The 57,671-nt window shown below is 58.5% G+C and carries 48 protein-coding genes; 17 read left to right on the forward strand and 31 right to left on the reverse strand.

Annotation, left to right across the window (positions count from 1 at the left end; translation table 11 throughout):
• Nucleotides 1-110: 110 nt before the first annotated feature.
• From EKD03_RS08095 to alaS, 8 genes are all read right to left on the reverse strand, one after another.
• The gene (locus tag EKD03_RS08095) at nt 111-1,184 is read right to left on the reverse strand and encodes a UvrD-helicase domain-containing protein (protein WP_129629406.1); all 1,074 of its coding nucleotides are present in this window, start codon (nt 1,182-1,184) and stop codon (nt 111-113) included.
• Nucleotides 1,177-2,982: an ATP-dependent nuclease gene (locus tag EKD03_RS08100; protein ID WP_129629408.1), complete on the reverse strand. Its 1,806-nt coding sequence runs from the start codon at nt 2,980-2,982 to the stop codon at nt 1,177-1,179. The genes EKD03_RS08095 and EKD03_RS08100 overlap by 8 nt, the downstream gene beginning before the upstream one ends.
• Nucleotides 2,983-3,034: 52 nt before the next feature.
• Nucleotides 3,035-4,330 carry a restriction endonuclease subunit S gene (locus EKD03_RS08105; RefSeq protein WP_129629410.1) on the reverse strand — a complete coding sequence of 432 codons (1,296 nt, stop codon included), beginning with the start codon at nt 4,328-4,330 and terminating at the stop codon, nt 3,035-3,037.
• A 321-nt stretch (nt 4,331-4,651) separates the two neighbouring features.
• The gene (locus EKD03_RS08110) at nt 4,652-6,244 is read right to left on the reverse strand and encodes a type I restriction-modification system subunit M (protein WP_129629413.1); all 1,593 of its coding nucleotides are present in this window, start codon (nt 6,242-6,244) and stop codon (nt 4,652-4,654) included.
• A 373-nt stretch (nt 6,245-6,617) separates the two neighbouring features.
• Nucleotides 6,618-7,562 carry a universal stress protein gene (locus tag EKD03_RS08115; RefSeq protein ID WP_129629415.1) on the reverse strand — a complete coding sequence of 315 codons (945 nt, stop codon included), beginning with the start codon at nt 7,560-7,562 and terminating at the stop codon, nt 6,618-6,620.
• A gap of 233 nt (nt 7,563-7,795) precedes the next feature.
• On the reverse strand, nt 7,796-8,251 hold the full coding sequence (ruvX, locus tag EKD03_RS08120; RefSeq protein ID WP_129629417.1) for a Holliday junction resolvase RuvX: 456 nt from the start codon (nt 8,249-8,251) through the stop codon (nt 7,796-7,798).
• A gap of 3 nt (nt 8,252-8,254) precedes the next feature.
• Nucleotides 8,255-10,264: a hypothetical protein gene (locus EKD03_RS08125; protein WP_129629419.1), complete on the reverse strand. Its 2,010-nt coding sequence runs from the start codon at nt 10,262-10,264 to the stop codon at nt 8,255-8,257.
• A gap of 45 nt (nt 10,265-10,309) precedes the next feature.
• Nucleotides 10,310-12,991 carry an alanine--tRNA ligase gene (gene alaS, locus EKD03_RS08130; protein ID WP_174842844.1) on the reverse strand — a complete coding sequence of 894 codons (2,682 nt, stop codon included), beginning with the start codon at nt 12,989-12,991 and terminating at the stop codon, nt 10,310-10,312.
• Nucleotides 12,992-13,315: 324 nt separating this feature from the next.
• On the opposite strand from alaS, the gene EKD03_RS08135 reads away from it, so the two are divergent.
• The 4 genes from EKD03_RS08135 (at nt 13,316) to EKD03_RS08150 (ending at nt 16,766) form a co-directional block, all read left to right on the forward strand.
• Nucleotides 13,316-13,639 (forward strand): type II toxin-antitoxin system RelE family toxin, encoded by a 324-nt coding sequence (locus EKD03_RS08135; protein ID WP_129629423.1) that lies wholly within the window; start codon nt 13,316-13,318, stop codon nt 13,637-13,639.
• Nucleotides 13,636-13,902 (forward strand): type II toxin-antitoxin system Phd/YefM family antitoxin, encoded by a 267-nt coding sequence (locus EKD03_RS08140; protein WP_129629425.1) that lies wholly within the window; start codon nt 13,636-13,638, stop codon nt 13,900-13,902. The genes EKD03_RS08135 and EKD03_RS08140 overlap by 4 nt, the downstream gene beginning before the upstream one ends.
• A gap of 208 nt (nt 13,903-14,110) precedes the next feature.
• On the forward strand, nt 14,111-15,655 hold the full coding sequence (locus EKD03_RS08145) for a nicotinate phosphoribosyltransferase (RefSeq protein ID WP_129629427.1): 1,545 nt from the start codon (nt 14,111-14,113) through the stop codon (nt 15,653-15,655).
• Between the two features lie 205 nt (nt 15,656-15,860).
• Nucleotides 15,861-16,766: an RluA family pseudouridine synthase gene (locus EKD03_RS08150; RefSeq protein WP_129629429.1), complete on the forward strand. Its 906-nt coding sequence runs from the start codon at nt 15,861-15,863 to the stop codon at nt 16,764-16,766.
• Here EKD03_RS08150 and EKD03_RS08155 read toward each other — a convergent pair.
• Both EKD03_RS08155 and EKD03_RS08160 read right to left on the reverse strand, forming a co-directional pair.
• A complete protein-coding gene (locus EKD03_RS08155; protein ID WP_129629431.1) occupies nt 16,756-17,010 on the reverse strand; it encodes a hypothetical protein in 255 nt (84 codons plus the stop codon). The genes EKD03_RS08150 and EKD03_RS08155 overlap by 11 nt on opposite strands.
• A gap of 251 nt (nt 17,011-17,261) precedes the next feature.
• Complete coding sequence (locus tag EKD03_RS08160; protein WP_129629433.1) at nt 17,262-18,260, reverse strand: DUF2330 domain-containing protein; 999 nt, start codon at nt 18,258-18,260, stop codon at nt 17,262-17,264.
• Nucleotides 18,261-18,512: 252 nt separating this feature from the next.
• On the opposite strand from EKD03_RS08160, the gene EKD03_RS08165 reads away from it, so the two are divergent.
• From EKD03_RS08165 to ruvB, 8 genes are all read left to right on the forward strand, one after another.
• Nucleotides 18,513-19,838 carry a hypothetical protein gene (locus EKD03_RS08165; RefSeq protein WP_129629435.1) on the forward strand — a complete coding sequence of 442 codons (1,326 nt, stop codon included), beginning with the start codon at nt 18,513-18,515 and terminating at the stop codon, nt 19,836-19,838.
• 225 nt (nt 19,839-20,063) lie between these two features.
• Nucleotides 20,064-20,705: a redox-sensing transcriptional repressor Rex gene (locus EKD03_RS08170; RefSeq protein ID WP_129629437.1), complete on the forward strand. Its 642-nt coding sequence runs from the start codon at nt 20,064-20,066 to the stop codon at nt 20,703-20,705.
• An 81-nt stretch (nt 20,706-20,786) separates the two neighbouring features.
• Nucleotides 20,787-23,429, forward strand: a complete 2,643-nt coding sequence (locus tag EKD03_RS08175) for a M4 family metallopeptidase (RefSeq protein WP_129629439.1) — start codon at nt 20,787-20,789, stop codon at nt 23,427-23,429.
• 83 nt (nt 23,430-23,512) lie between these two features.
• On the forward strand, nt 23,513-24,457 hold the full coding sequence (locus EKD03_RS08180; RefSeq protein ID WP_161569216.1) for a PrsW family intramembrane metalloprotease: 945 nt from the start codon (nt 23,513-23,515) through the stop codon (nt 24,455-24,457).
• Nucleotides 24,454-25,053: a hypothetical protein gene (locus EKD03_RS08185; RefSeq protein WP_129629443.1), complete on the forward strand. Its 600-nt coding sequence runs from the start codon at nt 24,454-24,456 to the stop codon at nt 25,051-25,053. Before EKD03_RS08180 ends, EKD03_RS08185 begins: the two co-directional genes overlap by 4 nt.
• The gene (locus tag EKD03_RS08190; RefSeq protein ID WP_129629445.1) at nt 25,050-25,472 is read left to right on the forward strand and encodes a protealysin inhibitor emfourin; all 423 of its coding nucleotides are present in this window, start codon (nt 25,050-25,052) and stop codon (nt 25,470-25,472) included. The genes EKD03_RS08185 and EKD03_RS08190 overlap by 4 nt, the downstream gene beginning before the upstream one ends.
• Nucleotides 25,473-25,534: 62 nt before the next feature.
• Nucleotides 25,535-26,011 carry an SsrA-binding protein SmpB gene (gene smpB, locus EKD03_RS08195; protein WP_129629448.1) on the forward strand — a complete coding sequence of 159 codons (477 nt, stop codon included), beginning with the start codon at nt 25,535-25,537 and terminating at the stop codon, nt 26,009-26,011.
• A gap of 27 nt (nt 26,012-26,038) precedes the next feature.
• The gene (ruvB, locus tag EKD03_RS08200) at nt 26,039-27,070 is read left to right on the forward strand and encodes a Holliday junction branch migration DNA helicase RuvB (RefSeq protein WP_129629450.1); all 1,032 of its coding nucleotides are present in this window, start codon (nt 26,039-26,041) and stop codon (nt 27,068-27,070) included.
• Nucleotides 27,071-27,294: 224 nt separating this feature from the next.
• Here the strand turns inward: ruvB and EKD03_RS08205 are convergent, their stop codons facing one another.
• From EKD03_RS08205 to EKD03_RS08245, 9 genes are all read right to left on the reverse strand, one after another.
• Nucleotides 27,295-27,750: a type II toxin-antitoxin system VapC family toxin gene (locus tag EKD03_RS08205; protein WP_129629452.1), complete on the reverse strand. Its 456-nt coding sequence runs from the start codon at nt 27,748-27,750 to the stop codon at nt 27,295-27,297.
• A complete protein-coding gene (locus EKD03_RS08210; RefSeq protein WP_129629454.1) occupies nt 27,747-28,130 on the reverse strand; it encodes a hypothetical protein in 384 nt (127 codons plus the stop codon). The genes EKD03_RS08205 and EKD03_RS08210 overlap by 4 nt, the downstream gene beginning before the upstream one ends.
• Before the next feature lie 647 nt (nt 28,131-28,777).
• Nucleotides 28,778-29,098, reverse strand: a complete 321-nt coding sequence (locus EKD03_RS08215; protein ID WP_129629456.1) for a hypothetical protein — start codon at nt 29,096-29,098, stop codon at nt 28,778-28,780.
• Complete coding sequence (locus EKD03_RS08220; RefSeq protein ID WP_129629528.1) at nt 29,095-29,325, reverse strand: DUF433 domain-containing protein; 231 nt, start codon at nt 29,323-29,325, stop codon at nt 29,095-29,097. The genes EKD03_RS08215 and EKD03_RS08220 overlap by 4 nt, the downstream gene beginning before the upstream one ends.
• A gap of 164 nt (nt 29,326-29,489) precedes the next feature.
• Entirely contained in the window at nt 29,490-30,017 is a 528-nt protein-coding gene (locus tag EKD03_RS08225; protein ID WP_129629458.1) for an N-acetyltransferase, read from the reverse strand.
• Between the two features lie 11 nt (nt 30,018-30,028).
• A complete protein-coding gene (argH, locus tag EKD03_RS08230; protein ID WP_129629461.1) occupies nt 30,029-31,411 on the reverse strand; it encodes an argininosuccinate lyase in 1,383 nt (460 codons plus the stop codon).
• 15 nt (nt 31,412-31,426) lie between these two features.
• The gene (argJ, locus tag EKD03_RS08235; protein WP_129629463.1) at nt 31,427-32,650 is read right to left on the reverse strand and encodes a bifunctional glutamate N-acetyltransferase/amino-acid acetyltransferase ArgJ; all 1,224 of its coding nucleotides are present in this window, start codon (nt 32,648-32,650) and stop codon (nt 31,427-31,429) included.
• Between the two features lie 3 nt (nt 32,651-32,653).
• Nucleotides 32,654-33,352 carry a histidine phosphatase family protein gene (locus EKD03_RS08240; RefSeq protein WP_129629465.1) on the reverse strand — a complete coding sequence of 233 codons (699 nt, stop codon included), beginning with the start codon at nt 33,350-33,352 and terminating at the stop codon, nt 32,654-32,656.
• Nucleotides 33,353-33,422: 70 nt separating this feature from the next.
• Nucleotides 33,423-34,625 carry an argininosuccinate synthase gene (locus EKD03_RS08245; protein WP_129629467.1) on the reverse strand — a complete coding sequence of 401 codons (1,203 nt, stop codon included), beginning with the start codon at nt 34,623-34,625 and terminating at the stop codon, nt 33,423-33,425.
• A 568-nt stretch (nt 34,626-35,193) separates the two neighbouring features.
• On the opposite strand from EKD03_RS08245, the gene EKD03_RS08250 reads away from it, so the two are divergent.
• The 3 genes from EKD03_RS08250 (at nt 35,194) to EKD03_RS08260 (ending at nt 38,999) form a co-directional block, all read left to right on the forward strand.
• Nucleotides 35,194-36,447: a glucose-1-phosphate adenylyltransferase gene (locus EKD03_RS08250; protein WP_129629469.1), complete on the forward strand. Its 1,254-nt coding sequence runs from the start codon at nt 35,194-35,196 to the stop codon at nt 36,445-36,447.
• Between the two features lie 10 nt (nt 36,448-36,457).
• Complete coding sequence (locus EKD03_RS08255; RefSeq protein WP_129629471.1) at nt 36,458-37,699, forward strand: glucose-1-phosphate adenylyltransferase family protein; 1,242 nt, start codon at nt 36,458-36,460, stop codon at nt 37,697-37,699.
• 97 nt (nt 37,700-37,796) lie between these two features.
• Complete coding sequence (locus tag EKD03_RS08260; RefSeq protein WP_129629473.1) at nt 37,797-38,999, forward strand: class I SAM-dependent rRNA methyltransferase; 1,203 nt, start codon at nt 37,797-37,799, stop codon at nt 38,997-38,999.
• A gap of 44 nt (nt 39,000-39,043) precedes the next feature.
• Here EKD03_RS08260 and EKD03_RS08265 read toward each other — a convergent pair whose 3' ends face one another.
• The 12 genes from EKD03_RS08265 to EKD03_RS08320 form a co-directional block, all read right to left on the reverse strand.
• Nucleotides 39,044-40,375: a golvesin C-terminal-like domain-containing protein gene (locus EKD03_RS08265; protein WP_129629474.1), complete on the reverse strand. Its 1,332-nt coding sequence runs from the start codon at nt 40,373-40,375 to the stop codon at nt 39,044-39,046.
• A complete protein-coding gene (locus EKD03_RS08270; RefSeq protein WP_129629476.1) occupies nt 40,372-41,535 on the reverse strand; it encodes a DUF3048 domain-containing protein in 1,164 nt (387 codons plus the stop codon). Before EKD03_RS08270 ends, EKD03_RS08265 begins: the two co-directional genes overlap by 4 nt.
• A 267-nt stretch (nt 41,536-41,802) precedes the next feature.
• A complete protein-coding gene (locus EKD03_RS08275; RefSeq protein WP_129629478.1) occupies nt 41,803-42,846 on the reverse strand; it encodes an ABC transporter ATP-binding protein in 1,044 nt (347 codons plus the stop codon).
• Between the two features lie 119 nt (nt 42,847-42,965).
• Nucleotides 42,966-43,487: an adenine phosphoribosyltransferase gene (locus EKD03_RS08280; RefSeq protein WP_129629480.1), complete on the reverse strand. Its 522-nt coding sequence runs from the start codon at nt 43,485-43,487 to the stop codon at nt 42,966-42,968.
• 54 nt (nt 43,488-43,541) lie between these two features.
• Complete coding sequence (locus EKD03_RS08285; RefSeq protein ID WP_129629482.1) at nt 43,542-45,041, reverse strand: ComEC/Rec2 family competence protein; 1,500 nt, start codon at nt 45,039-45,041, stop codon at nt 43,542-43,544.
• 208 nt (nt 45,042-45,249) lie between these two features.
• Nucleotides 45,250-45,735 (reverse strand): HyaD/HybD family hydrogenase maturation endopeptidase, encoded by a 486-nt coding sequence (locus EKD03_RS08290; RefSeq protein WP_238613443.1) that lies wholly within the window; start codon nt 45,733-45,735, stop codon nt 45,250-45,252.
• Between the two features lie 13 nt (nt 45,736-45,748).
• Nucleotides 45,749-46,480: a Ni/Fe-hydrogenase, b-type cytochrome subunit gene (gene cybH / locus EKD03_RS08295; RefSeq protein WP_129629484.1), complete on the reverse strand. Its 732-nt coding sequence runs from the start codon at nt 46,478-46,480 to the stop codon at nt 45,749-45,751.
• A gap of 54 nt (nt 46,481-46,534) precedes the next feature.
• A complete protein-coding gene (locus EKD03_RS08300) occupies nt 46,535-48,250 on the reverse strand; it encodes a nickel-dependent hydrogenase large subunit (protein WP_129629486.1) in 1,716 nt (571 codons plus the stop codon).
• A 52-nt stretch (nt 48,251-48,302) separates the two neighbouring features.
• Entirely contained in the window at nt 48,303-49,403 is a 1,101-nt protein-coding gene (locus EKD03_RS08305; RefSeq protein ID WP_129629488.1) for a hydrogenase small subunit, read from the reverse strand.
• A 150-nt stretch (nt 49,404-49,553) separates the two neighbouring features.
• Nucleotides 49,554-52,049 carry a mannose-1-phosphate guanyltransferase gene (locus tag EKD03_RS08310; protein ID WP_129629490.1) on the reverse strand — a complete coding sequence of 832 codons (2,496 nt, stop codon included), beginning with the start codon at nt 52,047-52,049 and terminating at the stop codon, nt 49,554-49,556.
• Between the two features lie 27 nt (nt 52,050-52,076).
• Nucleotides 52,077-53,660, reverse strand: coding sequence for an acyl-CoA mutase large subunit family protein (locus EKD03_RS08315; protein ID WP_129629492.1), 1,584 nt, complete (start codon nt 53,658-53,660; stop codon nt 52,077-52,079).
• Nucleotides 53,661-53,745: 85 nt separating this feature from the next.
• Nucleotides 53,746-54,726: a zinc-dependent alcohol dehydrogenase family protein gene (locus EKD03_RS08320; protein WP_129629494.1), complete on the reverse strand. Its 981-nt coding sequence runs from the start codon at nt 54,724-54,726 to the stop codon at nt 53,746-53,748.
• Between the two features lie 224 nt (nt 54,727-54,950).
• Here EKD03_RS08320 and EKD03_RS08325 point away from each other — a divergent pair, with 224 nt between their 5' ends.
• Together EKD03_RS08325 and EKD03_RS08330 are read left to right on the forward strand one after the other, a co-directional pair.
• The gene (locus tag EKD03_RS08325; protein ID WP_238613444.1) at nt 54,951-55,850 is read left to right on the forward strand and encodes an alpha/beta fold hydrolase; all 900 of its coding nucleotides are present in this window, start codon (nt 54,951-54,953) and stop codon (nt 55,848-55,850) included.
• Nucleotides 55,847-57,529 (forward strand): fatty acid CoA ligase family protein, encoded by a 1,683-nt coding sequence (locus EKD03_RS08330; protein WP_129629496.1) that lies wholly within the window; start codon nt 55,847-55,849, stop codon nt 57,527-57,529. Before EKD03_RS08325 ends, EKD03_RS08330 begins: the two co-directional genes overlap by 4 nt.
• Nucleotides 57,530-57,671: the final 142 nt, after the last annotated feature.

Here is a 57,671-nt window from a genome sequence, read left to right on the forward strand (position 1 = left end):
TGACTGATTTCCCCTTCCATCAATGCGGACAACCCGGTTGCCGTCGTTTGACCGAAGGAGCTAATGAGATAATCACTATAGAGGTCGAACAGTTCATCGTTTTTCATAGTTCAGATTGTAGCATATCCCTGATTTTCTGGGTGCGTAAGGTGAGTTTGTAATATCTTTGGTATTACGTGATTACAAATTTCAAAAGCTTGCTTCTCAGCTTCTGAGCCACACTCGGTGAAATAAATTACTCCATCTATGGTATTTGGGGGCGTGTAATAATCTCTTTCTTCAGCCAGTGCAATCTTTGAGGCTGTAACAATTCTATTACCGCAACGATAGTTGAGTTGTAGTTGAAAAGTTTTGACTTGATCATGCTGGGATAACTGCTGAAATAAATCAGGTTTTGCTCCCATAAAGCTATAAATAGACTGATCTCTATCCCCAACAGCGAACAGACGCACACCTACTTTAAAACATAAGTGTAATACCATTTGGTGCAATGCTTTCCCAAGATCTTGGTATTCATCTACTACCAAGATTGGGAATCGAGATAGGATCAAATCGCTAACCCATTCCTGCTCCTCAATGAGTCTAAGGCCAAGAACAACCATGTCATGAAAATCAATGAGACCTCGGCGACGAAGAGCGTGTTCATATGCTTGTATAAGTTCTACCTCCTTTGCAGTCAGTTCTGAGTGGTTGTGATTTGGTCCTAGGTAGGCATGACGTATTCTCTCAAAGTTTCCAAGATTATTTTCTGGGTTCTCAATTTGGCCCAAACTACTTTGAGCCTCTTCAAGCGCATTTTGTCTATCAACTAGTTTGGCAACTGTAATAGACGTGGATATTCCTATATCAGACAAATAACCATAAGGAATAATAATGTGTTGCAGACAGAATGTATGAATTGTACCTACGAAAAGACTTTCACGTCCCAACACTTCTAAGTCCGCAAGTCTACGTTCTAATTCGCGAGCACATTCATTACTGAAAGTCACGCAAGCAATTCCACGAGGCTCTGATACATCCTCGTGCAGCATTCGGGCAACTTTAACCGCAAGCGTTTTTGTCTTACCGCTTCCTGGTCCAGCAACAAGCACAACGTGGCCTTGGGATTCATATGCTTGCCATTGTCCAGAGTTCAGTCGGAGTTTTTCTGCTTCGAGAATGTATTTTGGAGTGTTTTTATTCACAGCGTCGAACTATTTCAGTTATTGCAGATCGAATGTAGTCCGGACATGTCTCAACCGTTAAACGTTGTGCCAAATTTTGAGCGAAACGTCCCTTGCTGATACCTTTAATATCTTCAAGAAGCCTTTCTATATCTACATTGCCAGGATCATTTCGCCATATCTCAGCACGCCTTCGGGCGGCTCCATTTTCGCTAAGAGCAATGACAGTATCACATATCGTCTCATGCCCTCCTGATCGAAATAAATCTACTTCTAGCGTATGTTTATTGATGAAAATGCCGTATTTCTGACCCTCATGAATACAGTTTTCATCTGTTAGATCATTTACACTACCATCGGGTATCAATATCGAGAGAAGCCTTCTCACTCGTGCAGGCCCCAGGGCAGTTCTTGGTTCTGTAGAATTGCTCCTTACTGGATCAAAGTCGGTCAAGACTACATGAGGAATATTAAGTGCGCTTGAACCAAGCAATTTAATGTAAGGTTCAAAATGTGTTCCAGCAATAGAGCATACAGATATTCCATGTTCGTCAAAATCATATCCAAGCAGTTTTGCAAGAACTGGGATGATGTATTCCTCTGCATCTCCCTCAACTAACACTACACCCCGTGCAAATAAGATTTCTCCTCTCGTTACTTCAAGGTAGCGTTCTAAATCTGCCACTTCATCTTCTGTCCACTGCGTATTCGCTGTTGAAACACCCTCAGTGGCACCTATACGTGGATTGCGCCGAAGAAGAACAAATGAACGAAGTGGGGCGATGCTCACAATATGCGGTGAGTGGGTTGTCATTAAGATATTTTGATGTAGAGGTTCATCGTGCTCTGTTGGTGTCATGCTACGCGAGCGTAAAAAGTGGCGATATGCTAGTCGCTGAACATGCGGATGAAGGTGAGCTTCAGGTTCCTCGATAGCAAGAAAAGAGTGATGCCTTTCCCCTTCGTCAAGTGCCTTCTGAATTTCTAGCGTTCTTAATGCGATATAAAGAAGATTTGCACTTCCTAAGCTTGCTTGAGCTATATCTCGGGTACCACCATCAATGTGAAGACGAATTGCGCGAAGAAGTGCTTCTGTACGCGTAGATGCAACCCGTAATGAGGTATCTATATTATGGATGGGGCCTACCATACTCGAAAGGCGTTTTGCAATTTGTTGATCTAATTTTTTAATATATTTGTTTTGAGATAACCTGTTCTGTGTATCATGAATAGATTGAGTTATCTCTCTTAATTCTTGTGCAGATATATTTGCAAATGCACGATTTAGCAAGGGTTGTAGTGGTGAGCGACGAAAAGTGGCTAGATCATTCTCAGCATCCCGTAGAGCCTGAAGAAGATCAAGCGGCATCCATCGCCGTTGACGATATCCTATCTGGCGAGATGGATCATCAGCACCATAAAGAAGGAATTCATATTTAGGCGAGGCTTCATTGCTTTCATTACCGCTTTGTACGCACCTAAAAAGATAGTTTAATCTTGCAATAAATGGTTGCTTCTCAATCAAGCAATCGCTGAGTGTAGCTTTGAGATCGTGGCTATATTCAAAATCTATTAAATCCACTATTATGTGAATAGAAGCATCTCTAGGAACTGGATCACCAAGACCATCCCAAAAGTCTGTTGTCTGTAACTGTCGTACACTATCAGGAAGCGAGGAATCGAGTACCAGTCGGAGTGCAAACAGAAAGTTAGTCTTCCCGACTTTATTTTCTCCTACAATAACCGCATGATTACCCATTTTTACATCGAGATGCTGAAAGTTGCGAAAGTTCTTAATCTGGACGCCATGGATACGCATTGAAAACTCCAGCAAATGAGATTACAATTAGAGGAGTGCAATCCTGTCAGGTTCAGGAATATACCCTCACCCTCCCCGTCATCAACTCCTCCAGCAGCGCCCGGAACAGTTCCTCGTGCAGCGCCGTCTCCCGTTCCAGTCCCGCAATCACCGCGTCGCAAGCCCGTAGGATTTCTGCGACCTCGCGCTGCTCGGCAAGGGGTGGGATGGGTATCGCCAGCGTGGACAGCTTGGATGCACTAATATTCGATTGGCTGACACCTCGTGAAGCCATTCCTTTGAGCCGACATTGCGTAGACGACCAGTTGAGGTAGTAATTGAGAAAAGCAGGTTCAGCCTTCTCGTAGTCAGGTATGACACGGACAAGATATGAAGCGAACACGTAGTCGCCATCAATATCGAACATACCTGTACGACCAACATGCTCAATGCTATTTGTCCGGTTGAATAGCAAGTCTCCTTTTGCGAGGCGATATTGGGCAAATGTTGCGGATTCGAGATTAATAAATTGAAGATCCTCAGGAACAACCTGTCCACCAGTTAGGTTGTTCATACGCAGTATGGGGTAGCTCCCGGCGACCTCGCCACGAATCGACAAGCCATATTGTGTCCCTTGAATTGCTTCACCGAGCTTCACCACCTCCCACCCCTCCGGCACCTCGCCAATCTCGGTCATCTTCGTTGGTGCGCCGCGTGTCCCTTTGGTAAAGAGCGCCTGCATCAGCGCGGCCTTACGCTCACGCTCTAGCTCTGCCGCACGCCGTCGGGTTTGTGCCGCCGCCTGCGCCGACCGCAGCGCCGCCGCGATGGTGCGCTGCTCGGCGAGGGGGGGGAGGGGAATATAGGTCGCTTTATATTCCTCGAAAGATAGATTGCGGATGCCCGTCGTTCGACGCTGGAGCATTTCGGTCTGACCTGAGATATGAAAGTAAAACAAGAACGCATGCAAATACTCTGGCTCTATCGCTATTCGGTCTATGACACGTAGGCGTGAAGTGAAATTACTGAAACAATACTCACCTTCTCGAAGATCAAAGAAGGCTACACGTCCAACTGGCTGTTTCGGGCCTCCACCTGATCGCTCAATAATGATGTCTCCCCATAGGAGACGCTTACGTAAAAGCTGACGTGATTCGATCTCTATGAGCGCAACGTCTGACATATCCAAATTGCCATTGTCTGAAAAATTGGTATTTCGGACAACAGCACACTGAACCAAAGGCTCTTTCTTTCCTGTCCAGATGCCGTTTTCAAAGGCAAAGAACTTTTCATCATTAAGTTGCACCGTTCGCCACCCATCGGGCAGATAGTCAATCTCGCTCTGATTAAGTACTAGGTCAGCAGTCATAGTGATAGTACTTTCGGGTGATTTTCAAACAGTACTGATTTTGAAAACATACAACGAACAAGTATGCTATAATCCCTGTATTGAGGCGAACATAATTTCTTTCCATACATACAGGAGGCTCCAATGTACGCTTTTCTGACTCTACTAGAGGAACTGCTGACAGACCTAACACTCAAGGCACTCATCGTTATCGGGTTTCTCTTGCTCGTCTTGATGTTTCCGTGGTGGGCTCCACTCCTCGCAGAAGTAATCAAGATGCACCCATGGGGTGCGGCTTTCCTATGGAATTGTGGCATCTAGTCGCCTGCTGTTCAGCCTCACTCAGCTATCGGAAGAGACTAGCAGCCCTAATCGCTCCACCACCCTGGCCAACTCCGCATCTGCATGCTCACGTTCGACACGGGCGGAGGCAATGTCGGCCAGGATCGCATCGAGCGGGCGATGTTGGGCGCGGTCGGCCACACGAACAAATTGCGAGGGGCTAAGGTTATAGTCAGCAGCACGGGCTTCTTCCAAGGTAATCACCTGGCTCAGCTTCTCACGGCTAATCCAAGCGCGGTAGGTATCGGCTATCGCCGCTATCCCCTCTTCGGTCAGTTCGTTCTTAGGCTTGCGCTTGACGAAGTAAGCCGAGGCATTCACCAGCAGGATCTGGCCCTTACGCGCTTCAGGCTTCCTCCGGCGCAGCAGTAGGATGATCCCCGGCGCAGTGGTATTGTAGAATAGGTTCTCCGGCAATAGCACCACACCCTCGATCATATCCTGTTCCACCAGAGCAGCGCGGATGGTCTTCTCTTTATTCGCGGACTTACTGCCCGACCCACGCGAAACCGCCCCAGTGTCAAGGACAATCGCCGCCCGTCCGCCATCCTTCAGGCATGCCAGGATATGCTGCACCCAGCCCCAATCGGCACTACTACCCGGTGGCTGCCCCGCCCCAAAACGCCCCCAGGTATCGGCGTCATAGAATGCTTCGTCGTAGTTATCCTGGTTCCACATCGGATTGGCGACCACATAATCGAAGCGTTGCAAGCCAGCCCCAGAACTCGCAAAACGTGGGTTGGTAAACGTATCCCCAATCGCAATTTGTGAGTCGGTATAGTCGTGCAGGAACATGTTCATCTTGGCCATTGCGTAAGTAATCGGATTCAGCTCTTGGCCAAAGAGACGCGGTGCTTGGCTGCGCTGCGTTGGGCACTGCTGCTCGAAACGTAGGCGTGGCTTGAGCAGCAATCCACCGGAACCACAGGTGGGATCGTGAATTTCTGTGTAGGGCTGTGGATCGAGCAGATCAGCCATCAGGAAGCCGACCTCTTTGGGCGTATAGAACTCGCCCGCGCTCTGGCCCTGCCCCTCAGCGAACTTGCGCAGCAGGTACTCATACGCTCTGCCCAGCACATCGGGCTCAGTATTCTGGAGGCCCAGCCGATGCCGACTGATTATCTCGATGAGTGCGGCCAGTCGGTCATCATCAAGCGTGCGCTGACCACTCTGGCGCTCATTAAAATCCTTGACATCCAGTACGCCCTGGAGATCTGTGTTCAGCCGTGCCGTCTCGCGCATCGCCGTGGTGACAAACTCACCTAACTTGCCATTGGCCCCATGATTGCGGATGCGATCCCACTGATAGGCTATTGGCACGAAAAAGCGCACAATCGGCTTGCGACCAGTGCGCAGAGCGTCGGCATGATCCTGCTCAATGACCGTGCGAGCCACATCCTCACTACCGAAAGATGCAACGTGTTTCGCCACCTCATCATCAAAGACATCAGAGAGACGCTTATAGAAGATTAGCGGAAGGATGAAATCCTTGAACTTAGGGGCATCGGTTGCACCACGAATGGTGCAAGCCGCATCCCAGAGCCATGTTTCAAGGGCAGGAATATCGAGTTGCTCGCTGCGTGCGGACACCATAGTGATCGTTGTCGGGTCGTTTTTATTTGCAGCGGTAGGTGTTTTGCGGGGGCGTCCACGAGGCACGGTAAGCATCCTTATTAAGCAACCAACCCTAGATTGCGAGGAGCGGCTTCATATTTGTTTGCGCCTAGTATAGCAATTCAAAAGGAGAGCCGCAACATAGTGCGGCTCTCTCCTAGGGCCACGTCATGCCACCTGACCACCCAGCGACTGAAGTCGACGACTAACCCCACAAAGTCCGCCTACGCAGGCTTGCTCCAGCCCGCGTAGGCGGGCTTTGCACCATCTAGCCGGGGGATTCATCTCCACGGCGACCCCAGTGTGAGAACAATGACGTGGCACTAGGCGCTTCCCCACCCCGATCCGAGGACTATCCAGTCACCAACAGCGGCACGTTACTCGCTTGGGTCACCTTCTCGGCGGTACCGCCAAGGAAGGTATGCACCGAATTGCTCACGCCTTGGCGTCCGATCACGATCATGTCAATGTGCTTGCGGGCGGCCTCTTCGACAATCTCCTCGGCGATATGTCCCACCGGAACGCTCGTGGTTACATGGCGCCCCACATCACGAGCGATCCCCTCGGCGATATGGTCGAGGTAGCCGAAAGCTAGTTCGCGCAGCCGTCCGGTGGCAGCATCAGCGGAGAGGGTCGCAATCGGTGCCTCGACCGGATCAATGACCTGCGAGAGCAATACCTCAGCGCGGGCGACATGCGCCAAGGCGGTGCCCAGTGGCAAGGCACGCTCAGCGGTGATTGAGCCATCCAGGCAGATCATCATGCGGCGGAGCGCCGGTGAGGCCGGACGTTCTTTGTCCTCGACTCCCCGCACCACGAGTGTGGGGTGGGTAGACTGTTGTAGCACACGGGCGGTGACACTGCCCAGCGCCCAGCGTAACAACCCGCTCTTGCCGTGGGTGGCCATGACAATCATGGTGTCGGTGTAACGTCCTGCTGCTACCACAATCTCTTCAGCCGGAACCCCAAAGGCGACCTCAACCTCAACCTTTGTTGCGTGTTCAGCCAGAGCATCGGCGTGGTGCTTCAGATAGGTCTCGGCCTCCGATTGAAGCGCCTCACGCATATTCTCCTGCTGCTCATCCCGATCCCCCAAGGTGTCCCCGGCGGCTCCCAACAAAACCGCCTCGTAGCGTACCAAATTGTTCACCACCCCCGGTGGTACAACCCGTAACAGTCGAATCGTAGTTGGTACCAACCCGGCCAACATCTGAGCGAAGGGAAGTGCCTGCTCGGCAAGTGATGATCCGTCAAGCGGCACAAGTAGATTGAGCGACGACACTGTCTGTCTCGACATACCGGTTTCTCCTTGTTGCTCACAGTACGCTATATGTGTTATCAACCCGGTGGAGAGACGCACGATAGAACGTCTCTCCACCGGAGGGTTTGGTGAGTGGAGGGTAGGGATGAAACATAATTCCACTCTATCTTGTATGATAGCAGAGCCAGATACGTTTTTGGGGGAAGTTCTCTGCACGCGGGGTTAGTAGGATGACTATAACTTAGCTTTCGCCGCAAGTCGCGTAAGCCTTACTCCTCCTGCTCCATGTACCCGCCCTCTCCACCATTGCGCATATGATCGAGGTAGTCTTGCAGGATGATCGAGGCCGCCACCTGATCGATCTGCTGTTTGCGCTTCTCTGGCTTTACGCCCATCTCGCGCAGGAGTTGTTCGGCCACTGTCGTGGTGTAGCGTTCGTCAAACAGCATGATCGGTAATCCTACATGCTGCTCAAGCTCTTGAGCAAAGGTGCGGGTCTGTTCGGCTTGTGGCCCGATCTCGCCACGGAGGGTGAGTGGTAGCCCGACCACGATCACCTGGACTTCATGCTCGCGCACGAGGCGGGCGATCATGGTGAGCGCTTGGGGGCGTGGGTTGGCATTGATGGTGGTGAGCGGGCTGGCGAGCATCCCTAGCGCATCGCTGAGGGCAACTCCGATCCGCCGCTCACCAACATCAAGCCCAAGGAGACGTTGTTCCGGCATGCGTTAGCGACTCTCAATGCGTAGCTGGAAGTCCCAGCCCGGCAGTTGGGGCACGTTGGGCAGAACGTAGGTACCGATCAAGCCCTGTTGTTGCATTTGGGTCAATGCGGCTTCGGCCTCAGCACGCGACTTGCCACGGATGGCGGCGCGCACCTGATCCAGCACCGCGCCACTGAGGCCGGGGCCACAGGCGGGATCATGGGTGTTGGGACTGATCAGGCCATCCACCGTCAAGCGCTCTCCGTCCCAGTTCCAGTTAGTAATCGCGGAAGCTTTGCAATCGCCCGGTTTCAGTGCTCCCGACTGCCGTAATAACTCGGTCAGTGCGTTGCTGAGTTGATCCTCGATCTGCACCCCCGGCGCACTGATCAGGGCGCTGTATCGCGCCTGAACAATCACCGTGAAGGTGGTGTTCTGCGGGTCTACCATCTCGCCAATTGCGGGTGAGGAGGTATAGGTGAAGCCTTGGAGTTGCTCAAGATCGACCCGCCGGGGGCTGATGGTCGTCGGTTCAAATTCCATGCCCCGCGCTAGGGCTAACCCCTGGAGTTGTTGCTGGGCCTGGGCATCCAATTGGGCGAGGGCTTGGCCAAGTAACGCCTGGACATCCTGCTCCTTGACGATCCAGACCGGCGCTTCGCTGCCGCCCGTGAGTGGCCCGTGTTGTACGATCAACGCTCCGCTATTGATGTTGAAGCTCTGTCCACCGGGGATGATGATGCGGCGGAGGCTGTTGGGTTCCACATTCGAGGCACTGCCCGCTGAGCGTGCGATCAGATCGATGGTCGCTGTTCCGCGTGTGGTGATGATCTGTGCCCCCTGGTCAATCGTCACTGAGGGTGGGATCGTCACCGCCACGTTGTTGATGAAGGGTACCTCTTGGCCATCCGGCTTGACGGCGATGAACTCGCTACCAGCAGGGAGGTTGATGCTTTGCGGGCTACTATTGTAGATCGTGATCGTGCCCTGGGCGGTGCCCGATGCGGCCATGACCGACTCGGTGATTTGGCCCGCGATGCTCACCGCTACGTCGCTGCTGATTGTCTCGACTTCGACGGCGGTGCCACCACCCATGCCGGGGGCCGCCATCGGCACCATCATGGCCGTGATCGGCTCGATCTGGTCGGAGCGAATCGGGGGTGTGACCTGCACCGTGACGCTCTTGCCCAAAAATAGGAACGCGGTCACGCCGAAGGCGATCAGCAGGATGAGCGCGATGAGCAGCGGGATGAGCAGATTCGGGCGGCGCGGCGGCAGCAGCACTGCCTCCTCATCATAATTGGGCCGCTGGCGTGGCGCTGGTTTCGGCTCCGGGCGACTGGGCCGGGGTGGCGGTGGCGGCGGTGTGCGGCGCCCGGTCTGGTGGGCACGCGCCTTCTCTGAGGAGGATAGCTCGATATCCTCCGGGCGGATGCGCTTGGGCGGCGGTGGGGCGATTGGCCCGCGTGGCGCCGCGTGGCGCAGATCGGCCTCGTCCATGTCAATGCTGTCGAGGGCATCGGCAAAGTCGTCGTCGGCGGAGGCGCGGCGTAACGGGGGCGAGAGATCTTCGAGTGCCGCGAAGAGATCTTCGTCGGCGGGCGAGAGTCCCGCACGGTTGGTTGGTGGTAGATCGTCGAGATCGTCGAGCGCATCGAGGAAGGCAGCATCACGCGCACTCAGATCTGCACTTTCGCGGCGTGCGGGTGGCGCTGGCATGGCAGGCGGTACCGCCCGCGCTGGCCCTGGGGTGGGCGCTACCACTCGCGTATCGTCTACCTCTAGCGTCTCAATGCGCGCAAAACGAGCAGCCTGGAGTGTCTGTTGGTCTGAGGTGATCAGCACCAACTCCACCTCGTTCCGTTGCACGAGCGTGCGCAGCCGTTCAAGCTGGTCTGGCTGTTGTAAACCGGGTACATCTTCCGGCACTAACAGTTGCACCCGGCGTGCCCCCGACTGCCCGATCTTCCGCTGAAGCGTGTCAGCGGTGTCGTTGGGCAGCACTAGGATCAGAGCGGTCTCATCGGCGACCATAGAACCTCCGGGCCGGGATGGGCAATACCACCCCGGATTCCTCGTCTACTTCTTCTGCTCCGCAACCAGTTCGGGCGCACGGGCGATTGCGTCGGCCAGTTTCTGCACATCGCGGCCACCAGCCTGGGCCATTTCGGGGCGTCCGCCGCCACCACCACCAACGATCTGGGCTAAGGCTTTGACCAAGTTTCCGGCATGGTAGCCCGCCTTGACCAGATCGGGGGTGACCATGGTAAGAATCTGGGGTTTCTCACCAATGACACACCCTAAGACTATCACACCACTACCTAGTTTGTCGCGTAGCCAGTCGCCCATTTCGCGCAGCCGGTTGGTATCTTCGGCCTCTACTTGAGCGGTTAGCACCGCTACTGCGCCATCACGGTTGACTGTATCGAGTAGCGATTCTATCGAGGCGCGCGCCATTTTGCCGCGCAGGGCGTCGAGTTCTTGCTGGCGCTGGCGGTTTTCTGCCACCAACTGCTCAACCCGCTCGCTGACTTGAGCCACCGAGACCCCTAGGCGTCCGGCGAGGTCACGCAGCACTTCGGCCTGCTGTTCGGCCCACACCTCAGCGCCGCGTCCGGTGAGCGCTTCGATCCGGCGGATGCCGCTGCCGATGCTGCTCTCGCCCACCAGTCGCACATAGCCAATCTCGCCGGTGCGCTTGACGTGGGTGCCACCACACAACTCCTGCGAATCGCGGGAGGCGAACTCCATGCTCGTGGCTCCGTTGCGCTCAATCGTTACAAGGCGCACCCGGTCGCCATACTTTTCGCCGAAGAGCGCAATCGCTCCGGCATCAAGCGCGGCTTGGTAATCCATCACCTGCCACGCGACGGCCCCATCGGCGCGTACCCAGGCATTCAGGCGGCTCTCAATCTCGCGCACCTGGGCGGGTTCGAGCGCCCGGTTATGAGTGAAGTCGAAGCGCAGCCGATCCGGGGCCACCAGCGACCCGGCCTGGGCCGCATGTTCACCGACCACATCGCGCAGGGCGCGTTGGAGCATGTGGGTGGCGGTGTGATTGCGCTCAATATCGGCACGCCGCGTCACCGCAACCTCGGACTGCACGGCCTCACCCACTGCGATCTGGCCCGCCTCGATCACCCCGTAGTGGACGATCAGGCCGGGGGCAGGGCGGAGCGTATCATCCACCCGTACAGTGCCGTGGGGGCCAACCAGGCGTCCGCTATCGCCCACCTGGCCGCCGCTCTCGGCATAGAAGGGCGTGCGATCCAGCACGATCTGGACGGGGCTACCCGTGCTGGCGCTACTCACATCATCGCCATTCGCCACCAGCGCCAGGATCTGGCCCGACGCGGCAATCTGGGTATAGCCGAGGAACTCGGTGGCGGGCAGCCCCTTATCGGCCCAGATCTCGGCATCGGTGCCACGCTTAAACTGCGCCGCCGCCCGCGAACGCTCGCGCTGCTCGTTCATCGCGGCGGTATAGCCCGCCTCATCTACCGTCAGCCCGGCCTCCCCGGCGATGCGCTGGGTCAGATCGAGCGGGAACCCATAGGTATCTTTGAGCACAAAGGCGTCGGTACCGGGAACCGCATCGTCGCCACTGGCCTGCACCTGCTCGATGATCGTACTCAGGCGCGAAATACCACCGGAGAGGGTGCGGAGGAACTGCTGCTCCTCGGCATCCGCCGACTCCAGAATGAAGCTACGCCGCTCGGCCAGTTGCGGGTAGGCGGGGGCCATCTCGTCAATCACGGTCGCGATCACCTCGGCCAGGAAGGGCCGGGTGAACCCGATACTGCGCCCCTGGTAAGCGGCGCGCCGCAGGATGCGCCGCAACACGTAGGAGCGTCCGTTATTGCCGGGGAGCACGCCATCCGCGATCAGGAACGCAATCGCCCGGCTATGATCGGCAATCGCCCGGTAGGGAGCCAGATGGGCACGGTAGTGGGCCTCGTCGCTGCCCAGCGCACTGATAATCCGATTGATGATCGGCACAAACAGGTCGGTATCATAGTTACTATGTACCCCCTGCATCACCATCGTCATGCGCTCCAGCCCCATGCCCGTATCCACCGACTGACGCGGCAGCGGGCGCATGGTCGAGCGCTCGTACTGCATAAAGACGTTGTTCCAGATCTCGACATAATCGGGGTCATCGCTATTGACGCCCGCCGCGTTCATTTTGGCGAGATCATCACCGATATACATGGTGATCTCGGAACACGGCCCACACGGCCCGGTGTCACCCATCACCCAGAAATTATCTTTACGCCCGAAGCGCAGCACCCGCGCAGGATCAGCACCCTGAGCGATCCAGAGTTGCGCCGCTTCCTCATCGGCGGGCACCTCATCATCACCGGCAAAGACGGTGAACCAGAGCCGCTCGACAGGCAGTTTAAACTCCTCGGTGAGCAACTTCCAAGCCATCGCAATCGCATCGGCCTTAAAGTAATCGCCAAACGAGAAGTTGCCCAACATCTCAAAGAAGGTCTGGTGGCGCGGTGACGGCCCCACCTCCTCAAGATCATTGTGCTTGCCCGACACGCGCAGACACTTCTGGGCAGTCGTAGCGCGGCTATAGGGGCGCTGCTCAAGGCCCAAAAAGACATCCTTAAAGGGCACCATGCCCGAATTGACAAAGAGCAAGGTCGGATCATCCGCCACGACAAGCGAGGTACTAGGCACAATCGTATGCCCGTGGCGCTCAAAGAACTTCAGATATGTCTCACGGATCTGAGCCGCACGCAACTTCTGGATGCTCATAGAGAAGGGCCTGTTCATTTCTTGACGGGGAACATGTGAATTGGGCGTGATCATAGCACAGCCCAATATGGGGTGTCAAACCTTATGCCAGCAGGTACCTGTTTACACTTGGGTGAAAGAAACGTTATTGTTCACGCGAAGGCGCGAAGGTTGTATTGAAGGCTTTGCGCCTTCGCGTCTTTGCGTCAAAACCTGGAGGCTAGGAGAAGTATGAACAGTTACTTGATAGGGTAACTGTTCATGGTAGGGCTTGACGTATATGCAGTATTTGACTATAATTATAGTCAAATACTGCATTATCAGTTTCAAGGATCGGATATGCCTCCACAATCGCCCTATGGCATCATCTATGCGCCTATTGTCAAAGAGCATCTCCGTTCGATTGACCGGAAATACTACACACTCATTCGGACGGTTATCCAAGAGCGATTAGCGTATGAACCAGCCGAAGAAAACCGCAATCGGAAACCGTTGAAACGACCAGCGTTTGAAACGGCGACATGGGAACTTCGGTTTGGGCCAGACAATATGTTTCGGGTGTTTTATGAGGTACAGATGGCGTCGCATGAGGTACATATTCTTGCTATTGGCGTGAAACTACGTGACACGGTCTTTATTGGGGGGGAGGCAATCGAGCTATGAAAATTGCATCAGTTGCGGATATCAAGGCAAAACTCAGTGCCTACCTCAAGGCAAGTGAGGATGAATTGGTTGTGATTACCCGCAATGGCAAAGCCATCGCCGTCCTACTTCCGGTAGAGGACGACGAGGAGTTGGAGCGCCTAGTCGTTGCCTATTCGCGCCACTTTCAAACGCTCCTTCAGACGGCGCGCCAGGAGATTGCATCAGGATCTGGCATCCATCACGATCAATTCTGGGAAGAGATGGGCGACGAATCAGCGTGACTTCCCGGAAGCTAGGGTTTGGGACTTGACACGCGCTCTTCTGGTTGTATAATTAGTGTAATTTTAACACTAAACCCTAGTTTTTGGTGGTGTTTGGCGGCGCAGCCGCCAAACACCACCAAAATAAAGATCTTCGGAGGCGGCGCAGCCGCCCCCGAACCCCCACCGTAGGTACCCCTTGCCGAATAGATAGAATCCGGAGATCCACATGAACCCAGCCAATCAGCGCACTGCCGAGGGCATCCTCTTTACCGACCAGTACCAACTGAGTATGGCCCAGCTCTATTTCCGCCAGGGTGTCCATGAGCAGATGGCCCAGTTCGACCACTTCTACCGGCGTAACCCCAACTATGGGATGCACGAGGCGGGTTACTGTGTGAGTGCGGGCTTGGAGTGGCTGGTCAATTGGATGCAAGAGGTCTACTTCCACGATGAGGATCTGGACTATTTGCGCAGCCAGCGCACTCGCACAGGTGCGCAGATGTTCGGTGAGGATTTCCTGGCCTACTTGCGCGAGTATGGTAACTTCAGCCAGATCAGTCTGCACGCCATCCCGGAGGGGCGGGTGGTGCATCCCAATGTGCCGCTGACGATTGTGCGTGGCCCGTTGGCCATGGCGCAGATCCTCGAAACCCCGCTGCTCAACCAACTCAACTACCAGACCCTGATCGCCACCAAGGCGGCGCGTATCCGCGAGGTGAGCCGGGCGGCGATGGTGTTGGAGTTTGGGCTGCGGCGCGGCCAGGAGCGCGGCGCGAATGCCGGGACGCGGGCGGCGCTGATCGGTGGGGCTGACTTCACCTCTAATGTCGGGCTTTCCCATGTCCTCGGTCTCCCTCCTAAGGGTACCCACGCCCACGCGATGGTGCAGGTCTTTTTGGCTATGGGCCACAGTGAACTCGATGCCTTCCGCGCCTATGCTGAATCGTACCCCGATGATTGTCTGCTGCTGGTAGATACGGTCAATACGCTCGAAAGTGGTGTCCCGAATGCGATCCGCGTCTTTGAGGAGCTACGCGCCAAGGGCCACAGCCCAATCGGGATTCGGCTCGATTCGGGTGACCTCGCCTACCTCGCGGTGCAGGCGGCGCATATGCTCAATGCGGCTGGCTTTGAGCAGACCTCGATTGTGCTCTCCAACGATCTAGATGAACTCTCGATCTGGCAGATCCAGTCCCAGATTGTGGATGAGGCGCACCGCCACGCCATGGACGCCGATGCGGTGATTAAGCGCCTGATCTATGGTGTGGGCACACGGCTGGTCACGTCGCATGGCGAAGGGGCGCTTGGTGGCGTGTATAAGCTCGTGGCGTTGCAGAAGGAACAGGCATGGCACCCGGCGATCAAGATTGCCGATACCCCTACCAAAATGACCAACCCCGGCCTCAAGCAGGCGTGGCGGCTGTATGACCAGCGCGGCCAGGCGACTGCCGACCTCATCACCTTAGAGGATGAAGCTCCGCGCCAGCAGCCCCAAATCGTCCTGCGCCACCATAGCGATCATAGCCGCCACCGCACCCTGCGCCAAGAAGATCTAACCTGGATCGAGCCACTATTGGTGGAGGTGCTGCACAATGGCCAACTGGTCGCCGATCTGCCCACGCTCGATGCCATCCGTAAACTCAGAATCGCCGATGTGGATCGTCTCGATACCGGCGTGCGGCGGATTATGAACCCGCACATCTACCACGTCTCGCTCAGCCAGTCGCTGTGGGATCTGAAACAGGAATTGCTGCGTGCGATGGGGATGTAGTAGGGGCGAAGCATCGCCCATCCCGACCATGCAGGAGCGCCCCAGTTCCGGGGCGATGCTTCGCCCCTAGCATCGCCCATCCCGACCATGCAGGAGCGCCCCAGTTCCGGGGCGATGCTTCGCCCCTAGCATCGCCCATCCCGACCATGCAGGAGCGACCCAACCCGTTCCGGGGCGATGCTTCGTCCCTTTTGAAAGGGATCGTATGCAAATCCAGCACACAATCGAAGTCGAAGCCCCATTACAGGATGTGGCCGAGGCATTACTCCCTGGTGAGGGTGCCCAGATCGTCGCCCGTGGCGGCGCGTGGCTCAACGGGCGGCGCGTGGCTGATCCAGCCACCTCATGCATGCCGGGGCAGACGTTGGTATTACGGCGGCCTCCCGCCGGAGGCTACCGCGAGGTTGATCTGGTGGTCAGCGACATCCTCTATGAAGATGCGTGGCTGATCGCCATCAACAAGCGCCTGGGGTGGTATGTGAATGCAATCCCCTGGGACGCCCAAGGTAACGTGCTGGCGGCGTTGCAGCGCTACCTCCGCGCCCGCGACGGCGTGGTTCCACCACTACACCTCGCCCACCAACTTGATCGTGACACCAGTGGGGTGCTCCTGCTCAGCCGTGCGCCCACGATCAACCCCACCCTCACGGCGGCCTTTGCGGGGGGCCACGTCGCAAAGACCTACACATGCCTGGTGGCCGGAGTGCCCGCAGCCAGTGGCGAGGTGCGCAGCGGGCATGGCCGTTCGGCCAACGGGCTGTGGCGCACCTACCCGCTTGAGGAGGTTGGCCGCGAGCTACCCTCTGGTGGGGGGCGGGTCAAATTTGCCCACACCAGCTACATGATCGAGCGTATCCTCAATGACGCGGCTCAGGTACAGTGTACCCCCCACACCGGGCGCACCCACCAGATCCGCCTGCACATGGCCATGCTGGGGCACCCCTTACTCGGCGACACTCGCTACGCGGGGCCGGGTGAATATGCAGGGATCACCCTCCCCGGCCACCTGTTGCACGCGGCGCGGCTGCGGCTGGTGCATCCACACACCCAAGAGTTGTTGGAGATCACCAGCCCGCTTCCTGACCTCTTGCAGCGCCTACTCACTCCATAACCCCCAAACTAATCAGAAAAATCATCAACGACAACTCTAGCGCCTTGATCGTATCCAGGCGTACTCCTTGCCAGAACGCATCCTGCCCCAGCCACCACCAGATTCGATTCCACCCTCTGCGTAAACGCGCCTCTTCCCACTGCCGCAGTTGCGCCACGCACGCCAAGCGAAACAGCCGACGAGTTTGGATCACGAGTGTTGTTGCCCACACCCCAGCGATCAAGAGTTGCAGAAATAGAGCCATCGTTGTGCTCCTTTCGTGCTGCCCTGAATACGAAGTGTGGCGTTGTTGATGGCTCAGCCACCAAAAACGCCACACCAGCGCGGGTTCAGAATAGGTTGGATGAATCATGTATCAGACATCACTCATAGCATAAAGTATGCACCCATGCCGCCCCTTTTTGCAAGCAGAATTTCACCCCAGACCCCTGAAAAAACTTCTCTGTGTGGTGATGTTTGGCGGCGCAGCCGCCAAACATCACCACACAAGATCTTCTAATCCTCTTCGGGTGGCGGCACGATAGCCCGAATACGCCGCCGAATACTCAGCGCCAGCACAAACGAGATGGGCGAGAAGGCCGCCAGACAGAGCAGCACCATGAGTACCCCGTAGCGATCCGCGAAGGAGATCATCTCGGCTTGGACAAATGTGGCCCGGTAGGGGCTATCATCGGCGGCGCGTTCAAGCTGAAGATCGCTACCGAGCAATGCCGAATCAACCGCACTGGTATGCAGGCGGGTCAGGTAGGGGGCCGCAGTGAGCAGATCGGCCACCCCAGCATCCGGGGGCGGGGTGAGGTTCTCCACTGGCCCGGCAAAGATCGGTGTGAGTCCCGTGGCTTCGTAGCGATGCTCGCTCAGTACATACAGATCGAGGCCCATGGGTGGTGCCGCGAGGCGCATCGGGTAGACCACCTCTTCCGCCTGATAGCTGATCCGAATCGGTGGGGTTGCTCCGCCACTGGCTGCATTGGCCAACCCCACCACTACAAAGTACCAGCCTTCAGCCACATACTCGGCCAGCAGCGGCTCTGCTGCTGCCGGGAGTTCGTACTGGTTCTCGCCTAACCATACCTGAAGCGCGGGCGCATCGCTACTGCTGAGGCTCGTAATTACCAGATCACCCAACTGCTGGCGGCCCAGCAGATCCACATTCGGCGGGGTCGGCGTAGGGGTGGTGCGCACCCGCCACACATAGCGATTCTGCTGATCCAGATCGGGCTGGGTCGCATCGCTTAGGTAGGGGAAGAGTTGCGCTAACTCGTGCGGCTGATCAACGCTGGGAACGCCAGGGACGGGGATGACCAGTGCCGCATTCGGGCTGGCGGCATGCACATCAATGGTGAGGATCAACTGTTGCTGATCCCCGCTGGCAATCAGCAGCGCCCGTTCATAGCTGATTTCGGCCCCCAGGGGCATGCTGGCGGCACGGGTAGACGTTGTAGTCAACAGGAGCGTGGTGAGCAGTATTAGCAAGGGTAGGGTGCGCAACATTCTATCCTATTCAGAAGATCTGGCTCTATCCTTTAGACCCAAACCAGCGTGTTGTCATGATTCCGTCATGTGCCGTAAGCCTACCGTAATATACGTAGCTTGTTCGTTCCATCCGGCGCTCAGTACTATAGCATTACACGGCAACAGTGGCTAGGGGCGAAGCATCGCCCACCATGTGGTTCGGGGAATACAAACTGGCTTGGAGGGCGATGCTTCGCCCCTACAAGGCGCACAGAAGAAGGAGGAACGGACATGAGACCGCAACGTGGAACGACTTTGGTTGCGGGAGGGCTGATTATCGCCCTCACCACGATCTTTGGCCTCTTCGCCTATCGCACCTCGGCGATCAATGTCGGGGCGGTGATGTATGTTCAAGGCTCCACAACTGGGGTCTGCCCACAAACGGGAGTGACGGTACCCGCCGGGTATCAGGGTTCCAATTTTAGCTTGGAGTTGCAGCAGTTCTGGCCCAACGAGCCAGTCAGTATCTCGTTCACCTTCCCCGATGGGCGTGTGCTCAGCCCGGTGGTGACGAGCATTAGTGACGATAACTCGATCCAGAATCCGGTCATGTCATTCATGTACAATGGGGTGGAAATCCCGATCAATGGGCTGGATGGTGTGATTGATATGCCCGCCAATTTCCCTTGGATCAGTGATACCACCGTGGGTGGTGACTACCACTACCCCTTCTCGGTTACCAACAAGTGGCCCTACGGGTGCTACGGTTTTATGGCCCATGGGCTATGGAGCAATCGGCAGACCGGAGCTCATTTTGTGATCCTGCCCAAGGTTGAGCCAACCCCCAATCCGGGTCAAGCCAGCCTGATCATTGAGGATAACACCACGGGTGATCCGAGCAGTTTGCAGGGTGCGTATGTGAATATCTTCGGGCGCGGCTTTGTGGCCAACGAGTTGATCTCGATCTGGATCACCGCACCCGATGGGGTGGTCTTCTCCTTCCCCTACCAGCCGGTGACGAGTAACATTGGCTCGTTTGCCGTGCCTTTCCAATTCAACGCCAACCATCCCACTGGCAGCTATGGCTTCACGGCCTTGGGGAATAGCAGCGGCTACCAGGTGATCGCCCGCTTCCATCTTGGCCCGCGCACTTCGCAGCAGACGGGTTGGAGCCAACTGCGTGTGGCCTACCCAGCCGCACGGAACGGTGCCCAGGGGACGCTCTTTGAGGTGCAGGGTAAGCGCTTCAATCCCTACGAGCGGGTGGATATCTGGATGACTCTGCCCGATAACTCGGTGCGCGGCCTGCCCTCGCAGTACGCCGACGCTAACGGTGAGTTCTTCGCCGACATCTACTTGGATGAGCGCTTGCCCATCGGTGAGTACGACTTCACCGCCAAGGGGGCGAGTAGTGGCAACCTCACCATCGCCACCTTCAACCTGACTACGGGTGGCCCGACGGTGCCCGTCCCTGGTCCCGGCGAGACCGTCAATGCGACTCCGGCTCCTGAGGTGATCTACTCGAATGATGCGCTTGAGACCGGGACGGACGAGACTCTCGGCCCACCACCCGATCAGACCGATCCACTGCCCGATCCGGCGGCCCCGATCTTCTAGTACTGTTTGGGGTTGATTTGATGGGTGGTCGTGGTGGCAAGCCACACGACCACCCATTAACGTATCTGCTTCAACACTGCTGGATTAGATCTAGACGACACAACGCATTTCTGCCTATCATCTCTGTTTAGTGGGGGAGATGAATCACCCTTTTTTCTCTTGACATAGATTAAAAATTAGTGCTACACTTCACGAGATCAGCTTTTTTTTTCCTGGAGGGGATCTGTGGAACGTCTCGATGATCCGCCGGATGTCGTTATCCGTCGGCTACCACTCTATGCACGCAGCCTACGTTACCTGCTCGATGAGGGGGTTCATTCGGTCTCATCGCAGGAACTTGGCGAGCGTATTAATGTCACCGCCGCACAGATCCGCAAAGATCTCTCTTACTTTGGCGAGTTTGGCAAGCAGGGTATCGGCTATGATGTCGAGAAGTTGCTCAACCATATTGAGCGCATCCTGGGCCTAACCCAGAGTTGGCCGGTGGTGTTGGTGGGCGTGGGCCATCTGGGCCAGGCAATTGCGCGCTATGATGGCTTCCATTCCCAGGGCTTGCGGATTGTGGGTCTCTTCGACACCGACCCGGCCAAGATTGGCCAGGAGGTCTCTGGGGTGCCGATCAGCGATTATGCCGAGATGCCGCGTATCATCCGCGAGACGGGGACGCGCCTCGCGATTATTTCGGTACCCGCCGCTGATGCCCAGCCGGTCGCCGATATGCTGATTGATGCGGGGGTGCGGGCGATTCTCTGTTATGCGCCGATTATTCTTCAGACGCCCGATCATGTCTGGGTGCGCTATATCGATCCGGTGGCTGTGCTGCATAGTATGACCTACTATTTGGCACGCGAGCATGTTATCACGTAGGGGCGAAGCATCGCTCTCCAGCTAAGTTTGTGTTATCCAGAATCGTATGCTGGGCGATGCTTCGCCCTAACAGTAGTATCTATGAACTACCGTGCATCGCTCCGCCTTCAGTCTATGCCGCTGCTGCTGCTGCTGGCTGTATTTGCGGCGATCATCCCTGTGCTCTGGATGCATCAAGCTCCCCCTCGTCTGCGCATTGCGCCCGATCTTCCCGTGCTGGCGCCCGCATTGCCCCCGGCAACCCGAATGCCTCTGGTTGGTGATCTCTCACCGGCGGAGGCGTTTGCTGCGCTTCAGGCGCGTACCACTACGCCCCTGGCAGTCCGCTGGAATATTCAGCACGGTATCCCCGATTTCCTCCACAGCCGCGATCTGACTGGCCACTTGCCCTATCAGCCGACGGCGCTGGAAGTAGGAAATCCGCTGGCGATTGCGCATGGCTTCCTCGATCAGAATCGGAGCCTCTTCGGGATTCGTGCTGTGGCCGAGGATCTGGCGCTGCTGCGCGTCGAACCCGATCTGCAACGTGGCTATGCCCATGTGCGCCTCGATCAGCGCTACGCTGGTCTTCCGGTGCTGGGGCACCAGTTGGTCGTCCACCTCGATCCTGAAGGGCAGGTGGTGGCGGTCAATGGCGAGTTCGCCCCCGCCTTGAATCTCTCCACCCAGCCCACGATCAGTGCCGCCCAGGCCGATGCGACCGCGCTGGAGTATCTGTGGGCCACGCAACTGCTACCCAGTGAGCTACCTACCGTGCAGGTGAATCCGCTCCCCGCAGAGACCCGTCTCGCGGTCTATGTGGATGCGACCGGGCAGCCTACGCTGGTCTGGGAGGTGACGATCCTCACCGAGCGCCCGCTCAGTCAGTGGCGCTTCTTTGTGAATGCAGGCCGCCCGCTGGTGGTTCACGCGATTGATGAGGTGATGCCGATTAAGCGCCGCAAGACCTATTCGGCACGCAATGGGACGAGTATTCCGGGGCGGTTGGTGATTGATGAGGGTGAACGCAGTAATGATCCGGTAGCCCAGGTTGCCCACGATGGGGCTGGGATTGTCTATGACTACTATATGCAGCATTTTAAGCGTGATGCCTATGATGGTCAGGGCAGCGCGATGGTTTCGACGGTTCACTACGGGAGTGATCCAGAGGATGCCGAAAATGCCGCCTGGGTCGGTGAATATGGCCAGATGATCTATGGCGATGGGGGCACGATCTTTAAGCCCTTGCCGTATGCCTTGGATGTGATCAGCCACGAGTTTACCCACGGGGTGATCGAGACGAGTGCCGGGTTGATCTATGAGAACCAGTCCGGCGCACTCAACGAGTCGTATGCGGATGTCTTTGGGGTGCTGATTGATGATGATGACTGGACGGTTGGCGAGGATGTGATCAAGTCGCCACCCTACCCTGTGCCCTACTTGCGCAGTATGGAAGATCCGAGCGCGGGTGGGAAGTATAACGCACGCAAACCACTGGCGAGTATCGGCCAGCCCACGACGATGCGCGAGTATGCCAACTTGCCCAACACGCGCCGCTCCGATAATGGCGGGGTACACGTGAATAGCGGTATCCCCAACCATGTCGCCTTCCTCGTGGCGCAAGCCCTGGGGCGCGAGGAGATGGGCCAGATCTATTACCGCACCCTGACCCAGTATCTCTCCCCCGGTGCCGATTTTCAGGATGCCGCCGATGCGACCGCCCAGGCGGCGGCGGATCTGTATGGCGAAGATGAGGCGGCGGCGGTACGGGCGGCCTTTGCGCAGGTGGGGATCACGACGGGGAGTACGACACCGACAACGCCGCCGGTGACACCCGAAACGAATCTGCCGGGTGGTGGGGGTGGAACGGTTCCACCGGTGGTGGAGGCGCTGCCCGCTGGGTGTAGTGATGTCATCCTGAATGGCGGGTTTGAACAGGAGGGCGGCTGGACGCAGGTCTCGCGGGGGGATGCCTCACTGATCGATCCTCAGTTGCCACTGAGCGGCAAGCGCAGTGCGTGGCTGGGTGGCACCGACCAAGAGCCGTTGCAGTACATCTACCAGGATGTGCGCCTACCCGCCAATGCAACCAGCATCCAACTTACCTACTCGCGGCTCGTCCACGAAGAGTTTAGTGGTCTCCTTGGTCTGTTGGCCGAAGATGCCACCTTTAGTGTCGTGCTGGCCAACGCCAAGGGCGATATTGTGGAGGCGATTGAGGAGATTCCCTCTTCCGCAGGCGATGATACCTGGGCCGAAATGAACGCCGATCTCTCGCACTATGCGGGTAAACCGGTACGCCTCGTCTTTGCGGCAGAGAATCCGCGTGGCAATGTGTCGAGCATGTTTGTGGATGAAGTGCATTTGGTGGTCTGTACGGGTGGCCAAGCACCCTCTGCCCCTCCCACCAGTAGCGGGAATCTGGTCTATATCAGTGGAACCATCACTAACGCCGACACCGGGCGTGGTGTGGGTGGGGTGCAGTTCTTTGTGGTTAAGCCGGGCGTCAGTGCCAGCCAGGCCGCCGCCGATGATACGCTCAGTGCGGATGAGGTGCTGACGATGGGCGTCACCGATGATAACGGCCTCTTCCGTACCAACGAGGCGGTTCCGCGTGACCAAACCTATGGGGTGATCGTCTTTGCGCGTGGCTACCGCCCGATTGTGGCCGATAATCAGGTCGTAATCCCCGCCAATGCGGGCAATCCCTTCCGGGTTGATGCGCAGATCCGGCGTAGTCGGTAGGGGCGAAGCATCGCCCGCCAACCTTGTTTGGGTTCCCCTGCTCTATGGCGGGCGATGCTTCGCCCCTACTTCCACCTATCACTATGACAGATAAACCTACAATCTCGTGCTGTATCTGCGATGCGCCATTAGCGCCACCGTATGCCATCTTAGGCCAGCGGGCCTATTGTGCCCACCACTTCGCCCTGGTCAATAAACCCCACGTTGGCTTCTGGCGCGCTGGGGTGGTGCAGATCATCGCCACGGGGCTACTCAGCGCTCTGGTCGCCTTCTTGGCCGGGTTGCTGGGGCCACTAGAGGGGACGCCGCTGCTTGTGGTTGGGTTGGTCTTGGCGGTGGTGCCCTCAATCATCTGGATGATCTTCTTCTACCAACAGGATCGTCTGGAGCCAGAACCGAAACACCGCATTGCCGCCGTCTTCCTGCTGGCGCTGTTGCTCGCCGATGTGATCGGGCGGCGGTTGGTGGATGAGTGGTTCCATGTGCGCGTGTGGGCCTCCGCCGATACCTTCACCTCGCTGGCCGCCGCGATCCTGATCGTTGGTGTTACGTGGCAAGCCATCGCCTATATAGCGGTGCGGCTGCTGGTCTATGCAACGCCGGAGTTTGATGAGCGGATGGACGGGATTGTCTATGGAACGGTGGCGGGCTTGGGGGTGGCGACGCTGATCAATCTGCGCTATGTGCTCGATAATGGCGGGGTGGCCTTGGCTCCCGGTGTGATCAATGTTGTGACCGCTTCACTCGCCCACGCCTCATTCGGGGGGCTGATGGGCTACTTTATGGCCGAGGCCAAATTTACCCATCGCCCCGCGTGGTGGGTGCCGCTCGGTTTTGCGCTCGCCGCCGGGCTGAATGGCCTCTTCACTTGGCTGATTGGCGAGGTGAGTGCGGCGGGTTTGAGTGTGGACTATTGGCGCTCGCTCCTGTTAGGGTTGGGGGTGGCGTTGGCGGCCTTCTTCACCCTGGTGGGGCTGATGCGGCGCAGTACCGAAGTGACCCTGCGCCAGAGTGGGAGGCCGCTGTGAGTTCTTCGCCGCTCGCGATCTACCGGCCACGTGTGTTACCCAAAGATATCGGGGTGGCGCTGGTGGTGCTCATGGCGCTAACGCTGGGCTGGTTGCTCATGTTTCAGACCCAGAACCGCACACGGGTGTTTCAAGAAGCCGACGATGGTATTCAGGTGCGCTATCCGGCCACGTGGCATAGCGTTGATTCGCTCCAAGATCTGCTGATCAAGCTCGAAGATTTGCAAACCGCCTCGGCCTTCAAGAGTACGCTGAGTATTGAACGCCGCGATCTCGATCCCAGCGCTCCGCCCACGCTTCAGGCATTGCTTGATCGACGGATGGAAGATCGTGCCCTGCTCACCGGCTACCATCTGCTCGCCGATAGCGAGACCAACCTCGATGGTGAACGTGCGCTTCTGCTTGAATATGCCTATGTGGTGCAGCCGATTGACACACCGCGCCGCGCATCGCTACCGGTGGTGGTGCATGCACGTGACTACCTCGTCATTGCGCGTGACCGCGCCTACATCATCAGCATGGCCGCACCCGCCGATATCTTCAGCCTGGCCAACCCGATCTTCACGCGGGTGGCCGCAACTATCCAACTGCCATGAATGATCAGCCCAAATATGTGCTGGACGGATTGAGTACGGGGGATTACGACACCAGCCTCACCCCAGAAACCGGGGATGACGAGCTAGAATTGCCGCCGGGGGCACTGCTCGCCTTCCGCAGCAGTGGCGGGATGCGCTTTACCAGCCGCGAGTGGGTACTCTACCGTGATGGCTGGATCGTGGTGAACGACGAAGCCCCCCGGATGCGCCACATCAGCCGCGCCAACGTGGCCCACTTGGCGCACCTCGCGCTCCGTGCCCGCCTCGCCCGCCCGCGTCCGCGCCCCACTCCCCCCGCCGATGGCTACATCTACGAGGTCGTTGCGCATTTGGGCGGGCGCACCTACCACGCCGAGTTTGCCCAGGCCAGCATCCCGCCTGAAGCCGCGCCGCTGTTGCGGGCATTGCGGGCGTTGTAGGGGAAGAGGATTACCTTCGCCCCTATGTGCTATAATGCTGCCATGAACGACAGAGGGTACCTATGAACAACAAAGATACTGGCCCTGGCGTTGTGGCCGATAACCGCAAAGCCCGCCATGATTATAGCATCGAAGAGACCTACGAGGCAGGTATCGTCCTGACCGGCAGCGAAATTAAGTCGGTACGCGCTGGGCGAATCAACCTGCGCGGCAGTTTTGCACGCATCTTTAACGATGAGATCTATCTCTACGATAGCCACATTTCGCCCTACGAACAGTCGGGCACCTACTTCAACCACGTTCCGACCCGCCCGCGCAAACTTCTCATGCACCGGCGCGAAATCAGCCGCCTCGATGGCCTGGTTCGCCAAAAGGGGCTGACGATTGTGCCCTTGAAGGTCTACTTCAAAGGGCGACGGGCCAAGGTGGAACTCGGTGTTGCACGGGGTAAAAAGAACTACGATAAGCGTGAGGATATTGCTAAGCGCGATGCCGAGCGCGACATTGAGCGGGTGATGAAGTCGCGTGATCGGGATTGATTCGCGATACCCCTACGAGGAGCGATCATGTCCGAGGAGCGACTAGTCAACCCCAGTGCCGATAGTGACGACCAGCAGGTCGAGAAGAGTCTGCGCCCGCGCAACCTCGCCGAGTTTATCGGCCAGGAGAAGACGGTCGATCAGCTCAAGATTGCGATCACCGCCGCCAAAGCGCGGACTGAGCCGCTCGATCATACGCTCTTCTACGGCCCACCGGGCTTGGGTAAAACCTCACTCGCCGGGGTGATTGCCCAGGAGATGGGGGTCAAGATCAAGATCACCAGCGGCCCGGCGATTGAACGCGCCGGGGATCTGGCGGCGGTGCTGACCAACCTGCAAAAAGACGATGTGCTCTTTATTGATGAGGTTCACCGGCTCAATCGGGCGGTTGAGGAGGTGCTCTACCCGGCGATGGAGGACTTCGCGCTCGATCTGATGGTGGGTAAGGGGCCGAGTGCGCGTAGCCTGCGGCTTAATCTGCCGCGTTTTACGGTGGTCGGCGCAACGACCCGTGTCGCCCTGCTCACCTCGCCCTTGCGTGACCGCTTCGTCTCGGTGCATCGCCTGGTCTTCTACAGCGACGAGGCCATGTGTGAGATCGTCACCCGCTCAGCGCGCATTCTGGGCATGCCGATCAGCAGTGAGGGGGCACGCGAAATTGGCCGCCGCGCCCGTGGCACCCCCCGTATCGCCAACCGGCTGTTGCGCCGCGTGCGCGACTACGCCCAGGTGATTGGTGACGGGGTGATTGATGTGCCGGTGGCGCGAGCGGCGCTGACCCAACTTGAGGTAGATGAACTGGGGCTGGATGAGAATGATCGTCGCCTGCTGCACGCGATCATCGAACTCTTCAACGGCGGGCCGGTGGGCTTGAGTACCCTCGCCGCTGCGCTGGCCGAAGAGGTAGACGCAGTTGAGGATGTCTACGAGCCATTCTTGCTGCAACTCGGCTTCTTGCAGCGCACGCCACGCGGGCGCATTGCGACCCGCCGCGCCTATGAGCACCTCGGCATCCCCGTTCCAAACGCCGACGAAAATCAGCAGGCGCGGCTCTGGTAGGGGCGCGTCGCGACGCGCCCACGGGATGTGGCGGTATGGTGGGAGACACGGGAATGGGCGCATCACGATGCGCCCCTACGGTTCTTCCTCTGCGCCCCCCGGCGTCCTCGGCGGTGAATAACCGGGGCGCACGGGAATGGGCGCGTCGCGACGCGCCCCTACGGTTCTTCCTCTGCGCCCTTTGGCGTCCTCGGCGGTGAATAATCGGGGGCGCACATTCTCTGTTATGCGATGATATTCTGCCATATATCAGCAGGAACCATTCGTGTGAGGTGCCCGACATTGGTGGTAGCAATAACAACGCTGTGTCCAGCCCCAATGAGCAATGCGGCTTGAGCAGCAAGAATAACATCACCATCAAGTGCATCACTAGCGGCAGTTGGTTTGCCTTGTTGTCGCAACTGTGCCCAAAATTCAGATGCGAGCAACAGGGTCTCAGTCGTAATTGTAAGGTAGCCGATACGTGCCCGGAGTGCATCAATCTGCTGCACTCCGTTCATACGTCGAGCACGTAATAATTCACGTCGTACTTCATAGTCAGTAATATCAGGGACGCGAACATGTATTCCTCCCGTAAGCAAATTTTCCAACCATGTTCGACATGCATTTGCTTCTACCGATTTGGATGGCCCAGTTACCAAACCCAATGGGCCAGAATCCAGTAAGACGAAACGTTTCATTCTGATTGCTCCAAATGCGGAAAGAGCTTACGATACGAGGTACGATGGGCATCAATGGAACGCATGACATCTTCCCAAGACTCGGTATCTTCATCATTATCTACTATCTCCGCAGCACTCCACGAGCGAAGTAGGGTAATTGCTCTGTCAGGCGAGACATCACCCGGAACCATAAAATCATCCATATTCATGGTTGCTGCCAGTGCTCGAATGTGTGGCATGATCTGAACATAGAGAGGGATTTCTTGCAACACTATGGTTTGGAGTTGGTCAGCAAGCATTTCCTGAGCCAGCAAGTTTTCGGCTTTGCCTTGACGCTGGGCCTCTGTATGCAGGCGTGCATAGAGTTCGGGAGATAAACTAATCGTTATTGTATTCATCTTGGCTCCTCCGCCCGCGCCAACAGATCTGCCAGCGCATAGTTCACACTTGTCACCCCAAAGTCCGGCTCACGCTGAAAGGGTTGACGTATATACTGTACCCGATGTGCGCCATCAGGCGCAAAAAGTACTAGCGCCAATATGTGAGGAAGGAGGGATATGATACACCGATTGGGGTATCGGGAAACCCAAAGGGGCGTAGGGGCGCGTCGCGACGCGCCCACGGGATGCCGCACCAGTACGGGGGGGCACGGGAATGGGCGCATCACGATGCGCCCCTACGGTTCTTCCTCTGCGCCCCTCGGCGTCCTCGGCGGTGAATAACCGGGGGGGCACGGGAATGGGCGCATCGCGATGCGCCCCTACGGTTCGTTCTCTGCGCCCCTCGGTATCCTCGGCGGTGAATAACCGGGGCGCACGGGAATGGGCGCATCACGATGCGCCCCTACGGATGGGGTGATGCGGATGTAGGGGCGCGTCGTGACGCGCCCACGGGATGTGGCGGTATGGTGGGGGGCACGGGCATGGGCGCATCGCGATGCGCCCCATACGGTTCTTCCTCTGCGCCCCTCGGCGTCCTCGGCGGTGAATATGTTCTACCGCAGAGGAGCGCAGAGGTACGCAGAGGATGGAGCGATGGCGCATCTTTAGCCAATAGCTACCTCTTCGTAGGTGCCTACACCAGCCCGCTGAACAGCCGCTTGAACAGCATCAAGATGTCCCTGTATCTTGGGCCAAGATGTGGAGCAAAGAACTACAATGGCGATGTGACGGGTATTCAGGTTTTGTTGGTAGCGGAGATTCTGATCAGTTGTAATCAGCAGGTCTATACCGGCTAATTCAGCTTGGGCGAGAAGTTGCCCATTGGTAAGTTCTGCCCATCCCCGTTCATAGGTTGTCGTGACAAGATGCGTGCCGAGGTAGCGTCGAAGTGGGACAGGCGTACCTTGATCAAACAGAATATTCATGCTGCTGCCCGTATGCTCAACACCGCAACTTCGTAGTTCAATACCGCTTCCACATCAACCCGTTGGACACCAGGAAACCATTCAAGAAATTGGTCTATGGTTGCGCCATCGCGCAGATTCTCAAACAATGCAGCAACCGGAACTCGTGTTCCTCGAAAGACCCATGCGCCACTTACCACATCAGGGCGCGACTCGACGGCTGCAAGATGTTTCCACGCTTCTTTCATCGCAGTCCTCCTTATGGTTGAGGAGTCAACCCGCACGTGGATTGTAGCATACGACCATGTGGCTTCGACAGGCTCGGCTTCGACAAGCTCAGCCAGCGACACCGCTCCGTTGGCTGAGCCTGTCGAAGCCAACGCGCCGCAGCCTTCGACAAGCTCAGCCACCGTCACCCCACCTCCCTGATCATCGCGATCTCATCACACAACTCCTGCTTGAAACAGGTCTTGCAATCCTGCCAGATCTTGTGTGGCAAGTGGATCTTGGGGATTTCGTGGAAGCCCATGTGGCTGAAGAAGCCGACCTGGAGCGTGAGGGCGAAGAGGGTTGGGATGCCCAACTCCTGCGCTTCATCAATCAGTGGCTCTACCAGATGCCGCCCCAGCCCCTTGCCCTGAAAGTCCGGGTGTACCGCCACACTCACTACTTCGGCCATGTCGGCCCAGGTGATATTCAACCCCGCACAACCCACCACCTCACCATCAGCAACCGCAACGTTCAGCGAACGCACGCGGTTGTAGAGTTGATCCATCGTTTTGGGCAGCATGTCACCACGCGCCGCATAGTAGTTGATGATCTCATAGAGACGAGGCACATCGCGGACATGGGCACGGCGCACGATCAACTCGGCGTCGGGCCGCGCATGCAGCTTGGGGAGCGAGATGGGTGGGTTGTAGATCGGGGTGAGTGGACTCATGGCGGTGGCTTTCATTCTTGGGTGAGCAGATCGCGCCAGCGTGCGCATTGCTCAGCGACCCGCTGCGGTGCGGTGCCGCCGAGGCTCTCTTTGCGACTGACGCTGCGGCTGAAGTCGAAGATTGCGTAGACGTGCTCATCGAAGTTGGGTTGGACTGCCTGGTATTCGCTCAGCGGCAGCTCGCGCAGCGGCTTGCCCAGTTCGATACTGCGCCGTACTAGCCGCCCGGACTTGGCGTGTGCTTCGCGGAAGGGTACCCCCAACCGCACCAACTCATCGGCGAGGTCGGTGGCCAGCATGGCGTCATCGAGGGCGGCCCGCATGCGCTCCGGGTTGGCCTCCATCGTCTGCACCACGGCGGCGGCCACGCGCAGGCCCAGATCGAGCGTGTCGAGGCTGTCAAAGAATGGCTCTTTGTCCTCTTGCAGATCCTTGTTGTAGGTGGTGGGTAGCCCCTTCAGCGTGGTGAGCAGGCCCACCAAGTTGCCGATCAGCCGCCCGCTCTTGCCGCGCAGCAACTCCATACTATCGGGGTTCTTCTTCTGCGGCATGAGGCTGGAGCCGGTACTGTAGGCATCGGCCAGTTCGACAAAGCCAAACTCGGCACTGCTATACAGCACCAGATCTTCGGCCAAGCGGCTCAGGTGAATGCCGGTCAGCGCAAAGCCGAAGAGCAACTCGGCCACAAAGTCGCGGTCGGAGACGGCATCGAGCGAGTTGCCCGCCACAGCATCGAACTCATCGAGCAGTTCGGTGAGGCGTTCGCGTTCCACCCCCAACGAATTGCCCGCCAGTGCGCCCGCACCGAGCGGCAGAGTACGGGCGCGGGCGGTAGCGTCGGCGATGCGCTGGCGGTCGCGCTCGATCATCTCCACAAATGCCAGACACCAGTGGCCAAAGGTGATCGGCTGGGCGCGTTGCAGATGGGTATAGCCCGGCATGACCGTGGCGGTGTGGCGTTCGGCCTGTTCGAGCAACGCCACCTGCAAGCCCATGAGGCGCTCGTCAATCATCCGGGCGGCCCCAATCGCAAAGAGGCGCATATCGGTCGCCACCTGATCGTTGCGCGAACGCCCGGTGTGCAGCTTGAGCGCCACTTCTCCCACCAGTTCACCCAGGCGGCGCTCGACAGCGGTATGGATGTCCTCGTCGCTTGGCTTGGCCTCGAAGCGCCCATCGGCAAACTCGCGCCGCACCAACTCCAGCCCCTGGACCAACTGCTCCTGCTCATCACTCGTGATCAAGCCCGCCTCGGCCAGCGCACTGGCCCAGGCGATGCTGCCACTAATATCACAGGCAGCCAGGCGCACATCAAAGCGGAATGAATCGTTATAGAGCGACATCTCTGCCGCAGTCGGGGCACTAAAGCGCCCGCCCCAAAGTTTATGCTCCATGGTGTAGCAACCCTATTAGGTGCGGTATTCCGCATTGATACGCACATAATCCAAGGAAAAATCGCACGTCCACACCGTCGCCGCGCCATCGCCCAGACCCAGATCGGCATCAATCGCAATCTCGGCCACATTCAGCAGATCGCTGGCTGCGCACTCATCGAAGGGCAGCGGCAACCCGGCTTCCAAGACGCGCATCCCACCGAACGAGAGCAGCACCCGGTCGGGGTCAACCGTCGCCCCGGAGTAGCCAATCGCACACAAGACCCGGCCCCAGTTGGGATCGGCGCCATAGAGCGCGGTCTTGACCAGCGGACTCTTGGCGATGGTCATGGCGGCCAGTTTAGCATCGGCATTGCTGGTGGCCCCGCGCACGGTGATGGTGACAAAGCGGGTGGCCCCTTCGCCATCGCGCACGACGGCCTGGGCCAGATGCTGACAGATCGCGGTCAATCCGGCAAAGAAGGCCGCTCCATCGGGGCTATCGAGGTCACTGATCTCCGGGTTACCCGCTGCTCCATTGGCCATAACCAGTAGCGTATCATTGGTACTCGTGTCGCCATCAATACTGATACTATTGAAACTGAGGTCGGCGGCGCGGCGCAGGGCGGTATCGAGGCATGCCGGCGTGATCGCGGCATCACTCGTGATCGTGGCCAGCAGCGTGGCCATATTGGGATGGATCATCCCCGCGCCCTTGCTCATCCCCCCCAGGGTGATGCTGCTACCAGAGGGCAACGCCACCTGCACCGCGCAGTACTTGGGCTTCGTGTCGGTGGTCATGATCGCCCGCGCCGCCGCCGGGCCATGCGCCGCATCCAGCCCCTGCGCCGCCACACCGATTCCGTTCAGGATCTTCGCCACTGGCACCGGTACGCCAATGGTTCCGGTTGACATCACAAAGACCGAATCCTCAGGCAGACCGAGGGCGGCTTCGGTGGCACGCACCATCGCCAACGCGGCCGCATCACCATCAGAGCCAGTGCAGGCATTGGCGTTGCCCGCATTGATCACCACCGCCCGCAGGCTACTGGCACTACGCTGCATCAGCGCCATATCGTAGCGTACCGGAGCCGCCTTGACCAGATTGGTGGTAAAGATCGCCGCCGCGCTACAGGCACGCTCACTCACCACCAGCGCCAGGTCATCACGATCCCGGTACTTAATGCCACACGCCGTCGTTGCCGCCGCCCACCCCGCCGGAGAAGCCGGGTGGCCATCTTCTACAAACGTGATCGTCATAGGTTAGGACTCACTTGATCGCAAATTTGCTGGAGGCGGATCTTCCCAACGCACCGCCTCTTTGACTTCGATACCGTGGAGGTGTTCAGTATCGTTATAGATATTGAGCCGCCAGAGACCACGACGGCGACGATTGACATATTCCCAGTGGGTAAGACTGGTGTTGCGGGTATGGAAATCGGTGGGAGGGAGCACCATACTGGGCATACGGAAGAAGTGGATGAAGGCGGCATCAATCACCCCGCCGTGGCAAACGATCACGATGGTTTTGCCCGCATGCTCTTCGGTAATACGGGCAAGCGCCCGCGCCACCCGCAGCGAGAACGTGCCCCAACTATCCCCATTGGGGGCAATCGGGCGCAGCGGGTAGGTATCGAAATCGGGGTGGCCGAACTTCTCCCACGCCTCGTTGGTGGTCATACCATCAGCATCACCCATGTTCATCTCTTGCACCTCATCATCAAAGATGATCGGCAAGCCAAACGCGGGTTGAATGATCTCAGCGGTTTCACGCGCACGCGGCATGGTACTAGCGATCAACACATCGGGAACGATCTCGCGGGTGCGTATGAGGCGATCCCGCAGCCGCTCAGCCTGCTTGCGGCCAAGCTCGGTCAGGCCGGTGTCACCGATCATCCCTGGGATGATCGGTTTGACATTCGTCACTGCCTCGCCGTGCCGGATGAGATAGAGATGGGTCATGGTGGTTGATGTTTCTTTATTTTGGTGGTGTTGGGCGGCAAAGCCGCCCAACACCACCAAAAAACAGGGCTTACTTCAAAAATGCCTGCACCTTCATACTCAAACCATAGAGCCGAATGAACGCCTCGGCATCCTTCTGATTGTAGACCATGTCGGGGCCGAAGGTGGCCAGATCCTCGCGGTAGAGCGAGAAGGGCGAGCGCCGCCCGACCACAATCGCATTGCCCTTGTAGAGCTTGAAGCGCACCTCGCCGGTCATATTCTCCTGAGTCGAGCGCACAAAGGCGTCATAGTGCTCACGGATGGGGGTGAACCAGCGCCCGTTATAGACCAGATCGGCATAGTCGAGCGCGATGCGATCCTTGGCCCGCATCGTCTCTTTGTCCAGCACGATGCTCTCTAGCTCGCGGTGCGCGGTGTAGAGCAGCGTCCCGCCGGGGGTCTCATAGACGCCGTGGCTCTTCATACCCACCAGGCGGTTCTCGACCAGATCAATCCGCCCGATGCCATGCTTGCCACCGATGCGGTTCAGTTCGTCCATGAGTGGCACGAGGCCCAGTTCCTGGCCGTTCACGGCGGTGGGCACACCCTTGACAAAGGTGATCGTCAACTCTTCGGGGGTATCCGGGGCATTCTCCGGGCTGACCGAGATCATGAACATGCCCTCTTCCGGCTCATTCCATGGATCTTCGAGGATACCACCCTCGTGGCTCAGATGCCACAGATTGCGGTCGCGGCTATAGATCTTCTCGGCAGTCGCCGTGACGGGCACGTTATACTCGGCGGCATAATCGAGGGCATCCTGGCGACTCTTGATTGACCATTCGCGCCACGGGGCGATGATCTTCAGGCGCGGGTTAAGGGCGAAGAAGGTGAGTTCAAAGCGCACCTGATCGTTACCCTTGCCGGTAGCACCGTGGCACACCGCATCAGCCCCTTCCTCCTCGGCGATGAGTACCTGGTGGCGGGCGATGATCGGGCGCGCAAACGAGGTGCCGAGGAGGTACTTGCGCTCATAGATCGCCCCGGCCTGCAACGTCGGCAGAATATAGTCGCGCATAAACTCTTCACGCAGATCGCGCACGATCAGCTTGCTGGCCCCAGAGGCGAGCGCCTTCTCCTCCAGCCCCTCCAGTTCCTCGGCCTGGCCCAAGTCGGCACAGAAACAGATCACCTCACAGCCATAATTCTCGCGCAGCCAAGGCACAATCACCGACGTATCCAGACCACCCGAATAGGCCAATACAGCCTTCTTGACATCGCCCTTTGCCATGATCCAACTCTCCTGTTGTTATCCGTAGCGTATCGAAAAAATCGCACAAAAGAAGCCAGCTTGCGCTCTGGCAATGCTGGCTTGGGAACCTCACGGTGGGCAAGCGCGACTAGCCAGGGCGGGTGGCTGGCTGGGGACGACGCTGACGACGGCGCTTCTGCTGCGACACGTTTTGGTCCTTGATCATCGCGTATTGCTTCCTGGCGAGAGTATACCACAAGTTGTAGATTTAGGATGGAATATCCGCCTGGAGGGTAGGGCATGTACAAAGTCACCTCCGGTGGGGGTTCGGGGGCGGTGAAGCCGCCAAAACACAACAAAAATTGAGGTTTGGGGCACAGCCCCAGTAACTGTTCACACTTCTCCTAGCTTCCGGTTTTTGACGCAAAGACGCAGAGGCGCAAAGCCTGCAATAAAACCTTTGCGTCCTTGCGCCTTTGCGTCAATACGAGATTTCTTTTACCCCAAGTGTGAATAGTTACCAGCCCCAAGGACTTTGCACATCCCCCCTTTTGCGGGTACAATCGGGGTACGCCTTTGGTCTTCTTGCTAGAGACAGAGGAGCGTTATGCGCATTGTCGCGATGATTATGGCCGGTGGTGAAGGAACCCGCCTGAGTGTGCTCTCAGAGAAACGGGCGAAGCCATCGGTGCCCTTTGCCGGAAAGTTCCGCATTATTGACTTCACCCTCTCCAACTGTGTCAACTCCGGCATCTTTGATGTTGCGGTCTTGACCCAGTATCGCCCCCACTCACTCAATGAGCACATCGGGATCGGAAAACCGTGGGATCTTGACCGCTCACGCGGTGGGTTGCGGCTGCTTCAGCCCTATCAGGGACGTAACGATGAGTCATGGTACCGTGGTACATCCGATGCGATCTACCAGAATTTGAACTTTATCCGCGAACGGCGTGCGGATCTGGTGCTGATTCTCTCAGGTGATCACATCTATAAGATGGATTACAACGATATTGTTGCGACTCATCTGCGCAACCGCTGCGATCTGACGGTGGGGGTGATGGAGGTTCCGCTGGATGAGACGGATCGCTTCGGGATTATGACCACCGATGCGACGGATCGAATTATCGAGTTTACTGAGAAGCCCAAAGCGCGCGATAAGGGTCAACTGGCCTCGATGGGAATCTATGTCTTTAATGCTGATGCGTTGATTCAGCGCCTCTCTGAGGGGTGTGATGATAAGCCCCGCATTGATTTCGGCAAGAATGTGATTCCGGCAATGGTGGCCGAAGATCGTGTCTATGCCCACCGCTTCAGTGGCTATTGGGTTGATGTCGGGACGATTCAGTCCTATTGGGAGACGAGTATGCAGTTGCTCGATCCGCAACTCAACTTCGATCTCTTTGATAATGAGTGGCGTATTCGTACCCGTAGCGAAGAGCGTCCGCCCGCGAAGATTGGCCCGCAGGCCAAGGTGAACCAGTCCATCATCTGTAACGGTTGTATTATTCGTGGCACCGTCGAACACTCCGTCCTCTCGCCGGGGGTCTATGTCTCGCCGGGCGCGGTAGTGCGCGATAGTGTGGTGATGAACGATACCTGGATTGGGCCGGGTGCGGTGCTCGATAGGGTGATCATTGATAAAGACGTGGTGATCGGAGCCGGGGCGCGGGTTGGCTGTGGCGATGATTTCAACGTCCCCAATCGGCTCGAACCGGATAAGATCATGACCGGGGTCAGTGTGGTGGGCAAGGCGGCCCACATCCCACCGGGGATCGGTGTCGGGCGCAACGTGGTCATCAATGCCGACCGCGATACCGAGGATTTTCCGGGCGGGAATGTCGCCTCCGGTGAGACGATCTAGAAGGTGTGCCATGTTGCGAACACTTGCATTGATTCTGGCCGGTGGTGATTCGCCCGCGCTCTCGATTCTTACTGCAGAGCGTACCGAGGCGGCGGTGCCATTTGGTGGGAAGTTCAAGATTGTTGACTTCACGCTCTCCAACTGTATCAACTCCGGCATCCATAATGTCGGTGTGTTGACCCAGTATCGCCCACGTTCGCTCCATGCCCACTTGGGTGTCGGGCGGCCCTGGGATCTCGACCGTGCCCAGGGGGGGCTGCGCCTCCTGCATCCCTCGCCTACCCCCGATGGGGGTGGCTGGCAGCGCGGGACTGCCGATGCGGTGCGCTACAACCGCGATTTCGTCGAGGAGCAGGTGGCTGATGCGGTGCTGCTGCTGGCCGGGGATCACATCTATAAGATGGACTATACCCCGCTCTTGCAGTTCCACGAGGAGCATGAGGCCGATGTGACGATGGCGGTACGCAGCGTCAGCCCCCACGATGTGCGCCGTTATGGGATTGTCTCGGTGGGCAGCGATGGATTGATTGACCGCTTTGTCGAGAAGCCGCGCCGCTCTACCTCTAGTCTGGCCTCGATGGGGATCTATGTTTTTCGTAAGCAGTATCTCCTTGATCTGCTCACCAATGGCGATGATGCCGACTTTGGGCGTCACATCCTGCCCCGGATTATCGGTCAGGCGCGTGCCTACGCCTACAACTTCCAGGGCTACTGGGCCGATGTGGGCACGCTTCAGGCGTTCTACGAGGCCAATATGGCGCTCTTGGCTGAAACTCCGGCGCTCGATCTGTATGATACGGAGTGGATCATCCATACCACCAGCGCCGACCGCCCCGGTGTCCAGATCGGCAGTAGTGCGCGCATCGAGAATAGCCTCCTCAGTGACGGCTGCCAGGTCTATGGCAACGTCGTGCGATCCATCCTCTCCCCCGGCGTCTATGTCTCGCCCGGTGCCACCGTGCGCGACTCGGTCATCTTTGGGGATGCCTGGATCGGCCCCGATGCGGTGGTAGATCGCTGCATCATTGACGAGGATGTACGGGTTGGTGTAGGGGCTTTGGTCGGCGATGGGGCTGACAACACTCCCAACCACGAAGCTCCCGAACGGCTCAATACGGGCCTGACTTTGGTCGGTTTGCACGCCCAGATTCCCAATGGTACCTGTATCGGGCGGAATGTGATCATTCGCCCGCGCACGCCGGAGCAGGCGTTTGGGGCAGCTAAAGTGATTGATAGCGGTTCGACGGTATAGCCGGGGTTTGGGGGCGGTGTAACCGTTCTCAAAGAACTTTTTTCGCTCATATTGGCGGCGCAGCCGCCAATATGAGCGAAAAAAATAGAATCCAACCATGCCACATCTTCCCGAAATTACCATTGATTCCAGCCTGCGCCCGCGCCTACAACAGGGCCACCCCTGGATCTACCGCAACCATGTTGTGAGTAGCGAACGGCTACGCTCCGGCCAGTGGGTGCGGGTGCGCTGTGGCAATTGGAGTGCCTATGGGCTGTGGGACGCCACCAGCCCGATTGCCGTGCGTATCTTCAGCCGTACTGCGGTTCCCGATGCGGACTGGTTTGCCGAGCGCGTGTGGGAAGCCTGGGATCTCCGCGCTACGGTGCGTGATGCCGTCCTACCCACCAACGCCTACCGCTGGATCTACGGCGAGGGTGATGCGCTGCCGGGGCTGGTCGCGGATCGTTACGGCGACTTTGCGGTCATCCACACCTATGCCGAGAGTATCGCGGCGATTGTGCCCCAGGTGGCGGCGGCGATGCGTGCGTGTGACCACGAGTTGCGCGGGGTGGCATGGCACTCACGCGCCCAGGACGAAGAGGAGAGTGATGCGCCACGATCTGCGAGCCTGCGCAGCGTGTGGGGCGAGTTGCCCCCGCGTGATCTGGTGGTGCAGGAGCACGGCCTCTTCTTCCACGCCGATCTCTGGCATGGTCAGAAGACCGGACTCTTCCTCGATCAGCGTGAGAACCGGCGTATGATCGAGTCACTGGCAGCGGGGCGGCGCGTCCTCAACTGCTTCGCCTACACCGGCGGCTTCTCGCTCTATGCGTTGCGCGGCGGGGCCGCCGAGGTGATCAGCGCCGATATTGGGCGCGGCTTGGCCGAGGCTGCGGATCAGAATGTGGCGCTCAACCATCTGCCCGCCCAGCGCCATCAGTTTGTGACCGAGGACTGCTTTGCGCTCCTTGATGGCTACGTGAAGACCGGGCGGCGCTTCGATCTGCTCATTCTTGACCCACCCAGTTTTGCACGCGCCAAGGGCAACGCCCACGCAGCGCAGCGCGCCTACACGCGGCTCAACGCCCTCGCCATCCGCTGCATCGAACCAGGTGGGTTGCTGGTCACAGCGAGTTGCACTAGCCAAATCAGCCCCGAAGCCTTCCGCACCATGCTCGCCGAGGTCGCCGCCACCACCCAACGCCGCATCCAGATCATCCATGATGCAGGGCAGCCATACGATCACCCGGTGCCTGCGGCCTTCCCGGAGGGGCGTTACCTCAAATTTCTGGTAGCGCGCATTTTGCCCATGGCGTAGAGACGCAAGTAGAGACGCAACATCTTGCGTCTCTACTTGCGTCTCTACGACCCCGTCACCATATCGGCCTCTTCGGGCCATGGTTCCACATTCCCTGCCCAGTCACGCGCACGCACGCGGAAACCGAAGTGCTTGCCCTCATCGGGGCCGAACCATGCACTCGTTTCGGTGACGTTCACCTTCCAGTCCGTCCAGCCACCCTTAGGCAGTTGGCGTACCTGGATATCGTAACTCGCAATCCCGCTCATGTCGTCCGCCCCACCCCAGGTGATCTGGTAGCCTGAATCCTGACGCACGATCTCGGTGATCGTCCCATTGGGCGGGGTAGTATCGCTACGCGGGTACCAAGCGAGGGCATCAAAGCGCACCGCCCGATCATTGTCATTGGTGATGTCATTCAGAGCAACCCGGGGTTGATCGTTGGTTGCACCATCAAAATGGTAGGTACCGAGTGAGACCCAAGTGCCATTATTCGCTTGTTGATCCACGAGCACCTCGGTGGTGGCACCATCATGGTGAACCTGATAACGCGCCGAATTGGTGGCGGCCGGCCCACACTTGGGAATATAGGCTTTCACCTCATAGAAGCCCGCGCCGGGCAGTTGGGGGGCCCAGGTGGCACCACTGGTGCCCTTGGCCGGGTTACTGGTCGAGAGGGTGTAATTGTGGCTACCACCCACACCGCAACCTGCCTCATCCCAATGTGGCCCGTTGGCACTATAGCCCTCGGCACCATTATCCACACCGATTGAATCGGGTTCCCACTCAACTGGTGGTTCAGTTGGGGCTGCCGAAGGCGTAATCGGCACTGCATTCCCTGGGCCGGGGTCATCACCTAACCAGAGGAAGGTAACGAGCACATAGTCGCTATGGGTCATCCCCAGGTCGTCCCAGAACGTCCCATCGGCAATATCAATGCCATTTGGTTCCCGCACTCGGCGTCCGCTCTCATCACGTCCACCATTATAGTCGTCGTAATAGGCCGCGTGGGCCATCGGGCGGCCTACTGGTAGATCACTGTAGCGGCGGTCGGGATTCCAGTAATCATCTTTGGTGTTCCAGGGACCAACATCCCAGACTGGAGCAATCACGGTACGCCCATTGTAGGTGAGGCGCACGGCATATCTGCTGGAGTCTTTGGGAGAGAGCACACTCCATGAGGGCAGAGCGACAAAGCGGTCACGCGGTTGAATGATGTGGCCATTCGCAGTTCGGCGGCCTACCAACCCTTCACGGGTGGCGAAGATACGGTAGGTTGGGGCGATCTGTTGTTGGTCAGGTGCAGCGGTGGGTGCCGCCTGCACTTGGCCAACAGTAGCCGCCATCAGGATGATGATGATGGCGATGAATGAACGGCGTAAGTTTGAATCGATCATACTCCTCCTTCTACGGTGAGATTGTCCATTGATGGGATTGCAGCGATCCAGACCGCACCGGGATTCATCAAAATCTCGCTGCCATCTGCGGCGTAGAAGCGTAGTTGAGCAAAGCCTGCCCCCTTACGCCAGGTGGCCTCGACCATGGTTCCATCACGGAAAATCCGGGCTTTGCCCTCACCAATAACCTGTTGCTCAATCCGCCCCTTGGGGTCGCCGGGAATGGGCGACTCGGGCACCTCCATGAGCACGAGATTTTTAAACCGCAACTGCTCACCCGTCGTCGCATCAACATGCGGGCGACCAGCACGGAAATAGAGATAGTCGTTTGTCGCTGGATCATAGCTCCAGCCGACATAGCTTTCGCGGTAGATGAAGAAGTAGCGCAGGTTCTGGCTGGCCGGGCGCTGATCGGCGGAGGCTTCCGGCTTGAAGAGGAAGCCGATCTCGCTCAGATCAGGGGTTTCGACATTCCGGCTGGCAGCGAAGGCGGCAATATTGGCGCTACTCGTGAAGAGGTTATGCGGGGCAGCACGCTCCTTACTGCGCCAGAAGTAGCGGCTTGAGACGCCCTTGAGGGCATCGTTGTTGATGATCTCTATCGAGGTTTCGGCGAGCAACAAGCCCTCCGGTGACCCACCCGCATGCGTATAGACCGAAGAGAAAGCCTTGGCCCACTCGACATAGTAGGGACGAGCGCTGCGCACCGGGCCAATCGTGGCTAGTTCGGGCGAGATGCCGGGGGCGAAGATCGCCATATAGCGGGTAATACCAAATTCGGCCAGCGCTTCAAAGACGATCACCGCATTGTCCATCCCCGATTGCGGGTATGCCTTGGGGTGGTTATCGAGCATCACGGCAAAAGGGCGCTCCGTCAGGCTTCCACGCACGAGTGCCAACCGTCCAGTGATCACTTCAGGTGTGGGGGTTGGAGGTTCAGGCGTAGGTGGTAGAGGCTCAGGGGTCGCTGTCGGAGGCGCTGGTGTGGGTGTTGGAGGTGCTGGCGGTGCCGTTGTCGCAAGCACTGGTACGGCACTTGGCGGGTTGCTGGCTACAGCAGTTGTTGGTTGGGCGGTTGCTGGGCTACTCGCACAGCCAGCAACAATCACCAGCAAGAGTATCAGCAGAAGCGAACGTACACGGTTCACGTAGCTATTCATATCTGCGATGTATCCTTGTAATATCTTCCGCGAACAGGGCGGGATTGGAACGAAGCGTATAATACCACATTCTTGCAACTACGTGTGTAAGTTTCTTGTCATTTTGTTGAGATATTGCATCAGATAGCTATCAGCTTGCTATCAGGTAAATACCACCACTGTGAGCAAGAGGTGGCTGGCCAGCGCAGCTATACTGCGTATGGGAACACGAGGGCGATGCGCGTTATTACGACCTATACGCTCCAGCTAGGTCTTTCACGTTAGGTGTTACGACGCACTCCGATAGATGAAGATGCGCGCCGGGTTGAGCCATTGTTCAACTTGGCTCCCCAGCGTTGCTGGAGGCGTGTGCAGATCGAGATCCAGCGCTGCGGTGTTGCCCACTTGGAACTGGACGCGGTAGTGGCGACCACGGAACTGCGCGGTGCGGATCTGGCCATGTAGATGATTTGCAATGCTACCGCTGCCCCCTTGTGCCGCCGCATCGGGGGCCACGACCGCCACCGCGCTACTGCCGGGGGCCAGATCATGCATCGGGGTGCCGTACAGTTCGCCCAGCGTCGTGCGGATGCGCCCTGCGCCCTGGTATGATCCGGGGAGGTAGTTACGTAGTCCTAGGAAGTTCGCCGCCCACAGGCTGGCTGGCTGGTGGTAGATCGCCTCGGCAGAGCCGATCTGTTCGAGATGACCGGCATGCATCAGTGCCACCAGATCGGCGAGGGCAAAGGCTTCTTCTTGGTCATGGGTGACGTAGATCGCGGTGACACCGACGCGGCGTAGGACGTGGCCGAGTTCCTCTTGCAGTCGTTCGCGCAGCGCACGGTCGAGAGCCGCCAGTGGCTCATCGAGCAGCAGCAGGCGCGGACGAGGAGCCAGTGCCCGCGCCAGCGCCACGCGCTGGCGCTCGCCTCCCGATAGCTCGAAGACCCGCCGCTGGCCATACCCGGTCATCCCTACCAGATCGAGCATCTCGTCTACTCGCGCTGTGATCTCCGCCCGTGCGAGGTGCTGCATACGCAACCCGAAGGCCACGTTGGCGCTCACATTCATATGCGGGAAGAGCGCGTAGTCCTGAAACACCATCCCGATGCCGCGTTGATGTGCGGGGATGTCGTCAATCCGGGTTGCATCGAGATGCAGTGTGCCCTGATCTGCATGTTCAAGCCCGGCCACGATGCGCAGCAGCGTGGTCTTCCCGCACCCCGAAGGGCCGAGTAGTGCCAGGATGCTCCCGGCAGCAAGATCGAGGCTCACCCCAGCGAGTACGCGCTGGCCCGCAAATGATTTGTGGATCTGGTTGATCTTGAGCATAGTATCGTTGGGGCTGCTGTGCCGCCGCAGCGGGGGCTTCGGGGGCCGCAGGCCCCCGAAAAAACGTTGCTTGTTGGGGTGTTTTTGGCGGTGCAGCCGCCAAAAACACCCCAACAAAGCTAATACTGAATGAGCGAGTGGACAGAGTAGGGCGCTAACTTTTCGCGCCCGTTGAGGAAGTTCAATTCAACCACAAATGCCAGTTCCACTACCGTACCACCCGCCTGCTCGATCAGCTTACTGGCGGCGGCAATCGTCCCACCCGTGGCCAGCAGATCGTCAATCACCAACACCCTAGCCCCCGGCTCGAAGGCATCGCGGTGAATTTCTAGCTTATTGGTGCCGTACTCCAGACTATACTCGATCTGGTAGGTGTCGGCAGGCAACTTGCCTGGCTTGCGTACCGGCACGAGGCCCACACCCAGTTCGAGGGCAATGGGAGCACCAAAGATGAACCCGCGTGACTCGATCCCTGCTACGGCTGTGATGTTCTGGTCGCGGTAACGCTCGACGAGCAGGTCAATCACCTTCTTGAAGGCTGGGCCATTGCCAATCAGTGTGGTGATGTCCTTGAACATAATACCGGGCAGCGGAAAATCGGGCACGTTGCGAATCAGGTCGGCAAGCTCCTGGGTGGACATACAACCTCCGGGTTCATAATGCACGTTTCGTGCGGCTATTATACTTGTTCATGGCTAGAGCATGAACAACATTGACTGAATCTTCGCACTATTCGCATTTGTGCTGTTTAGACTATGTTTGCGCCACCAGAGTACCCCCGCCAGCCCATAGTAGCCCCCCAACACCCAGAGCGGAAAGGTGGGGATGTCCACTGCTGCCCAACTAGGTTGCGCCAAGATGCGCACACCACTGGTGATCCAGGTGAGGGGCAGCCAGAGCAGGCAGCCGAGCAGTTGGCCCAGCGGCAGCCAGATCAAGCCGCCCACGAGTGCGAGGCTACCCAGGAGCATCGTATAGGGGATCACCGGCACGATCAGGATGTTGGCCAGCGGTGCAATGATCGAGAGATTGCCGAAGGCGTAGAGGATGAGCGGTAGTGTCAGCACCTGCGCTGCCAGGGTCGCGGTGAGCGCCTCGGTAAAGGGAGCCATCCAACCCCAAGCGAAGGGCGGACGCGCCTTCAGCCAGGTCTCAACCGGGCGACCAAAGGCGAAGAGGCTGGCGGTGGCGAGTGCCGAGAGCTGAAACCCCATGTCCCATAGGCTATGCGGGTCAGCCGCGCTGATCAGCCAGCATGCAGCGAAGAGCAGGTGCCACGGCTCGCTCTGGCGCTCGCTGGCCCGTGCCAGTACCATGAGGCTGGCCATGGTGGCGGCGCGCAGCACCGCTGCCGAGCCGCCGGTGAAGATTGCATAGACCCACATGATCGTCAGGGTGAGCCAGAAGGCGGGCCAGCGCCCGATGCGCATGTGCTGACTCAGCCCGGCCAGCAATGCGGCCACAATCGTAAAGTTCCAGCCCGAAACCACCAGAATGTGGCTGGTACCGGTGACGGCGAAGGCATCTGCGACGGTATCGGGGATGCTCGATTGGATACCGAGTAGAATGCCGATGGCCAGCGAGGCTTGCGGTTCGGGCACCAAGCGCACTAGGGTCGCTCGGCAGTGTTCGCGGGCGGCGTAGATCCAGTGGAGTGGCCCAGGTGGGCTGGGGCTGAGGCGACGTATCTCGCCGGGGGTGCGCATCAGAACGTGGATGCCGCGATGAGCTAGGTAGGCACGGTAGTCGAACTCGCCGGGGAAGGTGGCGGGGCGCGGGCTGCGCAGTTTGCCCGTCACCAGCAGCCGTTCTCCGTACTGGTAGGCCGGGAAGGGCGGCATGCTGATCAGCACTAGCCCGCTGCTGCTGCGGGTTTGCCTATCGTGCTGCACCGCCTCCACTCGCAGGATGAGCTTCTGGCCCTCCTCATTGCGAGTGGGGTCGGCATGCACGTGGCCCACAAGCTGCACCTCGCCCTGCTCAGCCAGCAGTCGTACATCAGTTGGCCCCACCGGCGGTAGGCTCGCGCCATAGCGCAGTGCGCCTAGCGCAAAGACGAGCAACGCCGCTCCCCAGCGTCTTCGTACTCCCACCACCCCCACCACCCCCACCGCCCAATACCAACCCGCCACGATACTGAGCGACGCCCCGGCAACAATCCCGATCATCCAGGCAATCGCGAGCTGAATGAGCATGCTGCCCTCCAACTAGGGCATGGGGAACGTCTACCTTCGGTGGGGGTTTGGGGGCGGCGAAGCCGCCCCCGAAGATCTTTTTTGGTGTTTTTTGGCGGCGAAGCCGCCAAAAAACACCAAAAAGAAGGTTTTGGGGCTACGCCCCAAAGACGTTACCCATACCAATATAGCTTGTCCACAAGCTATACCGTTGGGGGGCAAGCCGAGGTTACGCTGGCCGTGCCACAAGCTCGACTCCCCAATCACGCAGTTCGCCAACCACATGATCAACCAGGGCATCTAAGGCGGCGGCACACGGCGGGGTCAGATCAAGCCCCGGTTCCATCACCAACGGCTCCATCCCCCACAGGATGATCAGTTCGGGGGTGGTGCCGCGTAAGGCACTGATCGCCAAGAGATCGTGTAAGCCCGACTGGTGCATGGACATTTTGAGCGCCAGGGCTGCTGGAATCGCATCCCCCTCTAGACGCACGATACTGCCCGGTTCATGGCCGCTGCGTACCGCATCAATCAGTAACACCCGGCGCGCATCTTCCAGGTAGGGGAGCAGGTTGAGGCCCAGGGTGCCCCCATCAATCGCCTCAACCGTATCGGGCAGGATGTAGCGTTCAACTAGCCGTTCGTAGGTGCGTACCCCGATCCCCTCATCGCGCAGCAGGATATTACCTAGGCCCATCAGGAGCGTTTTTGACATAACGAGAAGTATCCTAATCGGCGTGGCTCGACACCTTCTTGGATGCTGGAGCGGCAGCCTCAGCCTCTGGCTCGATCCAGTCAGGAGCTTGGTCGGGGCGTAAGAACTTGAAGCCACTGAAGATGCTCGACATTAGCCCGTTGCCCTCTTCCATATCAATCAGCCATGCTACATAGATATGGTACATCGCAAAGAGGATGAGCAAGTACATGATGACGTGGTGAACCGTGCGTAACTGCTGCGCGGGGGCATTCATCAGCACCCAGCCGGTCAGTTTGGCCCAGATACTCTCTGGATGCAGATCGCCAAAGAGCGCCAAGCCAGAGAAGGTGATCATCGCATAGAGCACCACAATGATCGCATAGGTCATCCCGGCGAGAGCATTATGGCCAATCGTTTCGGGCGGGTCACGACGCAGGAAGAAGTAGTACTGGAAGGCGTGGAGCATGCCCTGTCGCCCGCGTTTGGTGAGGAAGGGGAAGAGGCCACGCCAACTCGACCATGCATTCCCCGCGAAGGCCCAATAGGTACGCAGGAACACACTCGCCATAAAGACGAAGGCGGCTGCGAAGTGGACAAAGCGAACCGTCCCCATGAAGAAGCCCGCATAGGACTCGCGGTAGGCCACGAAGAGCCAGGGGTTGCCGATGAAATAGCCGGTGAGACTGAGCACCACAATGCTGATCGCATTGATCCAGTGGGTCAGCCGTACCGGGATCTCCCAGACATAGATGCGCTGACGCATAGACGACCTTCTGGAGAGAGGGTGGGAGGCCGGTACGCCCCCCACCGCCCCCTGCTACTTCGTTACCTGAATACGGTTAATCTCGACCCCGCGACTATCAACGAGGTGGACCGAACAGGCCATACACGGATCGAAGGAGTGGATAGTGCGCAGGATCTCCAGTGGCTGATCGAGGTTTTCCACTGGCGTACCGATCAATGCTGACTCGTAGGGGCCACGCACCCCCTTGGCATCACGCGGCGATCCGTTCCAGGTGGTCGGTACGACACACTGGTAGTTGGCGATCTTGCCATCCTTGATGCGCACCCAGTGGCCCAACGCGCCACGCGGCGCTTCCATAAAGCCCCAACCCTCAGCCTCCTTGGGCCACGTTGCAGGGTTCCAGCGCTCATTGTTGTGGATGGCCAGATCACCGCGCCCGATATTATCGGCCAGTTCGTCAATCCAGCCGAGCAACTGATCGCACATCAGCAGCGTCTCGATGCCACGCGCCGCCGTGCGGCCCAGGGTCGAGAAGAGCACTTCTGCGCCCACCCCAAGCTGCTTGAGCACCGCATTGACCGTATCTACCGTCGCGGTGTTCCCGGAAGCATAGGCCATCAGGGTGCGGGCGAGCGGGCCGACTTCCATCGGTGCGTCGTCGTAACGCGGCGTCTTCAGCCACGAGTACTTACCCGCAGTATCGAGCCAATCGTAGGGTGGCTTGGGGCCAGTGTAGTTGGGCTGGGTCTCGCCTTGCCAGGGGTGTAGGGGGATGGCATCGCCACCGCTATAGGTGTACCAGGAGTGCGTGACATACTCGCTCACCTTCTGCTGATCCACCACTCCAGGGGCACTTCCCACCGCCTTGTCGAGCATGACGCCACGTGGTGTCCAGAAGCTATTCACACTCCCATCGCTACTGGTGGGGAAATCGCCATACGAGAGGAAGTTGCCTACCCCGCCACCGATAGCGCCCCAATCCTTGTAGAAACTGGCAATCGCCAGCAGGTCGGGGATATAGACCTGCGAGACGAACTGTAACGCCTCCTGGGCGAGCGAGCGCATCTGGGCGATACGTCCGGCATTGATTGATTTCTGGGCATTCGGATCAATTGGTGCGGCCATCCCGCCCACCAAGAAGGTCTGCGGGTGGGGGTTCTTTCCACCCAAAATGGCATGGATCTTGATCAGTTCCTTCTGCCAATCCAGTGCCTCCAGGTAGTGCGCCACCGCCATCAGGTTGGCTTCGGGGGGCAGTTTATAGGCCGAATGGCCCCAGTAACCATTGGCGAAGATCCCCAACTGACCACTCTCCACAAAGCGCTTCACCCGATCCTGGATCGCAGTGAAATAGCTCGTCGTAGACTTGGGCCAATCCGAGATCGACTGTGCCAACTCGGCGGTTTTGGCCGGATCAGCGCTCAGGGCACTCACAATATCTACCCAGTCGAGGGCGTGTAGGTGGTAGAAGTGGACGACGTGATCCTGGATGTAGAGCGTGGCGGCGATAATATTGCGCAATAGACGCGCATTGTTGGGAATCTGGATCTGGAGCGCATCCTCAACTGCCCGGATTGACGCCAGCGCGTGAACCGTCGTACAGACCCCACAGATACGTTGGGTAAAGACCCAGGCATCACGCGGGTCACGATCCCGCAGGATCATCTCCATCCCACGGAACATGGTGCTACTGCTCCACGCATCCACCACCCGGCCATCCTCAACCTGCACTTCAACCCGCAGGTGGCCCTCAATACGTGTGACTGGATCGATGGCGATCTTTGCCATAGCTATTTCTTCCTGATCGTTTAGGCTTCGGCTTGTGTTCGCGTATTACTCTCTACTCTGTATCATCCCCGTGGGCACCACTGGGCTGGGTCTTGGAACGAATGGCGCTGGCAATCGCATGACCAGTCACACCGACTGCGACAGCCCCGACTGCGACGGCCCCAACCATATCAGCGGTTGCCTCGACCCCAAAGCCCTCTAGGTGTGGAATGCGCTCATAGAAGGGGGTGGTGTGATCCCAGAACTTGGGCGACATACAGCCAACACAGCCGTGTCCGGCACCAATTGGCCAATTGGTACCCTCGTTCCACTGGACTGCTGGGCAGTTGGAATAGGTCTGTGGGCCTTTGCAGCCCATCTTATACAGACAATAGCCGAGGCGATGGCCTTCATCGCCCCAATTCTCCACATAGCGTCCGGCGTCAAAATGGCCGCGCCGTTCACAGTTGTTGTGAATGAGTTGGCCATAGGCAAACAGCGGGCGGCCTAGCGGATCGGTGGCGGGGAGCGCCTTGAAGGTGAGGTAGTGGACGATCAGGGCGGTCAGATTGACCACATTCATGGGGCAGCCGGGCAGATTGATCAGATTCTTCAGCCCCGGTACAGCCTCGCCAATCCCCACCGCGCCGGTGGGGTTGGGGCCAGCCGCAGGGATACCACCGTCCCACGCGCAGGCTCCGGCTGCAATTGTGACCATGGCGTTACCACACACATTGCGTGCAATATCGAGTGCGGTATGCCCATTGATCACACAGTAGATCCCGTCATCCTTCATCGGGATGGAGCCTTCAACAATCGCAATATACTGGCCCTTATGCTTTGTAACGACCTCTTCGAGCGAGCGTTCGGCAGCCGCACCAGCCGGAGCCATAATCGTCTCGTGGTAATCGAGCGAGATCTGATCCAACACAATCTCAGCGGCAGTGGGGGCACTCGAACGGAGGAAGGATTCGGTGTTGCCGGCACAATCCTGAAACTCCAACCAGACCACCGGGATGCGGGCGGCGGTGTTCATGGCCTTAGCGATTTTGGGGGCGAAACTTGCTGGGAGCGCCAGTGTGGCTGCCATCATGCCACAAAATTTGAGAAATTCGCGCCGACTGATCCCATGATCGCGTAGGCGCACCTCAAGACTGGGCGTGCGGGAAGGCATTGGGTTTTCCTCCTAAACCTACCTTGGGCGAGGGTATAGTTGACCTGTGGGGTGGGGTTGTTTTTGAGTATAGCAAGAAGTTTTAGATCATAAGGTTAAGAAACCAATACTTGAAAATGCTTAAAACACAACCAAGGAGGTGTAACCAACCTACTGCAACCCTGTAATCAGGCCGGCATACTTATCAATCAGAATCCGCGCCTGTTCATCAGAGGTACCTTCAGCATAGAGGTGGAAGAAGGGGCCATCGGGGTCGGGAAGAATGAGTACCCACTCGTCACCCAAATCAATCTTGATCCCATCAACCTGATCGTTTTGGCGTTCCGCATACTGCTGATTAAGGATACGCATCACCTTACCCTTGCTCTCCCAGCGACAGGGAATTCGCGTCTGGGTGATGAAGTAGGGTGGCAGGTCGGCTAAGACACTACTAAGGCGAACTCCGGCTAGGGCGATCAACTCCATCAGTTTGGCGACGGCGAACATGCCATCGGCGATGGGGTAGAAGGTGGGGAAGATGTAGCTGCCGGTACCATCACCAAGTAGGAGCAGGTTGGGGTGTTGGGCGGCAATCTGCATGAGGGCACCGAAATTGGCTTTGGTGCGGATGATCTGGCCACCATAACGTTCGGCGATGGCTTCAAAGACACGTGGAGCAGTGACGGGGATGGCCACGGTGCCGCCATTGGCGGCGCGCATGGCCAGTGCGGTGATCGCGGCGAGGGAGCGCATAGGATTGAGGCGCAGCCCGGTATCATCCACAAGAAACATCTTCTCGCCGCCAGCATCAAGGCGCGCACCGAACTGGGCGCCCACGGCGGCACTGATCTTGGCCAGACGGTTCATGGCGGCATCGAACTGGGCGGCGGTCTGGAAGACCATGTTCTCGTCCAGATTGACATTCAACTCCACCGCATCCACGCGCAGGCGGCGCAGAATGTGGGAGAGCATGTCGCCGGTACTGGCATTGGCGTAGTCCACCACAATATTGAAGCCGCGCATACTATCCACACTCTCTGGGCGCAGAGCGCGGATGAAGGTGGCGGTGTAGATGTCCTCGATGGCGGTGCCGTAGGAGATCCGTCCGATCTCGTCCAGATAGGCGCGCCGGAAGTCCTCGCGGAAGTAGGTACCTTCGATCTTGCGCTCGACGGCTAGGGGCAGATTGAGGCCGTGATGATCAAAGAAGCGGATCTCGATCACCCGGCTATCGAGTGGTGAGAGGCGCACATGGATCCCGCCACTCGCCCCTATCGCGTGGGTATAGTAACGTGCGACCGGGATCGGCACACTCTGAAGGTCAACCACATTCACTCCGGCGGAGGGCAACCCGGCCACAATCGCCCGCTTGAGCATACGCGGCGTATAGTGGGCATCGCGGTTGATCGTCACCGAGGAGCCACGCGGCAGGGTGGCCCCGTAGGCTGCCCCGATCTTGGCGCACATCTCCGGGGTGATCTCGATATTCACCAGCCCGGAGATACCTTGACGCCCGAAGAGGACGCGCCGCCCCTGGCTGCCCCAGATGATACTGGAGTTGACCGTAGCGCCTTCATCTACCTCTTTCCCCGGCCAGATCTTCACGTTGGGCTGAATCACCGCCCCAGCCCCGATCTGGACCCCATCACCCACGACGGTGCCCTCGAAGAGTACCGCCCGCGAGCGGATGTTGGACTGGCGCAGCACAATCGTGCCGCGCAGTTCGGCCCGTTCACCGATATAGGAGTTGCGCCAGATGATCGAGCGATCAATACTTGCCCGCGAGTCGATGATCGTATAGTCGCGGATGACGGTCGGCCCATGTACGATCACGCCGCTCTTAATCTTCGCACCGTGGCCCAGGTAGATCGGGCCGTGCAGTTGGGCATCAGCGGCAATCTCGGCATCACCATCTACCCAGATCTCGCCGCCAATATTGTGGCCGATTCGGGGCAGATTCACCTTGCCGGTCAGATAGTCGGCACATGCGCGCATGTACTGCTCTATTGTGCCCACATCGGTCCAATAGCCACTGGCCACCACGCCCTGGAGCTTATCGCCCCGGTTGAGCATGCGTGGAAAGACATCCTTCGACCAGTCGGTGTTGCGCCCACGTTCAATGTAGGTCAGTACTTCCGGGTTGAGGACATAGATGCCGGTATTGACGGTATCGGAGAAGAGTTCACCCCAGCTCGGTTTCTCCAAGAACTGGGTGATATTGCCCTCTTCATCGGTAATCACCACGCCATAGTCGAGCGGACTCTCGACATGGGTCAGGGTAAGCGTGGCCATCGCCTGGGTCGCAACATGGCGCTCGATGATCTCAGTCAGATTAAAATCGGTCAGGGCATCACCGGAGATCACCAGAAACGGTTCCGTCAGTAGGTGTTCGGCATTCTTGACACTTCCCGCCGTCCCCATGGGGATCTCTTCGAGCGAGTAGGTGATATTGATCCCGTAGGCACTGCCATCGCCGTAGTAATCTTGGATGGCATTGGCCAAATACTGCACCGTAACGATGATCTCGGTGATCCCATGAATCTTGAGCAGTTCGATGATATGCTGCATCACGGGCCGGTCTACTAGTGAGACCATAGGTTTAGGGCGATTGATCGTGAGTGGCCTCAGGCGAGTGCCCTCACCACCGGCCATGACGACAGCTTTCATCGGGTACTCACTTCCTGGCACGGCTGACTAGAGCCGTACCTCCGGGCGATATTCACCCCACACCTGACGTAACACCCCACACACCTCACCAACGGTGGCGTAGTGGCGAAGCGCTTCGCGCATGAATGGTAGCAGATTCTCCGTGCCATTGGCGGCCTGACGCAGCTTCTCTAGCGCTGCATCCACCGCCGCCGAATCGCGCTCGGCGCGCAGTTTGGCCAAGCCCTCCGTCTGCTCGCGGGTTACGTTCTCATCGGGCTTGAAGATCGGGACGTTGCTCACTTCTTCATCGGTGAAACGGTTGACCCCGACCACGATGCGTTCACCCGTCTCGACATGCTTTTGATAGCTGTAGGCCGAGTCGGCGATCTGTTCCTGGATCCAGCCGCGCTCAACGGCATCCACCGCCCCGCCCATGGCATCAATCTGCTCCATCAGGGCGCGTGCTTGGCGCTCAAGCTCGTCGGTCAGTGCCTCGACCACATACGAACCGGCGAGCGGGTCGGGGGTGTCGGCGACGCCACTCTCAAAGCCGATGATCTGCTGGGTGCGCAGGGCGAGTGTAGCGGCCTGCTGGGTGGGCAAACTGAGCGCCTCATCAAAGCCGTTGGTGTGCAGGCTCTGGGTGCCGCCCAGCACTGCTGCCAGGGCTTCAATCGTGGTACGGATGACGTTATTGAGCGGCTGCTGCGCCGTCAGGCTGGCTCCAGAGGTCTGGGTATGGAAGCGCAACATCTGGCTCTGGGCCTTCTTAGCCCCAAAGCGATCCTTCATGATTGTCGCCCAAATGCGACGGGCAGCGCGGAACTTGGCCACTTCTTCAAGGAAGTTGGGGTTAGCCACGAAGAAGAAGGAGAGACGCGGCGCAAACTCATCCACGTCCAACCCGGCCTTGATCGCCGCGTCCACATAGGCCACGCCATCAGCGAGGGTGAAGGCGATCTCCTGGACGGCGGTGGCTCCCGCCTCACGGATGTGGTAGCCACTGATGCTGATCGTGTTCCAGCGCGGGATGTGCTGCTGGCAATAGGCGAAGGTGTCGGTGATCAGGCGCATGCTCTGGCGCGGTGGGAAGATATAGGTACCGCGTGCCGCATACTCCTTGAGGATGTCGTTCTGGATCGTACCGCCGATCTGATCGGAACTGACCCCTTGGCCCTCAGCGACCAACTCGTAGAGCAGCAGCAACACACTTGCTGGTGCGTTGATGGTCATCGAGGTAGTGACCTTATCCAGCGGAATGTCGGCGAAGAGAATCTGCATGTCACGCAGGCTATCAATCGCCACGCCCACCTTACCAACCTCACCCTCAGCACGGGGATCATCGCTATCCAACCCAAGCTGGGTGGGCAAGTCGAAGGCGACCGAGAGGCCGGTTTGGCCCTTCTCCAACAGATAGCGGTAGCGCTCGTTACTCTCGCGGGCACTCGCGAAGCCAGCATATTGCCGCATCGTCCAGAGTCGCCCGCGATACATGGTTGGGTAGACCCCGCGAGTAAAGGGGTACGTCCCTGGGTCGGGCTGGGCCTGCCCAGCATCCTCGGCGCGGTAAACCGGCTTAACGGCGATACCCGAGTCGGTGACGACGGGCCGGTCGCTCGTGGTGGCCATAGCACATACTCCTTTGTGCGACAGGGCTTGATCTTGCAATGGGGTTTATTATAGCGCGTCTAGGGCTGTGGTGGTGAAGGGGTGTTCAACCCACGAGCAGGATCTTCCCATTCCGTTCGCTCTGTTCGGCTGCGGCGACCGCCTGTTGCACTTCTTCGAGGTTGTACTCGGCGGCAATTGGCGCACGCAGCGTCCCGTCGGCCACGAGGGGTTGGAGGGTGGCCATGAGATCCGCGATGTGGGTCGGGCTGGCGGTCTGGAACCACTGCGCGAGCCACCAGCCATGTAGGCTGATGTTGCGGAAGATCAGGGCGCTGGGGTCAATGGTGAGCGGTTGCCGACTGATAGCCCCAAAGACAACCATCTGGCCTCCCGGCCTCAGCGTTTGCACGAGACGGGAGCCACTTGCACCCGCCACCGAGTCGAGTGCGTAGCCGACGCCGTGTGCGCCGACGGTGCGGGCGATCTGGTCGAGCAGATCGGGATCGTTTTCGTAGAGCACCACGTCGGCCCCTTCGGCCAGGAGTTCGTCGCGCAGGTTTGGGCGGCGGACGATATTGATCGTGTGGACACCACTGCGCCGGGCCAAGCGGATGATGAATCGGCCTACGGCTGAATTGGCGGCGTTCTGGATCAACCACGCGCCTGGCGCAACACGCAGCACTTCGTGGAGGAGCAGCCACGCGCTGGTTGGATTGACTACCAGCATCGCAGCATCGCGCTCACTCAAGCCTTCTGGCATCGGAATCAATGCGGAAGCGTTGGCGACCAGATACTCCTGCCATGTCCCGCCTACACCCAGTGGCACCACCAACTGCCCCACTGCAAACCCGCGCACCCCCGGCCCCAGCGACTCGATCCGCCCGGCTCCCTCCATCCCCGGTGTGGCGGGTAGGCGCGGTAACCGCCCATACTGCCCACGGATGGTGAAGAGATCCGAGGGGTTGATCGGGCGCACTAGCATCCGCAGCAATACCTGACCTGGCCCCGGCGCGGTGAGTGGGAGATCTTCGACCTGCAAGACCTTGGCTGGATCACCAAATGATGCGAAGCGTACAGCGCGCATAGGAATGCCTTTCTATTTCTCGTAACTGTTCACACTTCTCCTCGCATCCCGGTTTTGACGCAAAGGCGCCAAGACTTCAAGGATATGCCCCCATCAAAACCTTTGCGCCTACCAGAGGTTTCTTTTACCCCAAGTGTGAATAGTTACTATTTCTCTTCTACAACAGTATACCCCAAGCGCATATGCTATACTTCCCTGACGACCCGCGATTGTGAAGGTATCCTATGACCCCCTCCTCGGATGTGCCCATGGCCTATGATCTGACGCCCATCCGCCATCTCTATCCCTTCCACACTGCTCGCCTGGCTGTGCCGGGGGGCATGCTCAGCTACGTGGATGAGGGAAGCGGCCCGCCGATGGTGATGGTGCATGGCAATCCCACTTGGTCATTCTATTTCCGGCATCTGATCGCTGCTCTCTCGCCACACTATCGGGTGATTGTGCCCGATCATCTGGGTTGTGGTCTCTCGGACAAGCCCCAAGACTACCCGTACCGCTTGGCGAACCATGTTGAGAACCTGACCCACCTGCTGAAGCACCTGAACCTCGGCCCGGTGGATCTGATCGTGCATGATTGGGGCGGCGCGATTGGTATGGGTTGGGCCACGCAGCATCCCGATCTGGTGCGGCGGCTGGTGGTGTTGAATACGTCGGCTTTCCTCTCGCCGCGCTTGCCGTTGCGCATCGCAGTCTGCCGCACCCCGCTCTTTGGCGATCTGGCCCTGCGCGGCCTGAATGCCTTTGCCGGCATGGCGACGTTTATGGCGGTTGAACGCCCGATGGCGGCTGATGTGCGCCAGGGCTACCTGCTGCCCTACAACACCTGGCACAACCGCATTGCGCAACTGCGCTTTGTGCAGGACATCCCGATGCAGCCGAGCCACCCAACATGGGCCGTGGTGGACGGGATTGACCGTGAGTTGCGGCGCTTGCGGGGGAAGCCGATGCAGATCCTCTGGGGCGGTAAGGATTGGTGTTTTAGTGACTACTTCTTGGCCGGGTGGCTGGAGCGCTTCCCAGAGGCGCAGGCAACCCGTTTTGATCACGCGGGCCATTATGTGTTGGAGGACGCCCACGCGGAGATCGTGCCACGGGTGGTGCGCTTCTTGGGGGCAGCCGAATGAGTACCACGCAGGTTATCGAGAATGCCAATATCGCCCGTTACCTGCCGCGTATGGTTGCCGAGCGCCCCGACCAGGTGGCGGTGGTGGTGGGTGACGGGCGCGACCGGGCGGGCAAGGTGCGTTACCGCCACCTCAGTTTTGCCGAGTTGAACCAGACCAGCGACCGCTATGCCTGGGGTTTGGCCGGGGCCGGAATCGGGCGCGGCGTGCGCGTGCTGTTACTGGTTCCCGCCGGGTTGCCGCTAATCAGCCTCACCTTTGCGCTCTTCAAGGTTGGGGCGATCCCCATCCTGATCGATCCGGCGATGGGGCGGCGCAATCTGGCGCAGTGTATTGACGAGTGTGCCCCCGACGCCATGATCGGGGTGCCCGCCGCCCATCTGGCACGGCTGGCCTTCCGCCACGCCTTCCGCACCGTGCAGCGCAGCGTCCTGGTTGGCTCGCGCTTCCTGCCCCTGGGCGATGTCAATCTGGATGCGCTCAGCATCCCGCTTCAGACCCCCTTCCCCACCGAGGTGGTGGCGGCTACCGATACCGCAGCGATCCTCTTTACCACCGGTAGTACCGGGGTGCCCAAGGGTGTGCTCTACGAGTGTGGCATGTTCGAGGCCCAGATCCGGCTACTGGGCCAGATCTACCAGATCGAGCCGGGTGAGGTGGAGATGCCCGCCTTCCCGCTCTTCGCGCTCTTCAACGTTGCCCTGGGTGTCACCTCGGCCATCCCGCCGATTGATCCCACTCGCCCGGCGGCGTGTGATCCAGCGGCGGTGGTGGAGTTCATCCAGGATCAGCAGGTGACCTCGACCTTCGGTTCGCCCGCGATCTGGGAGAAGGTGACCGCCCACTGTGTTGCGCATGGGGTCAGGTTACCCAGCCTGCGCCGGGTGCTGATGGCGGGTGCCCCGGTGCCGCCCCACATTCACGAGCGGTTTCGTTCGATCCTCGCGCCTTCCGCCGACACCCACACCCCCTACGGGGCTACCGAGGCGCTGCCGATTGCCTCGGCGAGTGGTCGCGAGGTGCTGGCGGCACGTGGCGCACAGCCCGATCCGACTGCCGGAACCTGTATCGGTAGGCCGGTGCCGGAGGTGACGCTGCGCATTATTCGGATTAGTGACGAGCCCTTACCAACCTGGGATGAGGCGCTGGTATTGCCGCCGGGTGAAGTGGGTGAGATCTGCGTCAAGGGGCCATCGGTCACCAAAGCCTATGTGAACCGCCCGCACTCGACCGCCCAGGCCAAGATCCATGCGGGCGAGACGATCTGGCATCGCATGGGCGATCTGGGCTACCAGGATGCCGAGGGGCGCATCTGGTTCTACGGGCGCAAGTCGCAGCGCGTCGAGACGCGCAACGGCCCGCTCTATACCGAGCCAGTCGAGTTGATCTTTAACCAGCACCCTGCCGTCTTCCGCTCGGCGCTGGTGGGGGTAGCCAACGAGCCGGTGGTGGTGGTGGAGCTATGTCCGACTCAGACGCCCCCAGATCGGGAGCGTCTACTGGCCGAACTGCGCACCCTCGCCGCAGCCTACCCGATGACATCCGGCATTGCCCGTTTTATGATCCATCCCGCCTTCCCGGTGGATATTCGACATAATGCGAAGATCTTCCGTGAGAAACTTGCGGTGTGGGCGGCGCAGCGCGGGGGCTTCGACAAGCTCAACCACCGCTTGGCGTGAAAAACAGGGTGCTACATAACTGTTCACACTTGGGGTAAACAGAATTCTCTTCTTGACGCAAAGGCACAAAGACGCAAAGGTTTTGGTTGAATACTCATATTGAAATCTTTGCGCCTCTGCGTCTTTGCGTCAAATAGAATGC

The sequence above is a fragment of the Candidatus Oscillochloris fontis genome, assembly GCF_004138135.1.
Classification (GTDB): Bacteria; Chloroflexota; Chloroflexia; order Chloroflexales; family Chloroflexaceae; genus Oscillochloris; species Oscillochloris fontis.

What these genes read in the sequence shown, in the direction of transcription:
- EKD03_RS08100 (WP_129629408.1), bottom strand. Translation starts at nt 2,982, where the DNA reads ATGCGTATCCATGGCGTCCAGATTAAGAACTTTCGCAACTTTCAGCAT.
- EKD03_RS08105 (WP_129629410.1), bottom strand. Translation starts at nt 4,330, where the DNA reads ATGACTGCTGACCTAGTACTTAATCAGAGCGAGATTGACTATCTGCCC.
- EKD03_RS08110 (WP_129629413.1), bottom strand. Translation starts at nt 6,244, where the DNA reads ATGGTGTCCGCACGCAGCGAGCAACTCGATATTCCTGCCCTTGAAACA.
- EKD03_RS08115 (WP_129629415.1), bottom strand. Translation starts at nt 7,562, where the DNA reads ATGTCGAGACAGACAGTGTCGTCGCTCAATCTACTTGTGCCGCTTGAC.
- ruvX (WP_129629417.1), bottom strand. Translation starts at nt 8,251, where the DNA reads ATGCCGGAACAACGTCTCCTTGGGCTTGATGTTGGTGAGCGGCGGATC.
- EKD03_RS08125 (WP_129629419.1), bottom strand. Translation starts at nt 10,264, where the DNA reads ATGGTCGCCGATGAGACCGCTCTGATCCTAGTGCTGCCCAACGACACC.
- EKD03_RS08135 (WP_129629423.1), top strand. Translation starts at nt 13,316, where the DNA reads ATGCCTCCACAATCGCCCTATGGCATCATCTATGCGCCTATTGTCAAA.
- EKD03_RS08140 (WP_129629425.1), top strand. Translation starts at nt 13,636, where the DNA reads ATGAAAATTGCATCAGTTGCGGATATCAAGGCAAAACTCAGTGCCTAC.
- EKD03_RS08145 (WP_129629427.1), top strand. Translation starts at nt 14,111, where the DNA reads ATGAACCCAGCCAATCAGCGCACTGCCGAGGGCATCCTCTTTACCGAC.
- EKD03_RS08150 (WP_129629429.1), top strand. Translation starts at nt 15,861, where the DNA reads ATGCAAATCCAGCACACAATCGAAGTCGAAGCCCCATTACAGGATGTG.
- EKD03_RS08155 (WP_129629431.1), bottom strand. Translation starts at nt 17,010, where the DNA reads ATGGCTCTATTTCTGCAACTCTTGATCGCTGGGGTGTGGGCAACAACA.
- EKD03_RS08160 (WP_129629433.1), bottom strand. Translation starts at nt 18,260, where the DNA reads ATGTTGCGCACCCTACCCTTGCTAATACTGCTCACCACGCTCCTGTTG.
- EKD03_RS08165 (WP_129629435.1), top strand. Translation starts at nt 18,513, where the DNA reads ATGAGACCGCAACGTGGAACGACTTTGGTTGCGGGAGGGCTGATTATC.
- EKD03_RS08175 (WP_129629439.1), top strand. Translation starts at nt 20,787, where the DNA reads ATGAACTACCGTGCATCGCTCCGCCTTCAGTCTATGCCGCTGCTGCTG.
- EKD03_RS08180 (WP_161569216.1), top strand. Translation starts at nt 23,513, where the DNA reads ATGACAGATAAACCTACAATCTCGTGCTGTATCTGCGATGCGCCATTA.
- EKD03_RS08190 (WP_129629445.1), top strand. Translation starts at nt 25,050, where the DNA reads ATGAATGATCAGCCCAAATATGTGCTGGACGGATTGAGTACGGGGGAT.
- smpB (WP_129629448.1), top strand. Translation starts at nt 25,535, where the DNA reads ATGAACAACAAAGATACTGGCCCTGGCGTTGTGGCCGATAACCGCAAA.
- ruvB (WP_129629450.1), top strand. Translation starts at nt 26,039, where the DNA reads ATGTCCGAGGAGCGACTAGTCAACCCCAGTGCCGATAGTGACGACCAG.
- EKD03_RS08205 (WP_129629452.1), bottom strand. Translation starts at nt 27,750, where the DNA reads ATGAAACGTTTCGTCTTACTGGATTCTGGCCCATTGGGTTTGGTAACT.
- EKD03_RS08210 (WP_129629454.1), bottom strand. Translation starts at nt 28,130, where the DNA reads ATGAATACAATAACGATTAGTTTATCTCCCGAACTCTATGCACGCCTG.
- EKD03_RS08215 (WP_129629456.1), bottom strand. Translation starts at nt 29,098, where the DNA reads ATGAATATTCTGTTTGATCAAGGTACGCCTGTCCCACTTCGACGCTAC.
- EKD03_RS08220 (WP_129629528.1), bottom strand. Translation starts at nt 29,325, where the DNA reads ATGAAAGAAGCGTGGAAACATCTTGCAGCCGTCGAGTCGCGCCCTGAT.
- EKD03_RS08225 (WP_129629458.1), bottom strand. Translation starts at nt 30,017, where the DNA reads ATGAGTCCACTCACCCCGATCTACAACCCACCCATCTCGCTCCCCAAG.
- argH (WP_129629461.1), bottom strand. Translation starts at nt 31,411, where the DNA reads ATGGAGCATAAACTTTGGGGCGGGCGCTTTAGTGCCCCGACTGCGGCA.
- argJ (WP_129629463.1), bottom strand. Translation starts at nt 32,650, where the DNA reads ATGACGATCACGTTTGTAGAAGATGGCCACCCGGCTTCTCCGGCGGGG.
- EKD03_RS08240 (WP_129629465.1), bottom strand. Translation starts at nt 33,352, where the DNA reads ATGACCCATCTCTATCTCATCCGGCACGGCGAGGCAGTGACGAATGTC.
- EKD03_RS08245 (WP_129629467.1), bottom strand. Translation starts at nt 34,625, where the DNA reads ATGGCAAAGGGCGATGTCAAGAAGGCTGTATTGGCCTATTCGGGTGGT.
- EKD03_RS08250 (WP_129629469.1), top strand. Translation starts at nt 35,194, where the DNA reads ATGCGCATTGTCGCGATGATTATGGCCGGTGGTGAAGGAACCCGCCTG.
- EKD03_RS08255 (WP_129629471.1), top strand. Translation starts at nt 36,458, where the DNA reads ATGTTGCGAACACTTGCATTGATTCTGGCCGGTGGTGATTCGCCCGCG.
- EKD03_RS08260 (WP_129629473.1), top strand. Translation starts at nt 37,797, where the DNA reads ATGCCACATCTTCCCGAAATTACCATTGATTCCAGCCTGCGCCCGCGC.
- EKD03_RS08265 (WP_129629474.1), bottom strand. Translation starts at nt 40,375, where the DNA reads ATGATCGATTCAAACTTACGCCGTTCATTCATCGCCATCATCATCATC.
- EKD03_RS08270 (WP_129629476.1), bottom strand. Translation starts at nt 41,535, where the DNA reads ATGAATAGCTACGTGAACCGTGTACGTTCGCTTCTGCTGATACTCTTG.
- EKD03_RS08275 (WP_129629478.1), bottom strand. Translation starts at nt 42,846, where the DNA reads ATGCTCAAGATCAACCAGATCCACAAATCATTTGCGGGCCAGCGCGTA.
- EKD03_RS08280 (WP_129629480.1), bottom strand. Translation starts at nt 43,487, where the DNA reads ATGTCCACCCAGGAGCTTGCCGACCTGATTCGCAACGTGCCCGATTTT.
- EKD03_RS08285 (WP_129629482.1), bottom strand. Translation starts at nt 45,041, where the DNA reads ATGCTCATTCAGCTCGCGATTGCCTGGATGATCGGGATTGTTGCCGGG.
- EKD03_RS08290 (WP_238613443.1), bottom strand. Translation starts at nt 45,735, where the DNA reads ATGTCAAAAACGCTCCTGATGGGCCTAGGTAATATCCTGCTGCGCGAT.
- cybH (WP_129629484.1), bottom strand. Translation starts at nt 46,480, where the DNA reads ATGCGTCAGCGCATCTATGTCTGGGAGATCCCGGTACGGCTGACCCAC.
- EKD03_RS08300 (WP_129629486.1), bottom strand. Translation starts at nt 48,250, where the DNA reads ATGGCAAAGATCGCCATCGATCCAGTCACACGTATTGAGGGCCACCTG.
- EKD03_RS08305 (WP_129629488.1), bottom strand. Translation starts at nt 49,403, where the DNA reads ATGCCTTCCCGCACGCCCAGTCTTGAGGTGCGCCTACGCGATCATGGG.
- EKD03_RS08310 (WP_129629490.1), bottom strand. Translation starts at nt 52,049, where the DNA reads ATGAAAGCTGTCGTCATGGCCGGTGGTGAGGGCACTCGCCTGAGGCCA.
- EKD03_RS08315 (WP_129629492.1), bottom strand. Translation starts at nt 53,660, where the DNA reads ATGGCCACCACGAGCGACCGGCCCGTCGTCACCGACTCGGGTATCGCC.
- EKD03_RS08320 (WP_129629494.1), bottom strand. Translation starts at nt 54,726, where the DNA reads ATGCGCGCTGTACGCTTCGCATCATTTGGTGATCCAGCCAAGGTCTTG.
- EKD03_RS08325 (WP_238613444.1), top strand. Translation starts at nt 54,951, where the DNA reads ATGACCCCCTCCTCGGATGTGCCCATGGCCTATGATCTGACGCCCATC.
- EKD03_RS08330 (WP_129629496.1), top strand. Translation starts at nt 55,847, where the DNA reads ATGAGTACCACGCAGGTTATCGAGAATGCCAATATCGCCCGTTACCTG.